We start from the raw sequence: 57,671 nt of genomic DNA on the forward strand, positions 1-57,671 counted from the left end.
CCTGTAACGCCAGTAGAGCCTGTAACGCCAGTAGAGCCTGTAACGCCAGTAGCCCCAGTAATACCAGTAATACCAGTAATACCAGTAATACCAGTAGGACCTGTAGCCCCAGTAATACCAGTAGGACCTGTAGCGCCAGTAGCCCCAGTAATACCAGTAGGACCTGTAGCCCCAGTAGCACCGGTAGAACCAGTAGCGCCAGTAGCCCCGGTAATACCAGTAGGACCTGTAGCCCCAGTAATACCAGTAATACCAGTAGGACCTGTAGCGCCAGTAGCCCCAGTAATACCAGTAGGACCTGTAGCCCCAGTAGCACCGGTAGAACCAGTAGCACCGGTAGAACCAGTAGCCCCGGTAATACCAGTAGGACCTGTAGCCCCAGTAGAACCAGTAGTGCCAGTAACCCCAGCAATACCCGTAGCGCCAGTAGGACCTGTAGTTCCCGTTTCACCAGTAGCTCCAGTAGAGCCTGTAACGCCAGTAGCCCCAGTAATACCAGTAATACCAGTAGGACCTGTAGCGCCAGTGGCCCCAGTAGCGCCAGTAGGACCTGTAGCCCCAGTAGCACCAGTCACCCCAGTAGAGCCTGTACTGCCAGTGGGTCCTGTTATTCCAGTCGGTTTGACTGGCCAAACTGGGCATCTTTGAACTGGTCCATTATGACAACAACAAGGATAAGAATTACAATTGTTACAAATTTTATTTATATTAAAATCTTGGAATTTCATTATTTCACCTCCTCTCTCAAGTATCGTATTCATATAGTTGATAGAAGGAAGGGATTATTAACTACTTGTTTCTCTAAATATCTACCAAATAGTGATATTGGTACTTCCATATATTTTATGTGTCTAGTGTTTACTTACTGACTTTTCAAAAAAGCAGGGAAAGACGAAGAGAACCGTGGAAATTATTGATAGGGCATTTTATTGAAAGAATTTTAAAAGAAATGTACTGAGATATTTAAACAAGGGGGATTATGAGAGATGGGGTTTACTGATAGTAAACCTCTTATGAATTGATTAAATCATTGAAAATTTTGGGAAATAGAGATGGCCCGGAAAAGTTTTGGAAATCAAGTGTCATCATAAACGCGGAAAAAGCAGACATTCTGATACTACCTAATAAAAAAAAGATGACTTAGCTAAGCTACAGTCATCTATCCATAATTTACGTTGGTACTCGCATTTATAATGAAGGCAGAAGGTTTCTAACTTTCCTTTTTTAAAATACGCTCAAAATAGTTCTTGTTAAACAAAATTTTCTTGTCATTAGGTAAGAACGTTCTTGCCAATTCATTGTGGGCATTCGCTAGTTCGTATTGTTGTAATCGATCATAGAGGACACATAGTTGTAAATGGGGTAACCAAGTAGTGAAGGATTTATCTTGAAAAGGTGCATTCGGTTTTTGTATGATTACAAGCGCTTGTTCGTACCAAAAAATGGCCTCATAATTTTTTACTTGTTCCATAAAGTGAAAGCCCAATCTACAGCATGCTTCAGGTCGCGGGATGTCGTATTCAAAACTCCTCAAGATAGAAGTCAGGTTATTTTCTTTGTCATTTAAATTAGAGTAACAATCTGCTAATTTAAAGCAGGCGCGAATATTATCTTCAATCCACCCCAATTTAGATGTCAGAAATTGCTCATAATAAAATATTGCCTCTTCATAATGACCATGGTCCAATAATTCGTTGGCATAATAGAAAGTATCACGTGGCGAGAGGGATTCTCCAGATTGAACAAGTTGTTTATAGATACTAATATTCCGAGTGTGATCATGGCTTAGGGGTAAATGGCTTACTGCCACATCACTGTCATACAATGTTCCGCCCACTTCTAAGTATTCATGTACTGCACCAATCCATTGAAATTGTTTATCTCTTTTAACTAAACGATATCTTCTTAATAGTGAATTAACGTTTCCTTCATCATCGAAACTCAAATTATAGTTCATAGAGATTGCATCACTATCAGCGGGAAATGAGTCTTTCAGTGTTTTGAATTTTTTTTGGTCTTCTTCTGTAAAAACATCATCTGCATCTAACCAAAGAATGAATTCCTTAGTAGCTTGCTGAAATGAAAAATTTCGAGCAGCAGCAAAATGATGAATCCATTCAAAATCAAAAATACGATCCGTAAACTGTTCAACAACTTGCTTGGTATTGTCGGTAGAGCCTGTGTCTACTATATTAATTTCATCAACTAAATCCTTTACTGATTCAAGGCATCTACCAATGACCTCTTCCTCATTTTTTACAATCATACATAAACTTATTGTCACCATTTTGTGATTCCTCCTTGCAATAATCTTTGTAGTATATGTGAATTTAGATTTTCTGCTTAGATATGTGCTTATTTGATGCTGTTCTATATAAAAATTTGTAGAATTTGCTGGTTATGTTTGTCATAAATTTACCTTTCAAGTTTCACGCAGATTTCACAATTGTGAAGTATAGTATAGGACAGAGGTGATGACGTTGAAAAAATGGTCGTTCTTCATTTTTTCTTTAGTGCAAATTGCATGGCTAGCGGGATGTTCGGAGAAATCCTTTGAACCAATTGAACGCGAACGGAACTTTATTGCGTCACTAAATATACAAGAGCCATCGCTAGATTTTATAGATGAACATGGGAATGTGATTGCAACGTGGTCATTTGACAAAGCCTATTCAGGAGCATTACTACTCGGAGATGATCGTGTGTTACTATATGGTCATCAACTAGACAAAATAGATGTCTATACGTTATCGACCGGGAAAAAGCTCTATTCAAAAAAGGTAAATATTGGTACAACAAGTGTGTATTATGCTAAAAATGTTAACCAATTTTTTATTGCGAATAGCAAAATGAATACTGTGACAAGCTTTGATGAAGAAGGAAATGAGCTTGCATCACAGCAGCTGGGTAATTATCCGATGTCGATGGCTTCCTATAAGGACCAGTTATATGTAATCAACTATAAAGACACGAAACTTTCTGTGTTAGCAATCGAGGATTTATCGGTAAAGCAAGAATGGCCAATTGAAAAATCATCACATGGTATAGCAATTCTTGAAGAAACAAATGAGCTATGGATTGGTGGACATGGAGAAGGAAGTAAGCCAAATAGTTCAGTGAAGCGCTATGATTTAACGACGGGTGCAGTGAGAGGGGTAATTGAGATGCCTTTAATGCCAGTCGGGTTAACAAAGACAGAGGACAATGTATTAGTTGTTAGTCATGGCCACAACGAATTATATGTAACCGATTTTCATGGAAATGTGGAATGGCACCAAGAGGTTGGCGCAAACCCTTTTGTTGTGAATCAGTTTAATGACTACATTGTTGTCGCTGGTTATGACGACCATACTTTATATTTTATAAAAGAGGGTCAAGTTCAAAAAACAGTTGATGTTGGGAAAGGCGCATTTCAATTGTTAGTGAGGGAGGAAAAATTGTGACTACCGTATTAATTGTTGATGATGAGCAAGATATGCGTAATTTGATTGAAATGATGCTGGGTAATTCTAAAATTGAGACCTTTACAGCTGCGAGTGGGACAGAGGCTTATGATATTATAGTGCGCGAACAAATCGATTTGGTACTACTTGATGTAATGATGCCACATGAGGATGGCTTTGTTGTTTGTCAGAGTATTCGTGCGATGTCCGATGTTCCGGTTATTTTCCTTACGGCACGAGATGCAAATGAGGATAAGGTGAAAGGGCTTACACTTGGTGGCGATGATTATATTGTAAAGCCATTTACAAATGACGAGTTGGTAGCACGAATACATGCGGTATTGCGAAGAAGTGGGACAAATATTACAGATTTACAACAGAAATATGTAATGTTTGGGCTAATTAAGCTCGATGAAATTGCACGTAAAGTATCGGTAAATGGTAAAGTTATTCCCCTTACATTAAAGGAATTTGAATTATTGCATTTATTTATGAAAAATCCAGGCAATGCGTATTCACGAGAACAATTACTTGAGCGTATTTGGGATATTGACTATGTGGGTGGAACACGGACTGTTGACACCCATATTAAAACGTTACGCTTGAAGCTTGGAAAGGAAGCAGCGGGGCATATTCAAACCGTCTGGGGAGTTGGCTACCGTTTTGATCCAGGCGAATGAAAAGGATTTCTACACGCATTTGGTTATTAATTTTTGCATTTTTAATCATTACGGTTGTATTTATGTATGTGCTAACAGACTTTTTGTACGAGCAACTCTATGTGGAAGATACGGAAAGTACGATGATTGAAGTAGGAACTAAGCTACAAACGATGTATTCAAGTGGCAAGGTAACAGATGAATTTATTGCAGATGTAGAACATTACAATGATTATTCCAATTTAAATATTTTTGCTGTGCGGAATCCACGTGAGCTTAGTGCTTGTGTACCGTTTGATATTGACTATGAAACACTGATTGGTGCAGAGGAACGTCAACAATTATTAGCAGGCGAATATGTACAAAAGATTGGTTATGAGCCAAGGTTTGATCGCCAACTTATTTCAGTTGTCTTACCCTTAGTAGATCAAAACAGATTAGAGGGCATCATTTATATTTATTTTCCACTAGCAAAAATTAGTGAACTGGCAAGTCAAGAGGTCATCCTACTATTTGTCAGCGCCTTTTTCTTTTTAATCGTTATTAGCTTCTTTGTCTATAAGGGCTTACGACATATCATGCGTCCATTAAGTGAACTGCAAACAGCTGTCGAACAGATGTCGTACGGTAATTATGAAACACGGGTACCGGTTAATTCAAGTGATGAGATTGGCAAACTATCAAGCACTTTTAATGACATGGCAGAAGCGATCCAGCGTGAAGATGAGATGCAAAAGACTTTTTTAGCAACGGTTTCACATGAATTACGTACACCCATTAGCTATGTAAAAGGGTATAGTGAAGCAATGCAAAAAGGAATTATTGCAGAAGCACAAAAAGAAGAAACGATTCAGCTTATCGTGCGTGAAGCAAACCGGATGGAACGATTAACCAATGAACTTCTTCAGCTTGCACGAATGGAAAATGAACAAAAAGAAATTACTCTATATCCAATTCCCCTTGCGGAAACTTTACGGGAAGTACAGCAAATTTTAATTCATCAAGCTCAAAAAAAAGATATTACTCTACAACTTACAGCGGATGATTCATTGATTGTTAAAGCAGATGAAGTAAAGCTCAAGCAAATTTTTATAAATATTATTGAAAATGCCATCAATTATTCGCATGAACAGTCGAAGGTTGAAATTACAGCAGTTGAAAATAATGAATTTGCTCACATCACAATCAAGGACTATGGTATTGGCATTCCACTGGCAGATTTATCTCATGTCACAGAGCGTTTTTATCGTGTGAACAAAGCACGGAGTCGAGCAGACGGGGGCAGTGGACTTGGCTTGTCAATTGTCGAACAGTTATTAAAGCAACTGTATGGAAAAATAGAGATTGAAAGTGAAGTAGAAAAAGGTACAAAGGTCAACATTACGATACCATTAATGGAGGAATAGAAAATGAAGAAATGGTTGTTTGCATTAATAGCAGTACCGGCATTACTAGTAGGGTGTGGGGACAAGAAAGAACCAGCAGCTTTACCGGAACCAGAAATGCCTCAAATGTTGGAAGTTGAAATTTTAACGCCTAAAGAAGTCGCAATAAATGAACCAATTGAATTGGCGGCTCATGTTGTACAAGGCGGAGAAAATGTTGATGATGCAGTAGTAGAATTTGAAGTTTGGGAATCTGGTAAGCGTGATGAAGGGCAAATGATTGATGGGACCTTAGAAAAAGATGGAGTTTACAAGGCAACAACAACATTTGACCATGACAGTGTATATTATATGTTTGCACATACAACGGCTAATGGCATTCATAATATGCCGAAGCAACAAATTACTGCTGGTACACCTGATATGACAAAAATATTGCCAGAAGATGAAAAAACAGATACAAATATGATGGAACATGGCAAAAGTACATCGAATGATGCAGACCAAGGTGAAGATGAAAAAAATGAAAAAAATCATCATTAAATGCTTGCATTATTTTTAAAATAGGAATATGATAATGACCAGATGACCGAAATGGTTTTCTGGTCATTTTAATTTCCGTGTACAAAAGATGTATATAACCCAACAGGAAAGGATGTCACAAATGGATCGTAGGCAGGAAATTCTTGAAGCCGCTGCAAAATCCTTTACGTTGTTTGGCTATAAAGCAACAACAATGGAGCAAGTAGCGAAAATTGCCAATGTCGGTAAAGGAACAATTTATACATTCTTTGCGAATAAAGAGATTTTATTTCAAGAGATTGCTATGTCACTTGTACAAGAGATGAAGGCAGAAGCGGATGCGGTGTTGGATTCATCAGTAAGCTTTATGGACAATGCGCATAATGCTTTAATGAAAATGCTTCAGTTCCGTGAAAAACATCTTTTATTTGCGAAGTTAATAGAGGAAGAGAAGGAGTTACGCACTCCAGCAGTTAAACAAGTATTAATTCGCATCGAATCCGAAATATTATCATACGTAGCAGCTTTAATTCAAAGACGTATTGATAAAGGTGAGATACGAGATTGTGATGCCGAATTGGTAAGCTATCTGTTGTTAAAGGCGTATTTGGCGTTTATTGTCGACTGGCATGAGTTACATGACGACAAAATCCCAGAGGAAAAGATACTGAATCTTTTTAAGGAAACAATCTTTCGAGGACTAATTCTTTAAGAAAGAATCTACAAATTTTGCAAACTGTGAGGTTTGAGATTTTTTTTGCAGGAAATTGACCAAATGACGTTTTCGGTCAAAATGTATAGGAGTGAGAAAAAACATGATTAAAGCTGAATGGCTGAAAATCCTCAAAACAAGAAAAATGCTTGTTTCGATTATCGCTGTATTATTCATCCCTGTCATGTATGCAGGAATGTTTTTATGGGCGTTTTGGGATCCATATGCAGGCTTACCTAATTTACCAGTAGCGATAGTTAATGAAGATACTGGTGCGGAAATGGATGGAGTTAAGTTAGATTTAGGGGATAGCTTAGTCGATAAGCTTGTCGATAGCGAGCAGTTTAACTTTATTGAAGTATCAAAAGAAGAAGCAGAAAAGGGTTTAAATGGTCGTGACTATTACATGATCCTTGAAATCCCAACAAATTTTTCTGATCATGCAACAACATTATTAGACGACAAACCTTCTAAACTAGTAATCAATTATATTCCTAATGAAGGTTTAAACTTCCTTGGTGCACAAATTGGTGAAACAGCAATGGATCGTGTACGTGCAGAAGTAAATTCACAAGTTTCTGCTACATATGCAGAAAAATTATTTGATTCCATTGCAACATTAGGTGATGGCTTTACAGAAGCAGCTGATGGTTCTGTTAAGTTAGATGAAGGTGCGAAAAAAGTAGCGAATGGTGCCAAAGATTTAAAAGGCTATCTGGAGCAACTAGCATCAAGTACAATCGAACTTTCTAATGGTACAGACAAAATAACAAAAGGTGCTGGTCAAGCAGCAACTGGGGCTACTGAATTATCAACTGGTCTTGTGAAATTACAAGATGGTACAGTGCAGCTACAAAAAGGTGCACAACAAGCAGCAACAGGTGCAACAAATCTTGAACAAGGCCTATCTCAATATACACAAGGTGTAGCTAAGGTAGAAGCGGGTCTTACAACATTAAATGAAAAGCAACAACAAATCATTGCTGGGACAGCTTCTGTTGCTGAGAGTGCGGGTACATTAAACGGTGCAGCTAATCAGTTAACAACTGGCTCTGCAAAAGTAGAAGCAGGTCTCACTGCTTTAACAGCTCAATTACAAAGTGCAATTGCTTCAATGCCAGAAGAGCAAGCTGCGGCATTAAAACAAACACTTGCAGAGCTACAAGCAGGAAGTGCAAGTGTGCATAACGGCTTAAATTCATTAGCAAGCGGTACAGAAAAATTACAGGCCGGCGCAAACCAAGTAAATTCTGGCGCAACACAAATTGCTGCAGGTCAAGCAGATGTCTTAGCAGGTGCCAATTCATTATCAGCAAAAAGTAATGCATTAGTTGAAGGTGCAAAAAATTTACAGGCTGGTAACGCAACACTTGCCAATAAACTAGGTGAACTAAATGCTGGTGTAAATACAGCAGTAGCTGGATCGAAAACATTGGCATCTGGTTTAAATGAATTAGCAACTGGCTCAACAACATTAAACAAAGGTACAACAACGCTTGCTTCTAAATCTGGCGAGCTAGCAGATGGTTCTTCGACATTAGCAGAAGGCTCAACTGAACTTGCAGATGGTACAGCAACATTATCAAGTAAGTTAGGCGAAGCAAGTGAAAAAGCAAATGAGGTACACGCTAATGACGACACATATGATATGGTCGGTAGCCCAGTAGAAGTTGATAAAGAATCTGTGAACCATGTACCAAACTATGGTACAGGATTCTCTCCTTACTTTATCTCACTTGGTTTATTCGTTGGTGCATTACTAATTTCAATTGTATTCCCACTTGTTGAACCAGCCATTCGTCCGAAAAACGGCGCATCATGGTTTACAAGTAAAGTGACTGTATTAGCAGTAGTTGGTTTGATTCAATCTTTATTAACTGTTGCTATAGTAAAATGGGGCTTAGGTCTTGAAGTGCAAAATTTAGGATATTTCGTACTCTCAGCTCTATTAACAAGCTTTGTTTACCTAGGTTTAATTCAAATGCTTGTTTCCATTTTCGGTGATCCAGGACGATTCATGGCAATCGTTGTATTAATTTTACAATTAACAACAAGTGCTGGTACATTCCCACTTGAATTGATTCCAGAGCCATTACAAATATTCAATAAATTATTACCAATGACTTACTCCGTTCAAGCATTTAAAGCAAGTATATCCACTGGTGATATGTCTTACTTATGGCAAAACTATGGTATGTTATTTGGATACATGGCTGTCTTCTTAGCTATTACTTTCGGTTATTTCATGCTATTACACACAAAACGTTACTCAAAAGTAGCGGAAGAGAATTAATAATAGCGTTTTTGCACTCACCATAACTATGGTGAGTGCTTTTTTTATGGCTGAGGGGTGATGCTGTGGGTCTTGGATGGGGTAACGGGGCGTATTGGGTAATCGTACTTACCGCTCAGGTGGAGTGTAGGGGCGCTCGGGAAGTGAGGAGCTTACCATTCAGGTGGGGTCCAGTATCGCTCAGGAGCGTCCGATTACCGTTCGTAAAAGCGTGATTAACACTCAGGTGTTAGTGGTGACCTCTCCGGTAAGCGGAAAGATATCTCAACTTAGTGAGGCTGGGGTAGGCAAAACTAAAAAACAGCAGCCGATATGAGCGTATCAGCAGCTGTTTTGTAAGTGTAAGAGATTTAATTAAGGGTTCATCAAAAAATATGATGAGAGGTGTCATTATTATTACGTGTGGGGCACGTATATGACGATCACAGAATAGGCAAATGCTTATAGGCAGTTACATTTTTCACAAGTGTTGCTGTAGCATTCGCTTTGTTCATCGATTTTTTCACCGCATTCTGTGCATTGCTTTGCAGGTAAATTCTTGAAAAATTCAACTACGTTTTCTAACATTGTGGTCTCCTCCTTTAAGTTCATCTGTACTATTACTGTTTTGATATTTCCTAGTGTATTATAACAGATGCGTTTCGTCAACACAAAATGCCTAATTTACGTTAAAATAAATATGGATATTTTGTGAAGGAGGAAACGCGATATGATTTTCGTTGACAATAAAGGGATTCATGATCCACGCATTAACCTTGCTATTGAGGAGTATTTATTAAAAACAATGGACATTGAGAAGGAGCCGGTGCTGTTATTCTACATAAATCAGCCCTCCATCATTATTGGTAAGAATCAAAATACAATTGAAGAGATTAATACAGATTATGTGGAGGATAATGGCATTATTGTGGTACGCCGTCTTTCAGGTGGTGGTGCTGTGTATCATGATCTTGGGAATTTGAATTTTAGCTTTATTACAAAAGATGATGGCGATAGCTTTATGAATTATAAAAAATTCACACAGCCAGTTGTTGACGCACTTGCAAAATTAGGTGTTAATTCTGAATTATCAGGTCGTAATGATATTTTAGCGGAAGGACGCAAAGTATCTGGAAACGCACAGTTTTCTACAAAAGGCCGTATGTTTAGTCATGGTACATTAATGTTTGATACAGAAATTGACGCAGTGGTCTCGGCATTGAAAGTTAAAAAAGATAAAATCGAATCAAAGGGCATTAAATCGATTCGTTCACGTGTAGCAAATATTTCTGAGTTTTTACAAGAACAGATGACAGTTGAGGAATTCCGATTAGAAATCTTAAAATCCATCTTCGGTGGTGAAGAGAATATTCGCTATTATGAGTTAACAGAGGAAGATTGGTCCAATATCCATAAACTTTCAGCAGAACGATATCAAACATGGCAATGGAATTATGGTAAGTCTCCACGCTTTAATATTCAAAAAACACATCGTTTCCCAACAGGGGGCATCGATATTCGCTTAGAAGTCAATCACGGCATTATAGAAGAAGCACATATTTTTGGTGATTTCTTCGGTGTAGGTGATATGGAAGATGTAGAACAACGTTTAGTTGGGACAAACTATGACCGCACTGCACTTGCTGAAGCATTAGCAGACATTGATATTCCAAAATACTTCGGTGGTGTCACAACAGAAGAGTTTTTACAGTTAATCTATTAAGAAAAGCTGCCGGGGGAGTTGACTAACGCCCTTACCTCCAAAATATTTTAGCTGATGCTGTAGACTTTCGTTGCAAAGTCTTTTGCAGCTGACAGCAAGCATCTTTCAGTGTAGAAACTTGAGGCAAGATTACATTTTCTCCCCAGTAGAAATATCTGGCTGTCGCTTAACAGTCGTTACAGAAAAAAGGTTCGTTGGCAATTATGTCGTCGAACCTTTTTTTGGTACAATATGATAGAGAGAAAGGAGTGTAGATATGGAGAAGCATCGGATATTCATTGTCGAGGATGATGTAAAGATTGCATCATTGCTCGCGGAAACGCTTAGAAAATACCAATACGAAGTTGAAACAATCCAAGACTTCGATCGGCTCATTGATGAGTTTACAGCTTTTAATCCACATATGGTATTGCTTGATATAAATTTACCAGCATATGACGGCTACTATTGGTGTCGTCAGTTGCGTCAATATACAACATGTCCAATCATTTTCATTTCGGCGCGCTCTGGCGAAATGGACCAAATTTTTGCGCTTGAAAATGGGGGCGATGATTTTATTACAAAGCCATTCAATTATGAAATTGTATTGGCTAAAATCCGAAGTCACTTGCGCCGTACATATGGTGAATATGCTGCGAGACAAGAAGAACGAACGATAAAACAGGGGCAGCTTGTATTACATTTAGAACGTATGGAGCTGCATAAAAATGATTTAGAAATTCCACTGCAAAAGAAAGAGTGTATCATTCTAGAGCTTCTCATGGGACAGGCACCAAAAGTAGTGACGCGTGAGCAATTGCTGGAGGAGCTTTGGGATGATCAGGCATTTGTAGATGAAAATACATTGAATGTAAATATGACGCGAGTACGTAAAAAGTTAGCTGATTATCAGATTTCGTCTACGATAGAAACAGTTCGTGGTGCGGGCTACCGTTTTATTTTAAGTGCTGGTGAGCTGTAATGAGCTGGAAATTATTTTTGCGAGATTATGCATCATTTTTCATCTTCCAGCTCTTATTAGTCGGTTTTATCATGGTGTTGTACTGGCTAGATGGCTTTCGGAATGTCGATACTGCTATTTACTCAGTCAGTATTAGCTTGGTGTTGTTGTGCTCATTTTTATTTGTTCGCTATTTAATGCGCCAAAGCTATTTGATGAAAATATCACAGCTCCCTAAAACGATGGAAGATGTACTTCAAAAAAATGCAAAAACACCAGAGGCTGGGCAAACAGAAAAATATATGCGTGAGCTCTATCGACTGTATCAACATGAACTGCATTCGTTGTATGCCAGCCAAAAGCGACACGATCAGTTTATGAACCAATGGGTACATCAAATGAAAACACCGATTTCTGTCATTGAGATGTTGTTGCAAGATGAGCGCCCTCTTGACAAAAAGAATGTGCAAGAAGAAATTGATCGATTGCGCAGGGGGTTAGATATGGTGCTTGTTAATGCCCGATTGGAAAATTTCGAAGAGGATATGCAAGTAGAACAGGTAGCGTTAAAAACGATTGTGACTGCAACTGTTAATGAAAATAAACGTTTATTTATTACGAAACGTGTTTTTCCTGAAATTCATATTGAGGATGACATCATCGTAGCAAGCGATTCTAAATGGCTTCGTTTTATAATCGGACAATTCATAACAAATGCGGTGAAATATACATTTGAAGCGAATAAAAAAATAGTGATTTCTGCCATTAAAAAAGATGAACACATTCAGTTAGCAATCTGTGATGAGGGCATTGGTATTCCTGCTTCCGATCTTTCTCGTGTGACAAAGGCCTTTTTTACTGGTGAAAACGGACGTAAGACTGGGGAATCGACAGGTATGGGCTTATATTTAGCCAATGAAATATGCGAAAAGCTTGGTCATGAGTTAGACATTAAGTCCGAGATAGGAAAAGGAACGGTTATTACAGTCACATTTACGAATTAAGGGGGAGCAAGAATGAAAGAAGTACGTATTGAAGATTGGATTTTAAATATTGAGGTTGAAAAAACAACAGCTATGTATGAGCAAGTTACAGAAGTTTGTGATTGCCTATATTGTGAAAATTTTCGTCAGGCGAGTCTTTTACTTGATGAAGAGGTGCTGCATTTTTGTCATGTACTTGGGTTAGATTTACATAAGCCAAGTGGCATGAATGCTTTTCCTGTAGAGGGAGAACAAGTGATGTACAGTGGCCACTACACAATTTGTGGGGACATCATTGCTGGTGAATTTGAAGCCTGGGATATAGTCGTTGGAACGCATTGTTTTAGTCTTATCGAGGCGGATGACAAGAAGCCAAGTTTAGGAACGGAGCCGCATTTTCATATCGGCTTTGAAGTTGTTTTGCAATGGCAATTACCGGAGTCTATGGAATTAATCAAGAAATAAGGTGAATAAGGTATGCCTATTTTACAAATAAAAGATGTTACAAAGGTGTATGAGGGGAAGGTAACTCATCGTGCGCTCAATCAATTAAGCTTTGAAGTAGAAAGCGGTGAGTTTTTGGCCGTCATGGGTCCATCTGGAAGTGGAAAGACCACATTACTAAATATTATCTCTACGATTGATGAACCAACAAGTGGAGAGATAATTTTAGCTGGGATGAATCCCCATAAGTTGAATGCAACCGAACTTGCTTTTTTTAGGCGACGTCAGCTTGGATTTATTTTTCAGGACTTTAATCTATTGCATATGCTGACAGTGGAAGAGAATATTGTGTTACCGTTAACACTTGATCAGCAACCATTAGAGGTCATGGAGGAGCGGCTTGCAAGTATTGTAGAAAAACTTGACTTAACTTCCTTCTTGCAAAAACGACCGAATGAAATATCAGGTGGGCAGGCGCAGAGAACAGCGATTGGACGTGCACTTATTCACAATCCGAGCCTTATTTTAGCAGATGAGCCAACGGGAAATCTAGATTCTAACTCTTCACGTGATGTACTTGAACTTTTAACCAAGGTAAATAAGGAGAGACAAACGACGATTGTCATGGTGACGCATGATCCAATTGCAGCAAGTTATTGTGATCGCGTGTTATTCATAAAGGACGGAGAGTTTTTCAACGAAATTTATAAGGATGATCGCCGTCAAATGTTTTTCCAACGAATTTTAAATGTATTGAGCTTACTAGGAGGAGGGCAAGTAGGTGACCTTTCGACAATTCGCTTACCGTAATGTCGTGCGGAACAGCCGTATTTACGGTGCCTTTTTTATGGCAAGCTTTTTTTCAGTAGCCGTATTTTTTATCTATTCAATGCTCATGTTTCATCCAGATATTGAGCGAGGAATCTTAGGAGAAGTATCACTAATTGGGATGATAGGTGCAGAAATTGTACTCGTCCTCTTTACGTTATTCTTTTTATATTATTCCATGAGTGCATTTTTAGAGGCAAGATCACAAGAGTTTGCGATTTTATTGCACTTAGGTATGGAAAAACGCCAGATGAATAAGCTTATCTTTTTGGAGACAATGATTATTGGTGTAGGTTCGATAATCGTTGGCATTATTTTCGGCTTTTCATTTTCAAAGTTTTTTTTCATGATTGTACGAGAAATTTTGCATTTAGAGCAATTACCGCTCTATGTATCTTGGGAGCCGTTTTTACTGACCATTGGCGTCTTCACAAGTGCCTTTGTGGTCATTTCTTTTATTAGCGTGTACTTTTCACGAGAAAGAAAATTGCGTGATCTAATAAAAGGAGACGCTTATATAAATAGCACTGCCACTTTTTCAAAAGTTCGCGCGCTATATGGGATAGCATTAATTTTATCGACCTATGCACTGGCATTCATAGTTTCGCACACATCAATGATTGGTTTAACATTATTAATACCATTCTCAGCAACCTTTGGAACATATTATTTTTTTAGTGACTCAGTACCATTCTTTTTAGATATAGCACGTGGCCAACGGAAATTCCATTGGCAACGTTATCGCCTTTTGTCACTTGCAGAACAGACACACGTTATGATGGATAATGTGAAGATGTTCTTTGTCGTAACGATGGTGTCAACAATGGCGTTTTTATCTGTTGGGGTATTGGCCACAATGTCCTCGTATACGACACAGTATGACCGTTTAAATCCTCTTGGGCTTATTTATAAGGGAGATGTCGACAATCAGTATGAAGGTAAGCATATTAACTCTCTTCGACTACAATTGGAGGACAAGGGTCTGTCTTATCATTTATCTCGCTTTGTAGTTATAAAGCAAACCTCTTCATATACACACAATGAGGTCGAAGTATTCCGAGAATCAGATATGAACGTTTTGCTCACTTCATTTAGTTATCCGATGCTTAATCTAGCTTCGGGTGAAGCAGTTTTCATTCCTTATTCGGAGGATTCCTTGAAAAAACTTAAAAATAAAGTGGTCCATACGGTACTAGAAGAGAATTCAATTCCTTTAATCATTGATAGTGTATACCCTGAAATTGTGTTTCCTGGCTCTATTGTAAGCGTAAATTCTATTGTCATTAGCGATGAGGACTTTATAAGACTGATTAAGCCTATTGCGGATGAAAAAGTTGTGCAACCGAGCTATCATCTCTTTACGTTCTATATTCCCCAATGGATGGAAACGAAGGAAATTGGCAAGGACATTGATGATTTAGCGACGACCGAATATTTTATTAAGAAGGATAAACATAGCCCATTCTATTTCGAAAATGCAGGATTAAATTATTCTTATATACTAGCTACTTACTCATTATTTACTTTGGTAGGTGTGTTAGTGGCGACGGTATTTTTACTCGCGGCGGGTAGCTTTGTGTACTTTAAATTGCATACTTCTCTTGAACGAGAAAAGCGAAAATTTGATGTGTTAAAACGAATGGGTCTAACAGATACAGAGCTGAAAAAACTGGTTAATCGTCATTTGTTTCCCCAATTTTTCTTGCCATGGGGTGTTGCAATGATGCATAGTGCTTTTGCTTTTCTTATGGTTCAGAGAATATTGAAGGACATTGCCAATATTTCGATTGTTAAGGAAGTTTTCTTTGCATTTGGTTTTTTTGTATTAATACAAGTCATTTATTTTTATTTAATTCGTTGGCGATACATCTCACATATACGTTCTTAAAAATATGCTTAAAAGAGAGAAAAATGATATTTTTAACGCAAATTACGACATGGAATAAAAAGATTCATTGTCTTTTAGATATATTTCTTATATAATATTAATGAATAACGATTCATTTTATACGATAAGGGGATGGTGTAATTGAATTTAGTTTCATGTGTTCGTCAGCAAGCGTTAGAGCAACCAGAAAAAGTTGCGTATCATTTTATGGGGAAAGGTACGTCTTATGGTGAGTTTGAAAACACAGTTAGTCGCTTTGCACAGGGGTTACAGGATTTAGGGGTACAAAAAGGGGATCATGTGGCATTTTTACTCGGCAATACGCCACATTATTTAATGGCTTTATATGCAACACTGCGTTTAGGTGCAACCGCAATTCCAGTGAATCCAATATACACGCCAGATGAAATATCATATATTTTGCATAATGGTGATGTAAAGGCTGTCATTGCACTCGATGCATTACTTCCATTAGTTGAAGTGGGTGTACAAGCCTTGCCTCAAGTCGAGGTATTTATTATTTGTGAGACTGCGGCAGATGCTGCGGAAAAGGTAGCTTCTTTATCAGATGCAGCTCGAGCTAAAACACATTTATTTACGCAAGTAATTGCCACTGCTTCAGGCTCATTAGAACCAGTAGAAGTAGCGAATGATGAAAATGCTATTATTTTATACACATCAGGTACAACGGGCAGTCCAAAAGGTGCGATGTTAACTCACGGCAATATTTACTCAAATGCTCGTGATGTAGCAGATTATCTAGGCTATCAAGCAAATGACCGTATCATTGCAACTTTACCAGTTTTCCATGTATTTGCACTAACAGTTGTTGTAAATGCACCATTAATTAGTGGTGCAACGGTATTACTTGTTCCACGCTTTAGCCCGGCTGAAATATTCGAATTAGCGAAGCAACATAAAGCAACTGTCTTTGCGGGAGTACCGACGATGTATAATTTCTTGTATCAATTACCTGAGGGCAATCCAGAAGATTTCTCGTCAATACGTTTAGCAATTTCAGGTGGCGCATCACTACCTGTTGCACTATTACATAATTTCGAAGAGAAATTCAATGTACGTGTATCAGAAGGTTTTGGCTTATCGGAAGCTTCACCCGTAACGGCATTCAACCCTTTAGATCGTGATCGTAAAGCAGGTTCAATTGGTACATCCATTAACAACGTTGAAAATAGAGTGGTTGATGCCAATGGACAAGAGGTACCTGTTGGCGAAGTAGGAGAGCTAGTTGTTCGTGGACCAAATGTGATGAAGGGATATTACAAAATGCCTGAAGAAACAGCTATGGCTATTCGTGATGGCTGGCTATACACAGGTGATCTAGCTAAAGTTGACGAAGAAGGTTATTTCTATATCGTTGATCGAAAAAAGGATATGATTATTGTGGGTGGCTATAATGTTTATCCTAGAGAAGTAGAGGAAGTGCTTTTTACACATAAAAATATAGTTGAGGCAGCAGTTGTCGGTTTCCCAGATCCTAATTTTGGTGAGGCCGTTCATGCATACGTAGTTCTTAAGGAAGTAGCAGCAACTACGTCAGACGATATTTTAACGTATTGCACAAAACATATGGTGAAATACAAAGTGCCGAAAGTAATTGAAATTATGGAAGAACTACCGAAAAATACAACAGGTAAAATTTTACGTCGCTCGTTAAAAGAAAAAGTATAGAGTAGAGGGACAGCCAGTCAAGCAGGACCTCACAGTTGCATTAGCAACTGAGGGGCTTGCCAATCCAACTCGAAAAGACAGTGAACTTTTTCACAACAAAAAATTAATAGTATAATCCAGAAAGAAATTTGACAAAGAGCTTTAAGACAGCTCTTTTTTTTTATGTCGTAAAAGACATAAAGTGAAAATTAACAACTAATGTGGCTATTAAATTAGTTGAGCACGCAAGGCTGTAATGATAAAATCAGTCATGTGCAAAACTTCTACATACTTTAAAAGAGCAAGTCATATAGTGAGGGGAGTAGTAACACAAATATAGGTTAAACATCTGTATATAGACTGGAACCCTTTGATGCATAGGAGCGTCAAAGTTTTTAAGTAAAATTTAACTGAAAGAGAGCATACAAAAAATGATAGGACTCGTACAAGAGTTAATTAGTTTTATTATGCATATCGATGTGCATTTGGAAGAAATCATTCGTGATTTTGGTAATTGGAGTTATCTCATTTTATTTGCCATAGTTTTTGTGGAAACTGGTGTCGTGATTTTTCCATTTTTACCGGGAGACTCATTACTATTTGCCAGCGGTACATTAACAGCGGCAATGGGTGCGTTTGATTTGTGGATATTAATTCCTGTATTTTTAGCGGCAGCTATTTTAGGAGATACCATGAACTATCATATTGGCCATAAAGTGGGGACATCTATTCCACCAAAGAGCTTCCTCGGCCGTATTATCAAAAAAGAACGGATGGAAGCTGCAGAGAAATTCTTTAATACACATGGTGGAAAAACGATTGTCATTGCACGTTTCATGCCTTTCATTCGTACGTTTATACCCTTTGTTGCAGGGGCAAGTAAAATGCACTATAGCTATTTTTTATTTTATAATATTTTTGGTGCGATACTATGGGTATTCAGCTGTACATTACTAGGTTATTTCTTTGGTAATATTCCAATTATTAAAGATAATTTCTCAGTAGTCCTTATTTTAATTATTATTATTTCTGTTATACCAGCAGTAATTGGTGCGTTTAAATCAAGATTTAGTGCAAAATAAAAAGGTGCCTCAGGAGTGATTCTGAGGTATTTCGGACTGTAGACAAACTTGTGTTTGTTTACAGTCTTTTTTCTGCACTATAGAAAGCGAGAATAATCAGGTTCGAAAAAGTAACTCCCTTGTCGCTGACAAATCCTCTAGCGTCCTCCTTCGCTCGCTTCGTGCGGGGTCTAACTGACACGTTCTTCCACCGTAGTGCCGTAGCTGTTTCCTATACTTCAACGTTAACATCACAATTTAAAGAAATTATAAAAGGGTTAAATTTCCATTTATATAGGAATATACTAATTGCACTATAAGAGGAAAATACTATAGTTTTGAAAAAATAAGCGAATAGAAACGAAAGATGCTATAATAATTACTAGAAAATGGAGAATTGGGGGGCAACGAAATGGAAGTATTTATCGGAAGGCAGCCAATCTTTAATCTTCATGAACAAGTCGTTGCATATGAATTGCTATACCGAAGTAAAAATATAAATTCATTTCCAATGGTCGATTCCGATGCGGCAACAGTTGACGTTTTAGTAAACTCATTTTTAACAATAGGTATCGACGAAGTAACGAAAGGTAAGCCCTGCTTTGTTAATTTTACAGAGAATTTACTTATGAGTTCAATAAATGAATTTATAAATCCTTCGGAAGTTGTTATTGAGATTTTAGAGGATGTACCACTCACACCGAAATTAGTAAACCGCGTAGTTGAACTGAAATCATACGGATTTAAAATTGCTTTAGATGATTTTATTTTAGATGATGACGTACAAATCTATGACGAACTTTTCGTACATATTGATTTTATAAAAGTTGATTTCTTATTGACGTCTTTACTCGAACGAATGCAAATTGAAAATAAGGTAAAAGAAAATTTTCCTCATATTAAACTGCTTGCTGAAAAAGTTGAAACGCGGGACCAATTTGAAGTGGCAAAGCATTCTGGCTACGAATTATTTCAGGGTTATTTCTTTGAGCAACCCCAAATTATTAAAGCAACAGATATACCAGGGAATGCCATTCAGTATTTTCATATTATCTCATTATTAAAAGAAGAGGAGCCAAACATTGAACTGTTGGCTGAAAATATAGAGCGTGATATTTCGTTAACGTATAAATTATTGCAAATGATTAATAATTCTAAAAGACGCCAAAAATCGAAAGTACGCTCTATTAAGCAAGCGATACTCTTGCTCGGTTTAGCGAATCTTCGTAAATGGATTTATTTACTGGCTATGCGTGAAATTGATGTCAATTCGGATTCAGACCTTTTTAAAGAAATCATGCGAACATCACTATTCAGAGCGAAGGTATGTGAAAAACTAGCAAAGCTTTCCTATAAGCAAAATTTCTCGGAATACTTTCTGATTGGCATGTTTTCGTTAATTGATACTTTATTACAGCGACCAATGAATATGATTTTACAGCAATTACCTTTCTCAGAAGAGATTACAGAAACTATTTTAGGTGGTCAAACAGAGATGGCACCATACTTAGAGTTTAGTATGGCATTAGGTAAATTAGATTGGAATCGCTTAGAAGAATTGTCATCTCAACTTAATCTTGATATGACAAATATCGAATTTTTATATAATGAATCATTGGAATGGGCAGAAACCTCATTTTAAAACACAACGAATATGGACAAACAAAATAAGTTACCTGTTACTTCAGGTAGCTTATTTTTTTGTTAATGCCTCTAAAATTCTCATAAATGGACTATACCTTGACAATTCGCTGAATTAACTATCTCTTCATCAAGATGAAGTTCTCAACGTGAAACCTATTTGCTATAATCATCTCGTCTTTAGAAAAATTCAGATAGTTGAAGTGGGCGTGGGGAAATGAATCAAACACAGGATGTAAGAGCAAGTATTTTGGAGTATGTGTATGTTATTGTTGGTGCGGTAGTTGTGGCAATAGGCTTTAATGTTTTCTTATTACCAAATCAAGTGGCGTCTGGAGGAGTTAGTGGAATCAGTACCATTTTGAATGGTTTATTTGGCTGGAATCCAGGACTTGTACAATATATGTTTAATATTCCGTTATTTTTAGCTGGTGTTGTGTTACTTGGTAAAAAATTTGGCGTAAAATCCTTTGTCGGTACAGTGACATTACCATTTGTCGTATTGTTAACGAATAATTGGGAACCATGGACAGACAATCCTTTACTAGGTGCACTTTTTGGGGGAATTGTTGTCGGTTTAGGAATAGGACTTGTCTTCAAGGGGAATGCTTCTACTGGTGGCACTGATTTACTAGCGCAGATTATTACAAAATATACCGGCATAACGCTTGGTACCAGTGTACTGTTGATTGATGGTGTTATCGCTATTAGTGCAGCAGTTGTTTTTGACTTAGAGAAAGGTTTGTATGCCCTAATCGGATTGTATGTGACAACAAAAACGATTGATATTATACAACTCGGCTTTAGTCAATCTAAAATGGTTTATATTATTACGACGAAACAAGATGAAGTCCGTGATGCCATTTATGCTGAAATTAATCGTGGGGTAACAAAATTACCCGCCATTGGTGGATATACAGGGGAAGCAAGACCAGTACTGATGGTTGTTGTCTATCAAACAGAATTCACAAAGCTGAAACAACTCATCAAAAACGTTGACCCATCAGCGTTTGTCATCGTATCTGATGCTTATGAGGTATTAGGAGAAGGTTTCAAACGTGCATAAATTTGGTATACTATCGAGGTAAGATGTTTATCTATTATTATGAGGAGGGGTACTAATGAAGAAAGCAATGTTAACATTAGTGTTCGGTTCTGCAATTTTCTTAGCTGCATGTGGTGGCGGAGACAAAACTGCAACAAATAACAACGAAGGTGCAACTGCTCCAGATGGTGAAGCAATCGCAATGAAATCATGTATTTCTTGCCACGGCGGGGAGTTAAAAGGTCAAGGTAATACACCAGCTCTAAATGATGTAGGCTCTCGTTTATCAGAAGAAGAAATTTTAGATATTATTAATAACGGTCAAGGTAACATGCCTCCTGGTGTTGTTAAAGGTGAAGATGCCGAAGCTGTAGCAAAATGGTTAGCGTCTCAAAAATAATGTTAAAGTGAAAACTAGCGGAGCTGGAGAGCCGCTAGTTTTTTGTTTTAGACAGGAATATACTTTAGTGAGGTTTATAGTATTGCTCATTTGAAAGAATATGAGAGAGATTTCCATAGAGCTTCACCTATTATCAAGTGCAAAATCATTTCTTTTATACATAGACATGCTAAAATAAAACAATATTCAAGTCGTTTGAATGGAGGCTACAAACATTGGTCGTAGTATTAACAAGGGACGTAATGGAGAAATTTAAGTTAGAGCTATTAGGCGGCGAGGAGGGAATCGGAAGAACGATTGCCACAAGCGATATTTCAAGACCGGGACTGGAGATGGCTGGATATTTTACCCATTATCCAGCGAATCGAGTACAGTTGCTTGGCAAAACGGAACTTTCCTTTTTCGAAATGTTATCAGCAAATGTTAAACTCGAACGTATGCGTTTGCTGTGCTCTCAGGATACGCCAGCAATTATTATCTCACGTGACTTAGAGGTGCCTGAGGAACTTATTCAAGCATCCAATGAAAAGCACGTACCAGTTTTTAAAACACATATGACCACAACTAAATTTTCGAGCAGGCTGACAAATTATTTAGAAGGGCGCTTGGCACCAATGACTGCAGCGCATGGTGTTTTAGTCGATGTGTATGGCATCGGTGTATTGATTATCGGAAAAAGTGGTGTTGGGAAAAGTGAAACGGCACTCGAACTTGTGAAAAAAGGTCATCGATTAGTCGCTGATGATTGCGTAGAAATTCGTCAAGAATCAGAAAATTTATTAATAGGTAGCCCTCCGCCACTTTTAGAGCATCTACTTGAAATCAGGGGTATTGGCATTATCGATATTATGACACTCTTTGGCGCAAGTGCGGTGCGACCTTATAAGCGTATTACATTGATAATTGAGCTTGAAATCTGGGATCCAGAAAAGGTATATGATCGTTTAGGTTTAGAAGAAGAAAAAATGAAAATAATTGATACTGAGCTGACGAAGTTAACGATTCCAGTAAGGCCTGGACGGAATGTTTCCGTCATTATTGAAGTAGCTGCAATGAATTACCGGCTGAAAAAAATGGGCGTCAATGCAGCGGAGGAGTTTTCAAGACGATTAGATGAAGTCATTTCATCTACAGATGAGTTAGACGATTAGCTTTCTTCATGTGTGATAGCTAGATAATGAGAGGAGCATAAAATGGACTTATTACTATTAGATATAAACCCGATTGCTTTTCATTTAGGACCTATAGCTGTTCGCTGGTATGGTTTATTAATAGTTTCGGGCATTATTTTAGCGTATTTTGTAGGGCAAAGAGAGGCTGTGAAACGAGGTCTGCCAGAGGATTTTCTAGCTGATCTATTATTGTGGGCAGTTCCCATTTCAATTCTATGCGCGCGTATTTACTATGTATCAATGCGTTGGGACTACTATGGACAAAATCCCGGCAAGATTATTGAAATTTGGAATGGCGGTATTGCTATTCATGGTGCGCTTTTAGGTGCGTTTGCGACAGCATACATATTCACACGTATAAAAGGAGTAAGCTTTTTACGAGTGGCAGATATTGCGGCACCAAGTATTTTAATTGGACAAATTATCGGTCGTTGGGGAAATTTTATGAACCAAGAGGCGTTCGGTGGTCCAGTAACACGTGGGTTTTTAGAAAATCTGATGCTTCCTGATTGGATCATCAATCAAATGTACATCGAAGAATTAGGTACTTACGTACATCCAACGTTTTTATATGAATCTGTCTGGAATTTCATCGGTTTATTAATTTTATTAGCACTGCGTAAAGTGAATTTAAATCGTGGAGAAATTTTCTTTAGTTATTTGATTTGGTATTCAATTGGTCGTTTTTATATCGAAGGCTTACGTACAGATAGCCTCTATTTAGTTGGAGATTTACGTTCGGCTCAAGTTGTCTCGATTATAGGCATTGTAGTGGGTCTTGGTGCGATACTTTATCGACGCTGGAAGGTAAAACCTACTGTGAAATATTTAGATGAATAAATAAGGGGTGCAACACATGGTTGTAAAGGCATTGCTATTTGATTTTGATGGCACTCTACTCAATACCAATGATTTAATCATACAAACATTCATGTATATTTTAGAAGAAAGATTTCCTGGGCAATATTCGCCAAAAGATTGCCTAAATTTCATTGGCCCGTCATTAAAACAGACAATTAGTGACATATCACCTGGGGAAGAAGATGAAATGATTGCAAAATATCGTGCTTGGAATGTGCTGCATCATGATGAGCTTGTGACAGAATATCCAGATGTAGTATCAACTTTAGAGCAGTTAAAGTCGATGGGCATTAAATTAGCAATTGTCTCATCAAAACGTAATGATATGATTGACCGTGGACTTTCAGTACTAGGTGCATCCCATCTATTTGATGAACGCATTGGTACGGATGATGTAAAGAATGTAAAGCCTGATCCTGAGCCCGTATTACTTGCTCTTGAACGCCTTGGGGTATCGAAAGAAGACGCCATTATGATAGGTGATAATTCTCACGATGTGGAGGCGGGACATAATGCAGGTGTAAGATGTGCTGGTGTCGCTTGGTCGATAAAAGGTGCGGATTATTTACAGCAATTCAAGCCAGAATATATGTTGCAACATATGACAGATTTATTTGACATTGTGAAAGAGGGGTAAGCTGATGGCCCGTAAAACGGAACGTTACCGTGTTGAAGGAGCGAACTCGCTATGGAATATTTATGATACGGTGTCCTTTTGGAAGGTGATGAAGTGCTTTATTGTCATTCAAATTGGGCGCATCACACCGTTTTTACGTATGAAGAACTGGCTGTATCGTTCTTTTCTAAAAATGGATATTGGTGATAAAACATCTTTAGCTTTAATGGTCATGCCGGATACAATGTTCCCTGAGCGCATACATGTCGGAAATAATTCAGTTATTGGTTTTAATACGACAATACTGGCACATGAATATTTAATTGAAGAATATCGTTTAGGAGATGTTCATATTGGCAATGAAGTAATGATTGGTGCCAATTCAACAATATTACCAGGTGTTACGATAGGTGACGGAGCAATTGTTTCAGCTGCAACCCTTGTACATAAGGATGTGCCAGCTGGATGTCTAGCAGGCGGTAATCCTATGCAAATTATATTTACAGCAGAACAGATGGTAGAGCGTAAACGCAAGGAAGTTGTAGAATGGAGTACGCCTAAAAAGTAACATAAAACTCACGTTGTGTAGCTACGCAACGTGAGTTTTTCTTTTCCCTATAGTCAGAGGAATAACGATAACAACGAGTACACGTGAACGCTTTGCGTGTCGGAAAACTCACTGAATAAAGCTCTACTTAAAATAAATAGGTGTATAATTAACAGAATAATAAGTGTCTAAATTATTAGAGAATTGATAAGGGATTACATTGACTGATTAGTGCGAATGAGTTAAAATACTTTCATAATCTAATTCTCTATCACTCTAGTGAATTAAAGTGAAATGTAAGGAAGTGTCAAAATGTCATCGATTAAAATGTTTGAAAAGCCACTTGGTATGCGTGATACATTTCCACAGATTTACGAAAAAGTAGAAGCTGTAAGACAGACAGGGCGAAAATTTTTACGCTCAAGGGGCTATGAATTTATAAAAACGCCGACGGTAGAATATTTTGATACGGTTGGTAAAGCATCTGCAATTTCTGATGCACATCTATTCAAGTTAGTAGACAGCCAAGGCAACACGTTAGTACTTCGTCCAGATATGACCACACCAATTGCTCGAGTCGCTACATCAAAATTATTAAAAGAGATGATTCCGCTACGCTTAGCTTATTTTGCAAGTGTCTTTCGTGCACAAGAAACAGAAGGCGGCCGACCAGCAGAATTTGATCAAATGGGTATTGAGCTAATTGGTGATAACTCAGTATTTGCAGATGTTGAGGTCATTGTGACGGCAATGGAGCTATTGAAGCAATTTGGATTAAAAGATTTCAAAGTAACAATTGGACATGCAGGTGTACTAAATTGTATTTTACAGGACTATACAGAAAGCATTGAGCAAGAAAATACTTTACGCACATTACTTGTGCAACGCAACTATGTAGGCTTTGAGGAAGCTGTGGAATCATTTGATTTACCAAAAACAAAATCTGACGCGTTGCTGCAATTTATTGAGGAAGCAATGACTGTTAATGAAATTAAAGATATTGAAAAGTATGTACGTAAAAATGATGCACTAGAATATATGCAACAACTTGCAAAATTACTCGAGGTAGCGAATTTGGCTGATTATGTAGCGTTTGATTTTACACTTTCAAGCCATATGAATTATTACACAGGAATGCTGTTTGAGGTATTTGCATCTGGCAGTGGCTTCCCACTTGGAAACGGTGGTCGATATGACGGTTTACTTGAAGTATTTGGCTCAAAAGTAGGTGCTACAGGATTTAGTATCCGGGTGGACCGTTTGCTAGAAACGTTAGCAGGACAAACCGTTGAGAAGGAAGAGACATTTGTGGTGTTGTTTGAGGAGGAACACTATGAAGCGGCTCTTGAAAAGGTACAAGCCTTACGAGCGGCTGGTAAGAAGACAACTTTACAATTGGCAAGCAGTCTAGGCGATAAAGCTGCCTTTCAAGCACATTTTACAAAGGTAGTCGTTGTTGGACAGGGGGAAGATGACGGTGAATGAATTAACAATTGCTATGCCGAAAGGGCGTATTTTTGAAGAGGCATACCAAATGCTTATTGAAGCAGGCTTTAATTTACCGGAAGAAGTAGAGATGTCACGTAAATTAATGATTGAAATCCCTGAAGAGAAAATTCGTTTTATTTTAGCAAAACCAATGGATGTTCCTGTCTATGTGGAGCATGGTGTAGCTGATATTGGTATAGCGGGAAAAGACGTATTATTGGAGCAACAGCGAGTGGTGCATGAATTGCTTGATTTGAAAATTAGTGCATGTTATATCGCTTCAGCAGGCTTACCTCATACAACGATGAACGAAATTGCACCGAGAATTGCGACGAAGTATCCAAATATTGCGATGAAATATTATAAGGGTATTGGGGAGCAAGTCGAAATTATTGAATTAAACGGCTCAATCGAATTGGCGCCAATGATTGGTTTAGCTGATCGCATTGTCGATATTGTATCAACAGGACGTACGCTCAAAGAAAATGGCTTAGTCGAGTATGAACATATTACAGAAGTTTCATCTCGTTTAATCGCCAATCCAGTAAGCTATCGCATGAAGGGCGATCGAATAATCGACCTCGTGAAACGCTTAAAACAATGCGTCAATTAAAGGGGGCTTTGTGAATGAAGATTACCAAACTAGCAAAAGGAATTTCTTTAAAACGTCCACTTGAGGGCGGGAATGAAGAACAGTTACAGGTTGTGCGGCAGGTATTAGCAGATGTTCGAGCACAAGGCGATACAGCTGTACGTACCTATACAGAAAAGTGGGATGGCTTTGTACCAGATGAGTTACGTGTCACAAAAGAAGACATTGTAGCGGGTGCCAATGCGCTTGATGCTCAATTATATGCTGATTTGAAGGAAGCAGCGGATAATATTCGCCTCTATCATGAACAACAAATGCGCACAGGCTATCGTTTAGACTTAGCTGATGGCTCTTGGCTTGGACAGCGTATAACAGCACTGGATGCAGTCGGTCTCTACGTTCCAGGGGGGACAGCAGCCTATCCATCATCGGTGTTAATGAATGTTATTCCTGCGAAAGTTGCAGGTGTAAAGCGTATTGTGATTACATCACCTGCAGGACGAGATGGGAAATTACCAGTTGGTGTGCTTGCAGCTGCGCATATTTTAGGGATAGAGGAACTATATAAAGTAGGTGGCGCACAGGCAATAGCGGCACTTGCATACGGCACAGAAACGATTGCAGCAGTCGATAAAATAACAGGCCCAGGCAATATTTTTGTAGCACTTGCTAAACGAGAAGTTTTTGGGGAGGTAGCAATTGATATGATTGCGGGACCAAGTGAAATTGCAGTACTTGCAGATGACACAGCCTTTGCAGATGAAGTAGCAGCGGATCTGTTATCGCAGGCAGAACATGATAGACTGGCCTGTGCAATTTTAGTCACAACTTCTGAAGAGCTTGCACATAAGGTTGCAATTGAAGTGGAAAAGCAATTAGCCCTATTACCGCGTGAGGAAGTAGCGCGAGCATCCATTGAAAAATTTGGTGCGATTTATATTGCAGAAACGATGGCAGAGGCTGTTGATGCTATTAACTCATTGGCACCTGAACATTTAGAAATTGTCACGAAAAATGCAGAAGCTGTGGCACAGCAAGTACGTCATGCGGGTGGGATTTTCATTGGACGTTATAGCTCGGAGCCGGTTGGGGATTATTTTGCTGGTACAAATCATGTGTTACCAACCAATAGTACGGCACGCTTTGCAAGTGGTTTAAATGTTGACGATTTCGTGAAAAAATCGAGCATCGTTTATTATAGTGAAAAAACGTGGGCAGAAAATGTACCGAAAATTGCACGCTTAGCACGCATGGAAGGCTTAGAGGGCCATGCCCGTGCAGTAGAATCGCGTGGATGGGAAAAGGAGTAGCACGATGACAGAAAAGAAACGCTATGCAATGGTAGAACGTAAAACAAATGAAACGCAAATTTCTGTGGCTATTGATTTAGACGGCGAAGGAAAAGCAGACATTAAAACAGGTGTTGGCTTTATGGATCATATGCTTGATTTATTTATTAAGCATGGTCTTTTTGACGGCACTATTCAAGCTAGTGGTGATACATATATTGACGATCATCATACGACAGAAGATTTAGGCATTGTATTAGGCCAAGCAATTCGTGAGGCGTTAGGAGATAAAAAGGGCATTAAACGTTATGGGAGTGCTTTTGTTCCGATGGATGATGCCCTTGCGCAAGTTGTGGTGGATTGTTCAAATCGCCCCCATTTAGAATACCGCGTACCAGACCTAAAAGAGAAGGTAGGCACGTTTGATACAGAATTAGTGCATGAGTTTTTATGGAAATTCACGCTAGAAGCACGTATGAATGTCCATGTCATCGTACCATATGGACATAATACACATCACATTATCGAAGCAATTTTCAAAGCCTTAGCACGTGCGATAGATGCGGCAGTAGAGATTGATCCACGTGTCAAAGGCGTGCCGTCAACAAAGGGGCTGTTAACGTGAAAATTGGTGTGATTGATTATGGGATGGGCAACTTATTCAGTGTTGAACAGGCTCTAAAGCGTCTTGGATGTGACGTCAATGTCACAGCGGATGTAAATGAGCTTGATACTGCTGACGCTCTTTTATTACCAGGAGTTGGTGCGTTTCCTGATGCGATGAAGCGACTGGCTGACACAAATTTAGCTAGTTATTTACACAAGGTGAAAGCAGAAAATCGTCCATTGCTTGGCATTTGCTTAGGAATGCAATTACTATTCGATGACAGTGATGAGGTTTCATCAACGAAAGGCTTAGGTTTCTTTAAAGGGAGTATTCAACGTTTTAGCGGTGTGCACGAGGGGCAACAATACCGTGTGCCACACATGGGTTGGAATGAACTAGTTATGGCTAACCGCCCAGCTTGGCTAAAGGACGAGGTGCCGGCGAAGCATGTCTACTTCGTCCATTCATTTTATGCAACGGGCATGGATGCCAATGAGCTTGTTGCTTATGCAGATTATCAAGGAATCAAGGTACCAGGCATTGTCGCGAATGGTGCTATTACGGGAATGCAGTTCCATCCTGAAAAGTCGGGAGAACTTGGTGTGTACTTATTAGAACAATGGTTAAAAGGGGTGGCAACGTGCTAACAAAGCGTATTATTCCATGTCTGGATGTCAAAGAAGGGCGTGTTGTCAAAGGTGTTCAGTTCGTGTCATTAAGGGATGCAGGGGACCCTGTAGAGCTTGCGAAGTTTTATGATGAGCAAGGGGCGGATGAGCTGGTGTTCCTTGATATTTCGGCATCCCATGAAGGGCGTGAAACTATGGTAGATGTGGTGCGCCAAACAGCAGTGGCACTTGCCATTCCCTTTACGGTCGGTGGTGGTATTCGTACACTAGATGATATGAAACGAATCTTGCGAGCTGGTGCTGATAAAGTATCCGTCAATACCTCTGCTTTAGAACGTCCAGAGCTTATCAAAGAAGGTTCTGACTACTTCGGAGCACAATGTATTGTTGTAGCAATTGATGCGCGCTATAGTGAAGAAGACGGCACATGGATGGTCTATACACATGGTGGGCGCAATAAAACAGCTTGGCAAGTAACTGAGTGGGCAAAGGAAGCTGTGCGTTTAGGTGCTGGTGAGATTTTATTAACAAGTATGAATCAAGACGGTGAGAAGTCTGGTTTTGATTTGGCATTAACAAAAGTGGTACGAGAGGCTGTGACAGTGCCTGTAATTGCTAGTGGCGGTGCAGGGAATGCCGAACATTTTTACGAAGTATTAACAGCAGACGTTGATGCAGATGCAGCACTTGCGGCATCCATCTTCCACTATAAAGAAACGAGTGTAGCGCAAGTAAAAGAGTACTTACGTGAAAAAGGAGTGGCAGTAAGATGATTGACAACATTAAATTTGACGATATAGGTCTTGTTACGGCAGTAGTTCAAGACGCCAATACAAAGGAAGTATTAACCGTAGCATACATGAACAAAGAATCCTTGGATAAAACAATTGAATCTGGTGAAACTTGGTTCTACTCACGTTCACGTCAAGAACTTTGGCATAAAGGTGCTACAAGTAGTCATACCCAAAAGGTCGTATCCATTAAAGCGGATTGTGACGGCGATGCACTAGTCATTGAAGTGCTTCCAGCAGGACCTGCTTGCCATAACGGTACGACTTCTTGCTTTACAGAAATTCTTCAAGAAAATGCGAAAGTTGGCTCAGTCGGTATTATTCCAGAGCTTATGAAAATCATTGAAAAACGTGAACAAGAAATGCCAGATGGTGCGTATACTACATATTTATTTGATAAAGGCATCGATAAAATTTGTAAAAAAGTTGGTGAAGAAGCTACAGAAGTTGTCATCGGTGCGAAAAACCGGGATGCAGAGGAAGTTAAATGGGAAGCGGCAGATTTAATCTATCATTTATTAGTATTGTTACAAGAACAGAAAGTAAATGTTTTTGACGTATTACATGTGTTGGAAAAACGTCACGAGGAGAAATAACAGCATATCGCTTATAGTATGGTATAATGAAAGTTACTGTAAAAGGAACGTGTGATGCGTTCCTTATTTCTTGTTTCGGAGGAAATATTTTGGAAAAGAAACGTCAAAAAGAAAGTCAAACGAATGTCGTATCGTTCATTCCAACAGGCGACTATTATTATAAAAAATCAATTCAAGCGATGAATAGTGGGCAAATGAATAAAGCGTATAAATATCTACAACGTGCTGTGGATTTAAGCCCAGATGATCCGATGATTTTAATGCAACTAGCGATTGTAGAGCTGGACGGTCAACGTTTTGAGGAAGCGTATGATCTACTTCGTCGTGCCTATCAAATAGACCCAGATGAGCCAGAGATAATTTTTTATATGGCTGAGGTGTCTGGATGCGTCGGAATGATTCAGGATGCGAAACGATTTGCACAGCAATATTTGCAAATGGAGCCAGAGGGTGCCTATGCAGATGAAGCGGCTGAAATTTTGGATTTTGTCGCTTTTGAGCAGGATGATTTTGAAGAGCAAGAAGGTTCAGGGGAGGATTTATATCGTCAAGAACAGGCACGACGTTGCATGGAAAAGGGCGATTTCCCTGAAGCTATTAGCATTTTGGAAGTTTTAATTGAAGATAGACCTGAATTTTGGTCGGCTTATAACAATTTAGCATTGGCTTATTTTTATGTTGGAGAGGCTGAGCAAGCAAAAGCATTATTGAATACAGTATTGCGTGATAATAAGGGGAATTTACATGCATTATGTAATTTAACTGTCATCGCGTACTATGAAAAAAACGATGAGGAATTAAAGGCACTTTTAGAGGTGCTTGTGAAAATTCAGCCATATGCTTGGGAGCATCGTTATAAACTAGGCGCAACGTTAGCGCTTATCGGACAATATGAATTAGCCTTTAAATGGCTGCGTAGTATGCAAAAACGTGGTTATTTGGGGGATGCGGGATTCTATTTCTGGTTATCACATGCGGCTTATTTTTCGGGGCATGAAGATATTTCAAAAAGTGCTTGGGCACTGTTGCTAGAACAAGATCCAGAAAAAGAGGGCTTTGAGCCTTGGCGTCAGCAGGAAAACATCTTTGAGCTTGATGCATTAGAACACGATCGCGAATTTATTGTGGAGAAGCTCGATAGTAGTTATGCAAGCGACCGAATTTTTGGCTTATTTTTATTAAGCCGTACAGCGCATAAACAAGAGATTATAGCTCATCCAAAATGGATTGATGTTGAGCAATATAATGCGTTTGAAAAACTGTTTTTGGCCTATGCACTAGGCCATCAATTTGATGAGAAAAACAAAGTGGAGGCAAGCTTTTTACGTGCAGTAAAGGTACCGGAGATCCTACTAGAGCAGTATGGAAAGCTCACATCTGTTGTCACGCCAATGTTTCAAATGTGGTTTGTACTATGTGAACAAGCACTTACGCAAAATTATCGCTTTACGAACCCAGCGGCGATTGCTGGAGCAAATGATTATTTATTCCGCTCATCTCGCATGTTAAAGGTGACGAAAAAGGACATTGCTGCGCAATATGGAATATCTGTATCAACATTATCGAAATACATTGATGACATTTTGCTGTTTTTACCAAACAGTCATAATTAGACTGTGAGCAACATAGTTGAATAACTTTATACTTTCACATACGATGAACATACTAACATTATTATAAAGTGAAGCTTTAATCGGTAGGGTTTTTCTTCATCCTCACTGATTATTCGATGAACCACTCAGGTACTACGGGTGCTTGATTTATGACTTATCCTGCAATTCTAAGTGAAAGTCGTAGCACCTGTGAGTACGAGAAAAAAGCAATAAAAGTTTAGGGGGAAGTATTTATGTCAGAAGAAAAAATTTATGATGTTGTCATTATTGGTGCAGGTCCTGCTGGGATGACTGCTGCAGTATATACATCACGTGCGAATCTTTCGACGTTAATGATTGAACGTGGTATTCCAGGCGGTCAAATGGCAAATACCGAAGAAGTAGAAAACTATCCAGGCTTTGATACAATTTTAGGCCCTGAGCTATCTACAAAAATGTTTGAGCATGCGAAGAAGTTTGGTGCTGAGTATGCTTATGGTGATGTAACAGAAATCATCGACGGTGAAGAATACAAAACCATTAAATCAGGTGCTAAAGAATATAAAACACGTGCAATTATTCTTTCTACAGGCGCAGAATATAAAAAAATGGGCGTTCCAGGTGAAAAAGAGCTTGGTGGTCGTGGTGTTAGTTATTGTGCAGTATGTGATGGGGCGTTCTTTAAACAAAAAAATCTTGTTGTCGTAGGTGGCGGAGATTCAGCAGTTGAAGAGGGTGTATACTTAACACGTTTTGCTGATAAGGTAACAATTGTACACCGTCGTGATAAACTACGTGCACAAAAAATTCTGCAAGATCGTGCTTTTGCGAACGACAAAATTGATTTCATTTGGAATGCAACGGTCAAAGAAATTAATGAAGCTGACGGTAAAGTAGGAAGCGTAACATTGCAATCAACTGTCGAGGGTACTGAATCGGAATTTGCTGCAGATGGGGTATTTATTTACATTGGGATGCTACCACTAACAAAACCTTTTGGAGCACTAGGCATTTTAAACGATGCAGGTTACATTGTAACAAATGATAATATGGAAACAAGTGTACCAGGTATTTTCGCAGCGGGTGATGTACGAGAAAAATCACTTCGACAAATTGTAACAGCTACAGGTGATGGCAGTATTGCAGCACAAGCCGTCCAGCATTACGTGGAAGAATTACTAGAAAAAATTAAAGCATAATTACATTTCCGGTTAATGCCGGAAAAAAATACAATTTTTAATAAGGTTTTAATATTGCTGTAACTTGAATGACATATAAAAGGTGTATTATACAAAGTGTAATTAGCAATCCCCCTTTTATTTTGTTTAGTAGGTTGTTTCCGCCTAAATTAGGTGGTGGCAACCTATTTTTTTGATGTCTATGCATCACATGCTTGATTTGACTATTGAGCCCTACATGCTTGCAGCTAAAGGGCATGTAGGATGTACTTTTTCACCAGATTGACGCTGTTTGTTATTTCCATGATGTTATAGCAATAGGGAATAAATTTTGCACATACACTAGTGTCATAGCAGACAATAATGTTGTCATGAAAGACGATAAAGTCAGTGGCAAAGGCACAAACTGCATTTACTAGTGAAAGAAGCACATAGATGTGAAATCAGGACAAACGCTGACAGGTCTTGTTATAATAAGAGGTAGAATGCAAAAGAGATTAGAGGTGTGTCTATGCAAAGAATTGCGAATTTAATTGCCATAAAAGACGGCCAAGTATTGTTACTTCAAAAGCCAAGACGTGGCTGGTATGTAGCACCAGGAGGGAAAATGGAGAGCGGTGAGTCGATATATGAAGCCGCTGTACGTGAGTTTCAAGAAGAAACAAATGTAACACCAGTAAATGCACATTTAAAGGGTGTGTATACAATGGTCATAAAAGATAATAACGTCATGGTTGACGAATGGATGCTTTACACCTTTGTTGCGAAAGATATAGAGGGTGTACCATTTGAAGAAACGAGAGAAGGTAAGCTTGCATGGCACCCAGTTGAGGATTTGAAGCATCTGCCAATGGCTGAGGGCGATCGAACAAATTTACAATTTGCTGTTTCACAATCGGGTGTTCAGTATGGTACGTTTGAATATACGTCGAACTTTGAATTACTTCATGAGAAAATACAAATATCATTAGAACAATAAAGGAGTTGCATGACAGTGGTGGTTGAGAGCCAACAATGTACGCATGAATTGGTCATTATTACAGGAATGTCTGGAGCTGGAAAAACAGTAGCTATTCAAAGCTTTGAGGATTTAGGGTATTACTGTATTGATAATTTACCACCAGCATTACTTACAACTTTTTTAACCTTGCTTAAAGATTCAGGTAAAAATTTTACACGTATTGCAGCTGTCATGGATATGCGTGGCGGCGACTTTTTTGATTCTCTTATAGGCGCACTTGACCATATACTAAAAGAAGGCGGTATTGTTGTGCGCATTTTATTTTTAGATGCGGATGACGGAACCCTCGTTAGACGCTATAAAGAAACGAGACGTGCGCATCCATTAGCTGTAACAGGTTTACCATTAGACGGCATAAAACAAGAACGGGAATTATTGTCTGAGGTAAAAAGTCGTGCTAAATTCGTTTATGATACATCGAACATGAAACCTAGACAGTTACGAGAAAAAATTGTCAAAGAATTTGCAAGTGATGCAGACAATATTTTTTCTGTAAATATTATGTCCTTTGGATTTAAGCACGGTATGCCAATCGATGCGGATTTAGTTTTCGATGTCCGATTTTTAAAAAATCCTTATTATATAGAAGAATTACGCCCTAAAACAGGTTTACAAACAGAAGTTTCTTCCTATGTACTTGCTTTAGCGGATACACAAATACTTATTCAAAAACTAACTGATTTGTTTGAATTTATGATTCCACTCTATAAACTAGAGGGGAAATCGCAACTTGTTATTGCTTTTGGTTGTACAGGGGGACAGCATCGATCGGTGACATTAGCAGAATATTTTGGTGAATATTTAACCAAAAAAGAAAATGCTGTTATTACGCACCGTGACATCAATCGAAGAAAGGATTGAGTGAATGGGAAAAAAGCAAACCAGGCTTGTTGTTATAGGTGGCGGGACGGGGCTTTCTACGTTGCTCCGTGGCTTAAAGCATCATCCGTTTGATATCACTGCTATTGTCACAGTAGCAGATGATGGAGGCTCTTCAGGGCGTTTACGGGATGATTATGATATTCCCCCTCCTGGGGATGTCCGCAACGTAATTGCTGCTTTATCGGATGTAGAGCCACTTGTAGAGCAAATGTTTCAATACCGTTTTTCAGCATCAGAGGATTTAAGTGGACACTCGTTAGGTAATTTAATGTTAACAGCTTTGACAGATATAACTGGAGATTTTAATCATGCAATTAGCGAAATGGGGAAGGTATTAAAAGTACATGGTCGTGTGATTCCAGCGGCTAATAAGAAAATTTCATTACATGCAGAGCTAGAGGACGGCTCAATTATAGAGGGTGAGTCTAAAATTCCATTAGCTAAAAGTCGCGTTAATCGAGTTTTTTTAGTACCAGACAATGTGCAACCGTTACCAGAAGCAATCCGTGCTATAAATCGGGCAGACTATATTTTAATTGGTCCAGGCAGCTTATATACAAGTATTATTCCAAATTTGCTTGTGAAAGGAATTGGAGAAGCTGTTGTAAAGGCCAAGGGGCGTAAAATATATGTTTGTAATTTAATGACACAAAAAGGTGAAACTATTTCTTATACAGCAGGCGATCATGTTCAAGCTATCTATAAACATGTTGGGGATTCCTTTATCGATTCTATTTTAGTGAATGACGAAAAATTACCTCATCCTGTAAAGGAGCTTTATAAGGAAGAATGTGCTGAGCCAGTAACATTTGATGTTGCGAAGCTTGAAAGTATGGGTTTAGAGGTTATTAAACGAGATATTGCCACAATTCGACCGGATGGAACGGTTCGTCATAATGCTGCTAATTGTGCTGAATGGCTTGTAGATTATGCCAATATCTATAAACGTAAAGAAGTGAACCTATAATAGAATCATAAAGAATGCTTGTTGTATATGGTAAGATGAACATATACATAGAAATAAAGGTTGAAAGGGGGGGCGTGACATGTCTTTTGCTTCTGAAACAAAAAAAGAGTTAACTCAAGTAGAAGCGGACGATCATTGTATGAAAGCGGAAGTATCTGCCTTAATTCGAATGAATGGTTCATTATCTTTCGCTAACAAGCAGCTTAGCTTAGACGTGCAAACTGAAAATGCTGCCATCGCAAGAAGGCTTTATACGATTATGAAGAAGTTATATTCATATAATGTTGAGCTTCTTGTCAGGAAGAAAATGCGTTTGAAAAAAAATAACGTTTATATTTGCCGTGTGCGAGATGGTGCGCGTGAGCTACTAATTGATTTGGCGATTATTTCTGATGATTTTCAATTCAATCATACGATTTCTAGAGAGCTTATTAAAAAGAGCGGTCAAAAAAGAGCTTATTTACGAGGCGCTTTTTTAGCAGGTGGCTCGGTAAACAATCCGGAAACGTCAGCCTATCACTTAGAAGTATATTCTTTGTATAAAGAGCACGGTGAGGCACTTATGGATTTAATGAATGAATTTGAATTAAATGCGAAAACAATTGAGCGAAAAAAAGGCTTTGTCACATACTTAAAAGAAGCTGAAAAAATTTCTGATTTTCTTAATATTGTTGGTGCACATCAAGCGATGATGAAATTTGAAGACGTTCGTATCTTGCGCGACATGCGGAATAGTGTCAATCGTATTGTGAACTGTGAAACGGCGAATTTGAATAAGACAATAGGGGCGGCGCTACGACAGGTAGAAAATATTCGCTTAATTGAAAATTCAATTGGTTTAGATCAGTTGCCAGAAAAGCTTAGAGAAATTGCACGCCTACGTGTTGAATATCAGGATGTCACATTAAAAGAACTGGGTGAGATGGTATCAAGTGGCACTGTTAGTAAGTCTGGTGTCAATCATCGCCTACGAAAAATTGATGAAATAGCAGAAGCATTAAGACGAGGAGAAAAAATAGGCGGTTAACTTTCATATATAAAAGGTATGAAAGTAATGCGCAATCGCTTATTGTTCTTTTACCATTAAGTGAGGTAAGATTAAACTAATAAGATGAACGGTAGTGAAGGGGAGTTTTGCGAATGACTGAGAGAACAGTCCAAGTAAAGTTAAAATTAGGACTACAAGCTAGACAAGCAGCGCTATTTGTGCAAGAAGCAAATCGCTTTAGCGCTGATGTTTTTCTTGAAAAAGATGAGAAAAAAGTAAATGCCAAATCTATTATGGGTGTCATGAGTTTAGCCATAGCAAAAGGTACAAAAGTTGTATTAAGTAGCGAAGGTAGCGATTCGGAGCAAGCGGTTACATCATTAGCGGCACTTATTGAAAAAGAAGATTAAGTTAAAAAATGGCGTGTATGCAATCTGTGGTTAAAAGCGCCTAATCAAAAAAACATCTGAATCAAAATGATCCAGATGTTTCAGACTGAAATCAAACTTTCTTTATCGAGTTTGATTTCAGTCTTTTTCTTTGGAAGTAAGTCCTGACATCTATCTTTCGTGCGGGGCTAGCTGGCTCGTTCTACCGCAGGAGTCTTCGAAGAGACCCTGGTTTAACTTCAAAAAAACAGGTTTCGGGATTTCCGAAACCTGTTGTCTTTAATCTGATCCTCTATTAGAGGATATTTTATTATTTACGGTCGCTACGTTCAAAGATATGATCGATTAAGCCATATTCTTTGGCACGTTCAGCTGTCATGAAGTTGTCACGATCAGTATCTCTTGAAATGACTTCAAGAGGCTGGCCAGTACGTTCCGATAAAATACCGTTTAATTTTTCACGTAGGAATAAAATACGTTTTGCAGCAATTTCAATTTCAGTCGCTTGCCCTTGTGCACCACCAAGAGGTTGGTGAATCATTACTTCTGCATTTGGTAATGCACAGCGTTTACCAGGCTCACCAGCAGCTAGAAGGAATGCTCCCATTGATGCAGCCATACCGATACAAATTGTTTGTACTTTCGGCTTGATAAATTGCATTGTATCATAGATCGCCATACCTGCTGTGATAGAACCACCAGGTGAGTTAATGTAAAGAGAAATATCTTTTTCTGGATCTTCTGCTTCTAAAAATAGCAGCTGCGCAACAATTGAGTTAGCAACGTTGTCATCAATCGCACTTCCTAATAGGATAATACGGTCTTTTAGTAGTCGTGAATAAATGTCATATGCACGCTCACCACGGCTTGTTTGTTCAATAACTGTAGGAATTAAATTCATGTTAAATCCTCCTTTAAAAGCTAAATTCGAATACTCTTACTGAAATCACTCATTGAATTTCAGCTGTAACCTTATCATACACATTATAGTCAGGGAAGGTCAAATATTAACACTGATAATAAGAAATTAAATCTACAAAAAAAAATTTAAAACATTTGCATTCTATAGTTGAATTGTGAGCAATACGTTTGTATAATAGAAAGGTCGCAAGTTAAAGTACAGTACACTATTTTGCAGGTATGCTTCAAAAATGAGGGTTATATCTACATGATGCTTTACCGTAAAGCCTAGAGTAAGTACTTTTTTTTTATGTTCAATTGCCCTCGTGGTGTAATGGATAACACGTAAGATTCCGGTTCTTGCACTGGGGGTTCGATTCCCTCCGAGGGCGCCATTTTACTGAGAAATTGATATATTTTTATAGCTCGACTCTCTAATAAGTAGCTTAGCAGCCTGCTTAGCGGAGAACGAGAGGAACATAGTGGGAATACAGCCTATTTGGCATTATTCCCGTATTTATTCCTTTCAAACCTTCAAAAAAGCAACAACTCCAAATTATTTAGTGAACATAACTGAACGTGAGGCTAGCACGCTAGTCCAAAAAAAGAATCCTTTTCTGAGGGGGATTCTTTTTTTTGTGCCCAAAATTATCTTATTTTTGGATAAATATTATATCAACAATGTATTAGTATACATTTAATGTTGTTTAATCGCTAAGTTATGCATTATTTATCTAAATAATGGATATTGAATTTATTATTATGAAATTACTATTACTTTTATGCAATATAGTATTGTATATGGACTCTATTATTACTATAATTGACCTAATAGTCTAACATTTCTGAATTGATAGAATTGAAGTGTTTGGAATATTATTTACTTACATTAGGGGGAACAACTATGAAAAAACGTATATGGACGTTATTAATGATTGTTGCAGCGTTTACACTAGTCCTAGCAGGCTGCGGCACGAAAGAAAATACATCTTCAAGTGATGGTGGCACTTCGGAGAATGATGGAGCCAAGAAACAGGTTTATAAAGTAGGGACAGAGGCTACCTTTGCACCCTTTGAATCAGTAGATGATAAAGGAAACATTGTGGGGATTGATGTAGATGTTTTGCAAGCAATCGCTGATGAAATGGACTTTGAAGTAGAATGGCAAAATATCGGTTGGGAACCAGTATTCCAGACAATTAAAAATAGTGAAACAGATATCGGTGCATCAGGTATTACCATTAACGAAGAGCGTAAAGAATCATTTGATTTTACAGAGCCATATTATGAATCTCAGTTATTAATCGTAGTAAAAGAGGATTCGAACATAAAATCATTAGCTGAATTAAAAGATAAAAAGATTTCGGTACAAATTAATGCAACTGGTCATATGGCTGCGAAAAAATTACAAGGTGATGCAAGTACAAATATTATGGCGTTTGAAAGCCAACCAGTTGCCATTCAAGAAATGTTAAATGGCAACGTAGATGCAACAATTGGTGATAATGCGGTTATATATGAATACATGGAGGCAAATCCAAAGGCGAAACTAAAAGTAATTAAAGATGATGCATTTGAAAAAGAATACTATGGTTTCATGGTGAAAAAGGGGAATACCGAATTATTAAATAAATTAAATGAAGGTCTGCAAAAAATTAAAGACAATGGTAAATTAAATGAAATTACAGGTACGGACTTTAAGTAATAGTGGATGCCGCTAGCCTAATTATGCTAGTGGCTCATTTGATTTTTTAGGGTAATTCATCAAGGAGAAATTGAAAGGGAAAGTAGGGGTTCAGATGGACATCTTTGACTTACGCTGGGACATAGTCTGGAACTACCGTGATATGTTTATACGTGGTATTGGTGTAACAATCATTTTAACGTTAAGTGGCTATTTCGGAGGGATTATTTTAGGTTTACTGTTAGGGTTGGGAAAATTATCAAAGAAAAAATGGATTTACTGGCCATGTAAGCTCTATGTTGATTTATTCCGTGGGACACCAATGCTTGTACAAATCTTGCTAATTCACTTAGCGGTGATTCCAACGATTTTTGGGCATTCATTAGGATATATGGTGTCAGGTATTACCGCACTGGTTTTAAACTGTGCAGCCTATAATGCAGAAATATTCCGTGCAGGCATTCAAAGTATTGATAAGGGGCAAATGGAAGCCGCACGTTCTCTTGGTTTAACGCACAATCAAGCAATGCGTAAAGTGATTTTACCACAAGCTTTCAGACGGATGATTCCGCCACTTGGAAATGAATTTATTGCTTTATTAAAAGACTCATCTTTAGTAACGGTTATTGCAGCACCAGATATTTTATATGCAAGTAAAGTAGTAGCTGGCGCAAGTTTCCGTTTCTGGGAGCCGTATATTGTCGCGGCATTGTTATATTTAATCTTAACGTATGGTGTAACAAAGGTTGTAGCATATATAGAGAAACGTTTCAGTAATAGTTATGTCCCTCGTAAAGTAGAAGGGCGGGAAGCACGATGATTAAAGTTGAAAACTTGCACAAATATTTTGGGAAGCTAGAGGTATTAAAGGGCATTGATTATGAAATAAAAGAGCAGCAGGTTGTATGTGTAATTGGGCCATCGGGGTCGGGAAAAAGTACTTTCTTACGTTGCATCAATATGCTGGAGGAAGTGACAGATGGTGCAATATATGTAGAAAATGTAAAAATTAATGATCCCAAAACGAATATAAATGCAATTCGTGCGGAAGTTGGTATGGTGTTCCAACAATTTAATCTGTTCCCGCATATGACTGTACTTGATAATGTGACAATGGCTCCTATGCAAATTCGTCATCTGAATCGTGTGGAAGCTGAGGCACTTGGCCATGAGCTTTTGAAAAAAGTGGGTTTAGATAGCAAAGCGTACAACTATCCTGAGCAGCTTTCAGGTGGCCAACAGCAACGTGTTGCAATTGCCCGTGCACTAGCAATGAAGCCAAAAGCGATGTTATTTGATGAACCAACGTCAGCTCTTGACCCAGAAATGGTAAAGGAAGTGTTAGATGTCATGAAGAATCTAGCAGCTGAAGGGATGACAATGATCGTAGTGACTCATGAAATGGGCTTTGCACGCGAAGTAGGTGATCGTGTCGTATTCATGGACGGCGGTTTTATTGTAGAAGAAGGGACACCTGAAGCGCTTTTCGGCAATCCACAAAATGAACGAACAAAAGCATTTTTAGGAAAAGTTCTTTAATTATTTATAGAAGGAAAAACGAACGGTGATCGTTCGTTTTTTTGTACTTTATCAGTTAAATTAGAAAAGATGGGCGATAAAATAGAAAAGTGTTGCGATAAATTTTAATTTTACATCACGTTACGTGGTTTCATGTATACAAAGAAGGCAGTCCCTTGTGATTTTTCATCACCTTGGGGACTGCACTTTTTTTGTATTTAATGAAGGGGATTTGTGGTAGTAGCAAAGGAATCAAGCATCGTACGCATATCTTGTTGTGTGTATTGAGGTACTTGATAGTAGCCATGCTTATTTTGGTAAATGGATAATTCGTATGCCATCTCGATGCAGTTGGGAATACTATCAGCAACAACACGTCGAACAACAGGGTTTGTTGTTTCTGTTGCTGCAGCAGTCATACATTTTGCTGCACCCTTTTGTGCACCAAGTAAGAAGCCAGAAATCGTTTCATCATTAATTTCATTTGCATTTTGCATTGGCTTTTTCGGTTGTGAGGGTGTTAGGCCATATTTAAAATCATTTCCCGTTTCCATTTGATAGCGCCCTGTTGGAACAGAAGGATCGTGTCCTGTTTTAAAGGATTCAACAATCGTGTTGTACATACCTAGGGTGAAATTATATTGGCGATCCAAAATGCTTAGTAGCTCTTGATCTTTTACGTGTGGACGTAAAATAATGCATTGATTTAGTCCTGCAATGATTTCACCAATTGTTTCATGCATGTCCATTACTTCGTGTCCACCATGATTTAGGCTTTGTTGTTGGTTGAGTGATGCGTCAGATGACTCATTATAAAATGATTGTGACAAAAAAAATTCCTCCTCTATGTCATATTTTGTTGTTGTTGCAGTATTTAGTATGTCTACTTAGCCTTATTTCATACGATGTAAATACTTTTGCATATATAGAGAATAGTGTTGTTTTTTTAGCAACACATTAGTGGTAAGGCAAGAAAGTAGAGGAGGGTTTAAAAATGAAAAAATTACTTGGACCAGTAGGAATTATTATGATTGTCATTGTTCTATTAGCATTACTATTTATACCAAAATACAATAGCCTTGTGACGGCTGAAGAAAACGTTGATTCGAAATGGGCGCAAGTCGAAAATCAGTTGCAGCGTCGCTACGATTTAATCCCGAATTTAGTGGAATCAGTAAAGGGTTATGCCAATCATGAACAAGAAGTTATTGCAAGTATTACGCAGGCACGTGCGCAGATGGGCAGTGCAAACACGCCTGAAGAGCAGGCATCGGCAAATGATGCATTGAATGGGGCATTAAGTAGATTGTTAGTCGTTGTGGAAAATTATCCGACCTTAAAAGCGGATGCAAATTTCCGTCAACTGATGGATGAATTAGCGGGAACTGAAAACCGTTTAGCTGTAGCACGTGAAGATTACAATAATGAAGTGCAAGGGTTTAATAAAATAGTTAAGCGCTTCCCAGGTAATTTAATTGCGGGGTTGTTTGGCTTTGAACAAAAGGAATATTTTAAGGCAGCTGCAGGAGCTGAACAGGCTCCGTCAATAGATTTTAGTGAATCGAGTAAACAATAATGAAACGTTTTACATTGCTACTAGTAATCGTTTTTTGTGCCTTTACAGTGAATATAGGCATCACACAAGCAGCGATGCCAAAACCGATGAAAAATACGTATATCCATGATTTTGCGAATGTGCTATCGACGCCTGTGGAAGAGGAGCTGAATCATTATTCTGAGCAGTTAGACAAAGGCACAGGAGCTGAAATAATGATTGTGACACTAGATACCTTAAACGGGCAAGAGGCTAAAATGTATGCGACAAAAATGATTAGACAATGGGGCATTGGCGATGAAGAAAAAAATAACGGTGTACTTATATTAGCGACATTTGGACAAGGAGAAGGTAATAATGATGTCGTAATTGGTGTTGGGCAAGGTCTAGAAGGTGCTTTGCCAGACGGCAAATTGGGACGAATTTTGGATACAGCTTTTTATCCATATGCAAGTGATGGCGAAATCAGTAAAGCCTTTCAAGCTACCTACGCCGAATTATTCCAAACAGTGGCACAAGAATATAATTGGGATGGCGTTAGCCCTGCTCAACAGGAAACGGATGAATCGATGCCTACATGGGTCTTTATATTACTTATTATTTTAGTGCTCATTGTTATTACATTCTCATCTCATGGTGGCGGTGGTGGTCCACATTCAAGAGGTCGTGGAGGTTATCCAGGTGGTTTCGGTGGAGGCTTTGGTAGTGGTGGGTCACGTGGTGGAGGCTTTGGTAGTGGTGGGTCACGTGGTGGAGGCTTTGGTGGTTTTGGAGGTGGCTCATCCGCAGGTGGCGGTGCAAGTCGAAAATTTTAAATGAGTCAGCAGCGAATACACTGAGGTGCGGAATGGATTTTTACTTTAACAAAACATACAAACACCTATAGTAATTAAGTGGCTTGTCTAAAGACAAGTCGCTTTTTTATTGGTTAAAAAGGAAATTTCATTTAATTATTATCATTTATTGACAAAAATGATTGAGTTGTTATAATTTTATTATATCGACAAGCGATATAACGCGAACTGATATAAGGAGGAGTCATTTTGAAAAAAAGATTTTTAACAGCATCATTAGCAGTCATTTTAACAACATCTGCTGTCTACCCTGTTTCGATGCAGGAAGTACGCGCTGCCAATGAAACTAGCAGTCAAGTAGAAGTAAAAGAGGAAAGTCTATCTGCTAAGGATTTTCTAGGTTTAACTGTAACAGCTCTAACATTCCAACATGGTTCAGAGACAATGCGCCAGCAAATCACTGATAAGTGGGTAAAAGGCGAAGAATTAAAAGATTTAAGTCTTCATATTAAACGTGATGAAGCAGCACGTATTTTAGTAAGAGCTTTAGATAAAGAGGAAAAAGAAGCTACACTTGCTGAGTATCAAGAAAAAGCCAATAAGCTTGGTTTATTTAACGGTCTTTCAAATGGTGAAACGATTTCTAAACAAGATGCAGTCAAGATTTTAAACAATGCTAAAAATGTGAAAAATGGTGTGAGTAATGAAGGCGTGAAAGAAGTTTCCGTAGAAGATTTCATGAAAAATCCGGGAAGCTTTGGCTATTCTCTTTCTCCAGACGGTAATTACATTAATTATTCCTCTGAATGGGAAAATCGTTCAAATGTTTTCGTGAAAAAAATGAATGATGATAGCGAGCCAGTACGTGTATCTAGCTCAACGGATCGTAATATCGCTGGATCCTTCTGGAAAGATGATAATTTACTATATTTAAAGGATAAAGGTGGCGATGAAAACTTCCACATTTATTCAACATCATTTAATGGCAATGAGGAAAAGGATTTAACACCATACCCAAATGTAACAGTTGGGTTATTAAGCGGTTTACAAGGCGTTAAAGACGAAATCCTTATTATGATGAATAAAGAAGATGCAAAAGTCTTTGATGTGTACAAGCTTAATGTTAAGACTGGTGAAACTACACATGTTGCTAAGAACCCAGGTAACATTACTAGCTGGGTAGCGGATCGTGATGGCAATGTACGTATGGCAGTTGCTTCAGATGGTGTAGTCGGCACTGTTCTTTATCGTGATTCAGAAAAAGATGAATTCAAGCCATTTATTGAAATGGAAGCAGGAGATCAAGTTACGCCACTTGCATTCTCTAAAGACAATAAACATATTTTCGCAACTTCTAATAAAGGAAGAGACAAAGTAGAAGTCGTTAAATATGATTTAGAAGGCAAAGAAGAAGTTATTATGTCTAACTCAGAAGTGGATGTATCTGGTGTATTATATAGTGCTGAAAAAGATAAATTATTATATGGTGCATATATAACAGATAAGCCACATTATCAATTCTTTGACGAAGACTTTGAAAAATTATTCCGTAAAATCCAAAATAAATTAGGTGTGCATGAAAGTGAATTAGGCATCAGCGATTACAATAAGGAAATGACAAAATTCATTGTTAGCGTTTCTAGTGACACTGTTTATGGAAAGTATTATTACTACGATTCAACAACAGATGAACTGAAAGAATTGGCTACATTAAGTCCTTGGTTAAACCCACAAGAACTTGCAGAAATGCATCCAGTTTCTTATAAGAGTCGTGATGGCTTAACGATTAACGGGTATTTAACATTACCGAAAAACAAAGAGGCTAAAAACCTACCACTTATCGTCAATCCACACGGCGGTCCATGGGCACGTGATATGTGGGGCTTTAACCCAGAAGTCCAATTACTTGCAAACCGTGGCTACGCTGTATTACAAGTGAATTTCCGCTCTTCTACAGGTTATGGTAAAGAATTCCTAGATGCAGGTAATAAGCAGTGGGGTCTGAAAATTCAAGACGATATTACAGATGGCGTACAATGGGCTATTGATCAAGGTATTGCAGATCCTGAGCGTATCGGTATTTACGGTGCATCATTCGGTGGTTATGCAACATTAGCAGGTATTACGAAAACACCTGATTTATATGCAGCGGCAGTTGATTATGTAGGTGTATCAAATATCTTCACATTGTTAGATACAATTCCACCATATTGGGAAACAATGCGTAACATGTTCTATGAGCGTGTAGGACATCCAGAAAAAGATAAAGAGCTATTAACAGCTGCTTCACCGGTCTTCCATGTAGATAAAATTAAAACACCGTTATTCGTAGCTCAAGGCGCTAATGACCCACGTGTAAATCAGGCAGAGTCTGATCAAATCGTAAAAGCGTTACGTGATAGAGGTGTTGATGTGGAGTACATGTTGAAGGACAATGAAGGGCATGGCTTCCAAAATGAAGAAAATCGCATTGAGTTCTATAATGCTATGCTTAAATTCTTAGATAGCCATTTAAAAAAATAATAACTAGACTGTGTAGGAAGTAATCTTCTTGCACAGTTTTTTTTCTAGTAACAGGCTCACACAGAACAGACTATTTCGTTTTATAATAGCGTTAGGAGGTGGGACAGAATGAACGTAAAATTTTTTAGTCGATCTAATTGTGAACTATGTGAAGTGGGCTTACGTACTTTGAAGCTTGTGCAAGAAGATATCGCGTTTGCTATAGAAATAATCGATATTGAGGCAGACGAAGTCATACATGAAAAATATATGCTCATGATTCCTGTAGTGGAAAAGGATGGTCATATTTTACAATATGGTAATTTGGATTACGCAACCCTTGCGGCAGCGCTTGTATAGCTCGAATTGTCTACTTAATATTTGATGGAAGGGGCTCTGCTCATGTATATACCAGCGGCATTTAAAATCAAAGATACATCTGAAATGATAAACACGATACAAGTGAACAGTTTTGCAACTTTGTTTTCAACTTATGAAGGGATGCCTTACGCCACACATCTTCCTTTATTGTTCGATGAAACGCAGAATTGTTTGATTGGCCATTTTGCAAAAGGCAATCCGCAATGGAAGAACATCGAGCACCAACATGTTTTAGCGGTCTTCCAAGGTCCTCATTGCTACATATCTCCATCATGGTATGAAACAAATCAAGCTGTCCCTACATGGAATTATGTAGCGGTGCATGTTTACGGAGATATAGAGCTTATTGAGAAGGAAGCGGAATTAGTCAATTCTTTTAACAATATGATTTCAAAATATGAAGGCAAGGATAGTCCCTATAGCTTATCTGAAGTGGATGCACAGTTAATAACGAATTTAAATAAAGGCGTTCAGGGCTTTAAAATAAACATCTCACGCATGGAAGGTAAAAAGAAATTGAGCCAAAACCATTCAATAGACCGACAAAATTTAGTCATTCAGCATTTAGAAGAAGTAGAGCAATCAAACGAACAGCAAATTGCCCATTTAATGAAGCAAAATATGAAATAATTATAAACACTCAGTTTAAAAGGAGCGCTCTTTTAAACCGAGTGTTTTATTGTTTATGCCTATAAAATATTAGTTTTCACAAATTGTTCAATGAAAGCGTTTTGAATATGAACAGTTTGTGAAGAGCTTCACGTAAAGCTTTCTTTTAAAGAAAATCGGAGTACAATAGGAAGCAGTAAGAAGTTGTTATAAGACAGTTCGAATGAAATTATCACATTTTAGTGTTTGTTATATTACAAAAACAATTTGAAGGGAGATTTTACAATGTGGGTTATTACAGTATTTGAGAAAAAGGATATTCGTATTTTTGAATACACAAACAAAAATGAGGCTACAAAAGCTTTAGCAAGTTTCAAGAAAAACGCTGTATTATCTTTTACAAATTAATTGACAAAATCTCGTAACCGCAATTGAAGGTTACGAGATTTTTTTTGTAGAGGGTGAGAACGGATTGTTTCTTAATACCGAAGTACACGGTTTTCAAAACAATGATGCTCCTAAGTTTTTTTTATCCTTTTACAAAATACCTATTTTTGGTTTTATAACGATTAATTAGGTAAAAATATTCATGGAAATCTATTGGTAAATAAGTTATTGTATGGATTGGATTTAACAAAAGGGCAGGGAAGTGTATTGTTTGAACATTCATTTTTTTGAAATTCTTTATTTCATACTTTTTTATGTTATTTGGTCTTTGATATATTATAGGACTGCTAAAGCAAATGGTTTCGAGGATGTTGCATATCTAAGTTTTATACCTATCATCAACATATATATAATGTTTTTACTTATTGCAAAAGGCAATTCAGATATCGAACGAAGAGCTTCAGCTAAGAAAATGATAATTCTTTTTATTTGCTTATTTATTGTGGGAATTATTCCAGCAATAAGATTTTTAGCAGCAATTCCGTTTATATTTTTTGTATATTATTTAATATACCGTATATTTTATCGATGGGTAGGTGATAAAACCTATGGCATTTTTTATATGGTTCTAAATGTATTTACTTGCGGAATCTTTTTCATTATTTACGGGTTGTTACATATGAATAAACCATTTCGTGTAGCTTAATCATGTTCTACATATAAAATAAAACGATTTTAAAATGAGAAACCACAAAAAAACTATAAAAAAGTTTTTTTGTGGTTTTTTACCTTTGCCTGCTAGGTCAAATAAATAAATGTGAATACCATTATTTACTTGCCCTTTTTTAATTTAAGTAATATAATGAAATTACAAGTGGGACATAATTTTATATAGTGGGATAAAAAACGTCCCATTATAATAGAAAGGTAGTAGATGTGTATGTTAACCATACCAGAGGCACAGCAAAGACTACTTCCGGAAATGTATCCGCTTCTTCAATCAAGATATCGCATCTTGCAATCAATTCAACTAATGCAACCCATTGGACGACGAACACTTGCAGAATCACTAAAAATGACAGAACGTGAAATACGAAAAGAAACAGACATTTTACGTGAGCAAGGGTTATTAGATATTCAAAAATTGGGTATGGTATGTACGAGTGATGGCATCGCCGTTATTGAGCAGCTACGAGCATTGGTTTACGAGTGGTCTGGACTTACACAGCTTGCTAAATTACTCGAAAAACGTTTTGGATTGCAACATGTGATTGTTGTACCAGGCGATTATAATGATGATGAAACGGTATTGACATTGCTTGGTAAAGAGGCAGCACACCAATTTTTATCAAACATTATTGGTGAGCAAGTTGTCGCTGTTACAGGTGGCAAATCGGTGGCTTCGCTTGCGCAATTTTTACAACCAATTGATTCCAAGCAGAACGTAACATTTGTTGCTGCACGTGGGGGAATTGGACATGAAATGCAAATGCAGGCCAATACACTTGTCGCGACATTTGCAATGCAGATGAATGCCCAACATCGAACTTTGTTTTTACCAGAGCATTTAAGTGAGCAAGCATATCAAGCGATGCTGAAAGAGCCAATGGTTATTGAAATGATGGCTTACTATGATCGGGCAGACTACGTGATTCATGGTATCGGCTCTGCGGAGGAAATGGCAGTTCGTCGTAATTCGTCGCCAGAGGATTTACGGATTCTCGAGGAAAAAGGAGCTGTCAGTGAAGCGTTTGGCTATTACTTTAATGCCGAAGGAGCAATTGTCCATCGTATTCGTACGATTGGTATTCAGCTTGAACAAGTAGAGCAATGTAAGCATGTCATTGCGGTGGCAGCAGGTAAACAAAAAGTGAACGCGATGCTTTCTTATTTTAAAGTAGCGCCAAAGCAGACTATTTTTATAACGGATGAAGCGGCAGCAAAAGAAATTGCTGAACGTTACCTGTAAGTATAAATACAAACATTATTGGAGGAATTGACAATGGTATTAAAATTAGCAATTAATGGATTTGGACGAATTGGACGATTAGTATTTCGTGAAGCAATGAAGCAGGAAGAGTTTGAAGTCGTTGCAGTGAATGACTTAACAGATGCTGGCCAACTCGCGCATTTATTAACATATGATTCTGTACACGGTATCTATGATGCTGAAGTATATGCAGATGGCGATTCTTTCGTAGTGAATGGTAAAAAAGTTAAAGTATTTGCTGAAAAAGACCCAGCGCAATTACCTTGGGGTGAGCTTGGTGTTGATGTGGTGCTTGAGTGTACAGGTAAATTCCGATCAATGGAAGAAGTAAGCAAACATATTGAAGCAGGTGCAAAAAAGGCAATTCTTTCAGCACCAGCAAAAGGGGATATGCCGACGTTTGTAATGGGTGTAAACCATCAGGATTACAATCCAGAAACTGATGATGTAATTTCTAATGCGTCTTGTACAACAAACTGTCTTGCACCAGTAGCAAAAGTGCTAGATGAAAAATTTGGCATTGAACGCGGTATGATGACAACAATTCACTCATACACAAATGACCAACGTATTCTAGACTTCCCGCACTCTGATCCTCGTCGCGCACGCGCAGGAGCAGTATCGATGATTCCAACAACAACAGGAGCAGCCGTTGCGGTTTCTAAAGTATTACCACAGTTAAAAGGTAAATTAGATGGCTTCTCTATGCGTGTTCCTACACCAAATGTTTCATGTGTGGATTTAGTCTTAGAACTTAAAGCAGAGGTTACGAAAGATGCCATCAACGCGGCTTTAAAAGAAGCTTCTGAAAATGAGCTAAAAGATATTTTAGGTTACAATGAGTTACCGCTAGTATCAATTGACTACAATGGCAACCATAGTTCTTCAACTGTCGATGGACTTTCTACTATGGTATTAGAAAATAGTATGGTGAAGGTTCTTGCGTGGTATGACAACGAAATTGGTTACTCTACTCGATTAATGGACTTAGCGTTATATATTGCAGAACAAGGTTTAAATGATAAATAAGTGTCATAATTCGTAATTTGAAGTAAAAAGTGTGACATAATACCGCTTTTTACGCATAAAAAGTATAGCCTTTATAATGTCTAAAAGATATAATATACAAGGGTAATGGGAGTAGGGGACGTTTACCCTTACTCCCTTTTTTAGATAAAAAATTAATGTAGCATTTAAAAGACATATTACGAGACATTTGCTACTATTTAGTAAAAGTTAATTATCACAAATAAAGGTATCAGTAGAATGTGTGTAGACCAAGATGGGTGAGGCACATGACAGACACGAGCCAAAAAACTTTGAAGGGGGTTTCTTCATGTTAAATAAAAAGACAATGAAAGATATCGATGTAAAAGGGAAGCGCGTTTTTGTACGAGTTGATTTTAATGTTCCAATGGCCGATGGTGCTATTACAGACGAAACACGTATTCGTGCTGCTATTCCAACAATTGAGTACTTAGTAGAACAGGGGGCTAAAGTAATTTTAGCATCCCATTTAGGTCGTCCAAAAGGTGAAGTAAAGGAAGATATGCGTTTAACAGCAGTGGGGATTCGCTTAGCTGAGTTGATGGGCAAGCCGGTGACAAAATTGGATGAGTCAATTGGCGAAGCAGTAGAAGCAACTGTTGCCAACATGCAAGACGGCGATATCGTACTACTTGAAAACGTGCGCTTCCATGCTGGTGAAGAGAAAAATGATACTGCACTTGCAGCACAATTTGCAACAGTAGCAGATATTTATGTCAATGATGCATTTGGAGCAGCACACCGCGCACACGCTTCAACAGAAGGAATTGCGAAGCATATACCTGCTGTATCCGGCTTCTTAATGCAAAAGGAACTAGATGTTCTTGGTAAAGCCTTATCTAATCCAGAACGTCCATTTACAGCAATTATTGGTGGGGCCAAAGTAAAAGATAAAATTGGTGTGATCGAAAGCTTATTAGAAAAGGTAGATCACTTAATTATCGGTGGAGGACTATCATTTACTTTTATTAAAGCACAGGGGTACGATGTTGGTAATTCCTTATTAGAAGAAGATAAAATTGAGTTAGCAAAATCTTTCATTGAAAAAGCGAAAGCAAAAGGCGTGCAATTACATATGCCGATTGATGCAGTTGTAGCAAACGAATTTTCAAAAGATGCTGACACGATGATCGTAGATGTAAATGCGATTCCATCAGATTGGATGGGTCTAGATATTGGACCAAAAACAGCTGCAAACTACGCTGAGGTTATTAACAATTCTAAATTAATCATCTGGAATGGACCAATGGGCGTCTTTGAAATGGAAAAGTTTGCTGATGGCACAAAAACTGTCGCTCATGCCATGGCAACAACAAATGGCTATACAGTGATCGGTGGCGGTGATTCTGCTGCGGCTGTGGAAAAATTTGAAGTAGCAAACAAAATGGATCACATTTCGACAGGTGGGGGTGCTTCACTAGAATTAATGGAAGGTAAAGAGCTTCCTGGTATTGTCGCGTTAAATGATAAGTGACATGTTAATCGGTGGGGATTTCAAATAAACTAAAATACCCGTTAGTTCGGGATAAATAAAAGATAGGGGACACCTACGATGCGTAAACCAATTATTGCAGGAAACTGGAAAATGTATAAGACATTTGATGAGGCGATTCAGTTTGTCGATGCCGTACAGGACAAACTCCCTTCAAATGACAAAGTAGATGCTGTTATTTGCGCACCGGCGCTATTCTTGCCAACACTTGTACAAGTAGCTAGCGACTCAGAGCTAGCCATCGGTGCACAAACGATGCATTATGAAAACGAGGGTGCATTTACCGGGGAAATTAGCCCAGCACAACTTGCGAGTGTTGAAGTAGACTATGTGATTTTAGGACATTCTGAACGACGTGAATTTTATAATGAAACAGATGAAGCGATAAATAAGAAAGTCGCAGCAGCTCTTGCGCACAATATTGTACCAATTATATGTTGTGGTGAAACGCTTGAGGAACGTGAAGCAGGTATTACTGAACGCAAGGTAGCTGGTCAAATTACTGCAGCCCTTGCCGGTTTTTCTGCACAAGAAGTAGAGCATATGGTCATCGCCTATGAACCTATTTGGGCGATTGGCACAGGTAAAACAGCAACAGCGGACGATGCCAACCAAGTATGTGGAGCAATTCGTGCAGTTATGAAAGGACTTTATGATGTTGAAACAGCAGAGGCTGTGCGCATTCAATACGGCGGTAGCGTGAAACCAGACAATATTAAAGAATTATTATCAAAAGAACATATCGATGGTGCACTAGTTGGTGGCGCGAGCTTACAACCAGATTCCTATTTAAAATTATTGGAGGCGGCAGCAAATGCCTAAAAAGCCAGTAGCATTAATTATTTTAGATGGCTTTGCATTCCGTGATGAAACATTTGGCAATGCAGTAGCCCAAGCCAAAAAACCAAATTTTGATCGTTATTGGAATCAATTTCCTCATGCAACATTAACTGCGGCTGGTGAAGCAGTAGGGTTACCAGACGGACAAATGGGGAATTCTGAAGTAGGACACTTAAATATCGGTGCTGGCCGTATTGTGTACCAAAGTTTAACACGTCTAAACAAGTCAATTCGTGATGGTGATTTCTTTACGAACCAAGCTTTTTTAGATGCGGCGGCACACGCAAAAGCACACAACTCGAAGCTACATCTCATGGGCTTACTATCAGATGGTGGGGTGCACAGCCATTATGAGCATCTATTTGCCTTATTGAAATTGGCGAAAGAGCAAGGTTTAGACGACGTTTTTGTTCATGGTTTCTTAGATGGTCGTGATGTTGGTCCAACAACAGCCATGGCCTATATCGAAGAAACTGAAAAACAAATGGCTGCAATCGGCATTGGGCAAATTGCCTCCATTCATGGACGTTATTATGCCATGGATCGCGACAAACGATGGGACCGTGTAGCACTCACTTACAATGTATTAGTTGATGGAGTCGGCCAATCAGCTGAGAGTGCTAAAGGTGGCGTAACCGAATCATATGAACGCGAGGTAACCGATGAATTTGTTATACCTTTTAGTGTTCAACAGCATGAAGAAGCGGTGGCGACAATTGGTGATAATGACGCTGTTATTTTCTTCAACTTCCGTCCTGACCGAGCGATTCAACTGTCTAAAGTGTTTACGAATAATGATTTCGATGGCTTCGCCTTATCGGCAAAACATCCTAAAAATTTAAAATTCGTATCTTTCACTCATTATAGTGATGAAGTGAACGCACAAGTTGCCTATGCCAATGACAATTTAAAAAATACGATTGGTGAAGTATTAGCTTCTAATGGCAAAACACAGCTTCGTATTGCAGAAACAGAAAAGTATCCACATGTTACGTTCTTTATGAGCGGAGGACGTGAAGACAAATTCGCTGGTGAAGAGCGTATTTTAATTGCCTCTCCAAATGTAGCGACATACGATTTAAAACCAGAAATGAGTGCTTATGAAGTAACAGAAGCATTACTTACAGAGATTGCTGCAGATAAATTCGACGGTATTTTATTGAATTTTGCTAACCCAGATATGGTTGGGCATAGTGGGATGTTAGAACCAACGATTAAAGCAATCGAAGTAGTAGATGAATGTTTAGGTAAAGTAGTAGATGCCCTTCTTGCAAAAGGTGGCGCAGCTATTATTACAGCTGACCATGGTAATTCTGATGAAGTTATGACTTTAGAAGGACAGCCAATGACAGCTCATACAACAAATCCTGTTCCAGTGATTGTGACAAAATCAAATTTAATGTTAAGAAATGGTGGTATTTTAGCCGATTTGGCGCCTACCATGTTAGAATTATTAGAGGTGTCACAACCTATTGAAATGACAGGTAAATCATTAATTGAAAAAGAGGAGAATTAATTATGCCATTTATTACACAGATTTATGCGCGCGAAGTTTTAGACTCACGTGGGAACCCAACAGTAGAAGTAGAAGTATTTACGGAATCAGGCGCTTTTGGCCGTGCAATTGTGCCATCTGGTGCATCTACAGGTGAATACGAAGCGGTAGAATTACGCGACGGTGACAAATCACGTTACCTAGGCAAAGGTGTATTAAAAGCAGTTGAAAATGTAAATACAATAATTGCAGAAGAATTAGAAGGTAACTTCTCAGTTCTTGACCAAGTTGTGATCGACAAAGCTTTAATCGAGCTTGACGGCACAGAAAACAAAGGAAAGCTAGGCGCTAATGCAATTTTAGGCGTATCAATGGCAGTGGCACATGCTGCGGCAGATTATTTAGATGTACCTCTTTATCAATATCTTGGCGGTTTCAACTCAAAACAATTACCAGTCCCTATGATGAACATCATAAATGGAGGCGCTCACGCTGACAACAACGTAGATATTCAAGAATTCATGGTAATGCCTGTAGGGGCTGAAAGTTTCCGTCATGCACTACGCATGGGAGCTGAAATTTTCCATAACTTAAAAGCCGTATTAAAAGACAAAGGCTACAATACAGCTGTCGGTGATGAAGGCGGTTTTGCACCAAACCTTGGTTCAAACGAGGAAGCAATTACAGTAATTCTTGAAGCAATCGAAAAAGCTGGCTATAAAGCAGGTGAAGAAGTGAAACTTGCAATGGATGTTGCTTCATCTGAGTTATTCAACAAAGAAGATGGCAAATACCACTTAGATGGTGAAGGCGTTGTGAAAACTTCTGAGGAAATGGTTGATTGGTACGATGAGTTAACTGCTAAGTATCCAATTATCTCTATCGAAGACGGCTTAGACGAAAATGACTGGGCTGGTCATAAATTATTAACAGATCGTATTGGCTCTCGCGTACAATTAGTAGGTGATGACCTATTCGTAACAAATACGAAAAAATTAGCTGCTGGTATTGAGCAAGGTGTAGGGAATGCCATCCTAATTAAGGTAAACCAAATCGGTACATTAACAGAAACATTTGAAGCAATTGAAATGGCAAAACGTGCTGGCTATACAGCTGTTATCTCTCACCGTTCAGGTGAATCTGAAGATGCTACAATTGCTGATATTGCAGTGGCAACAAACGCTGGTCAAATTAAAACAGGTGCTCCATCTCGTACAGACCGTGTGGCGAAATACAACCAACTTCTTCGCATTGAAGATCAACTTGGTGAAACAGCAGAGTATTTAGGGTTAAATTCTTTCTATAATTTAAAATAATATTAACTATATGTGATGTTAAATTGCTTGGTACATTTTGTATGCCGAGCAGTTCACTAAAATAAGTTGTCTCAAAAGTATAGCAATGCTTTTGAGGCAATTTTTTTATTGGCATAAGCAAACTATTATTCAAAAATTGCAGTTGAAAAACCAGACTATTGCAGCACATGCTGAAGAATGGTCAGTAACGTATAGGAAGTATTGCGTTAGAGAATAAGGGACATATTCATTGAAATATTGTACACAAAAGGGTCAGTTCTAAGTGATAAATAGCATCACTTAGGACTGACCCTGCTTTTGTTTAAGGCTGTTCCCAATATTTGTCTAGTTCCTGATTTAGATATACCCAGCCTTTCCACGCAATATGAATGGTATCCATAATGAAATATGGATCGTACTCGTGGTCAGAGAAATCGACATAAGGAACATCAGCAGCTGTTAACACTTGCTCCATTTTTTTATAGTATTCCTGACGACGATCTTGTGGATATTCTGCGTAGTCGTACCAGCGACCATTGACTGGAATAGACACAAATAGAGGCTTAGCACCGGCATCTTTCAGCACATCGATGACTAGCTGAAAGTCCTGGTATTCTGGTGACTCTGTATAGTCCACATGTTTTCGGAAGCCCTCTAACTTTTTAAGATTGGAATTTTCCAGTCGTTTGTAAAACTTATTTTCGATCATTAATTCATTTGATACACGTTTTTGACCATATGCTTCCGCATGCTGTAGTTGCTGTTCAAATGTTTGATTCGTAATAAGCTTGTCATTACTTTTTAAATTATGAGAAGTACTAGGAAAAAGAGAGTAGTATAAATCCTTTTTCTCCAGTAAAGCCTTTTGCACACGGCCTGCCATCATTGCAAGACGTCCTACAATCGGCCTTTCCTTACCGTCAGACATTTTAAATTGATACATAGCTCGTAACAAATGGTCCCGCTTTACCGTATCGAACTGTAGCAGACGCTCCATGGCATCATTTCGAAGCTTTGGATCAATCTCTTTGTTAAAAGCTAAATCATAGGCATGTAGCATGGAATAGTTAGGTGAAAAATGAAGCTCTTCCATCCCTTTTGCTGTAAACCATTGTGGCGAAATGATAAAGACAATCTTTTTATCTTTTAAATTTCCCTCTTGGGCAGCAAAATTTAAAAAGTGCGTAATGGACTGCATACCGCCACGGCCAATCATAAATGTAGAATAGGGAGCATCCGTCGCACGTACGTAATTATAAGGGTGAAAGGGATCGAAACGATTTAACTCTGAAGACCCATATAATGGCATCGAATTAGACTCTTGTAACATGCGTTCCTGTAAATACATGCCTTGAAACATCAG

Annotated in this window: 55 protein-coding genes, 1 tRNA gene and 1 pseudogene (1 of these 57 running past the window's edge); 51 read left to right on the forward strand and 6 right to left on the reverse strand. The window is 38.3% G+C overall.

Annotated elements, in window-relative coordinates:
- Positions 1–728, reverse strand: a pseudogene (locus tag ACOMCU_RS21415) (collagen-like protein); the annotation flags it as partial.
- Positions 729–1,210: 482 nt separating this feature from the next.
- Positions 1,211–2,287 (reverse strand): glycosyltransferase, encoded by a 1,077-nt coding sequence (locus tag ACOMCU_RS21420; protein ID WP_421051334.1) that lies wholly within the window; start codon positions 2,285–2,287, stop codon positions 1,211–1,213.
- A gap of 193 nt (positions 2,288–2,480) precedes the next feature.
- On the opposite strand from ACOMCU_RS21420, the gene ACOMCU_RS21425 reads away from it, so the two are divergent.
- The 6 genes from ACOMCU_RS21425 to ACOMCU_RS21450 all read left to right on the forward strand — a co-directional run bounded on the left by ACOMCU_RS21425 (position 2,481) and on the right by ACOMCU_RS21450 (position 9,014).
- The gene (locus ACOMCU_RS21425) at positions 2,481–3,443 is read left to right on the forward strand and encodes a YncE family protein (RefSeq protein ID WP_421051335.1); all 963 of its coding nucleotides are present in this window, start codon (positions 2,481–2,483) and stop codon (positions 3,441–3,443) included.
- The gene (locus ACOMCU_RS21430; protein ID WP_010857354.1) at positions 3,440–4,123 is read left to right on the forward strand and encodes a response regulator transcription factor; all 684 of its coding nucleotides are present in this window, start codon (positions 3,440–3,442) and stop codon (positions 4,121–4,123) included. Before ACOMCU_RS21425 ends, ACOMCU_RS21430 begins: the two co-directional genes overlap by 4 nt.
- Positions 4,120–5,508 (forward strand): sensor histidine kinase, encoded by a 1,389-nt coding sequence (locus ACOMCU_RS21435; protein WP_421051336.1) that lies wholly within the window; start codon positions 4,120–4,122, stop codon positions 5,506–5,508. Before ACOMCU_RS21430 ends, ACOMCU_RS21435 begins: the two co-directional genes overlap by 4 nt.
- Before the next feature lie 3 nt (positions 5,509–5,511).
- The gene (locus ACOMCU_RS21440) at positions 5,512–6,030 is read left to right on the forward strand and encodes a FixH family protein (protein ID WP_010857356.1); all 519 of its coding nucleotides are present in this window, start codon (positions 5,512–5,514) and stop codon (positions 6,028–6,030) included.
- A gap of 121 nt (positions 6,031–6,151) precedes the next feature.
- The gene (locus tag ACOMCU_RS21445; protein WP_010857357.1) at positions 6,152–6,721 is read left to right on the forward strand and encodes a TetR/AcrR family transcriptional regulator; all 570 of its coding nucleotides are present in this window, start codon (positions 6,152–6,154) and stop codon (positions 6,719–6,721) included.
- Positions 6,722–6,824: 103 nt separating this feature from the next.
- Positions 6,825–9,014, forward strand: a complete 2,190-nt coding sequence (locus ACOMCU_RS21450; RefSeq protein ID WP_010857358.1) for a YhgE/Pip domain-containing protein — start codon at positions 6,825–6,827, stop codon at positions 9,012–9,014.
- Positions 9,015–9,455: 441 nt separating this feature from the next.
- Here the strand turns inward: ACOMCU_RS21450 and yhfH are convergent, their stop codons facing one another.
- Positions 9,456–9,581, reverse strand: a complete 126-nt coding sequence (gene yhfH, locus ACOMCU_RS21455; protein WP_010857359.1) for a protein YhfH — start codon at positions 9,579–9,581, stop codon at positions 9,456–9,458.
- Positions 9,582–9,723: 142 nt separating this feature from the next.
- Here yhfH and ACOMCU_RS21460 point away from each other — a divergent pair, with 142 nt between their 5' ends.
- From ACOMCU_RS21460 to ACOMCU_RS21600, 29 genes are all read left to right on the forward strand, one after another.
- On the forward strand, positions 9,724–10,716 hold the full coding sequence (locus tag ACOMCU_RS21460) for a lipoate--protein ligase (protein ID WP_010857360.1): 993 nt from the start codon (positions 9,724–9,726) through the stop codon (positions 10,714–10,716).
- 256 nt (positions 10,717–10,972) lie between these two features.
- Positions 10,973–11,677 (forward strand): response regulator transcription factor, encoded by a 705-nt coding sequence (locus ACOMCU_RS21465; protein ID WP_010857361.1) that lies wholly within the window; start codon positions 10,973–10,975, stop codon positions 11,675–11,677.
- On the forward strand, positions 11,677–12,660 hold the full coding sequence (locus tag ACOMCU_RS21470; protein ID WP_421051337.1) for a sensor histidine kinase: 984 nt from the start codon (positions 11,677–11,679) through the stop codon (positions 12,658–12,660). Before ACOMCU_RS21465 ends, ACOMCU_RS21470 begins: the two co-directional genes overlap by 1 nt.
- A gap of 12 nt (positions 12,661–12,672) precedes the next feature.
- Positions 12,673–13,104 (forward strand): hypothetical protein, encoded by a 432-nt coding sequence (locus tag ACOMCU_RS21475; RefSeq protein WP_421051338.1) that lies wholly within the window; start codon positions 12,673–12,675, stop codon positions 13,102–13,104.
- A 12-nt stretch (positions 13,105–13,116) separates the two neighbouring features.
- On the forward strand, positions 13,117–13,893 hold the full coding sequence (locus ACOMCU_RS21480; protein WP_010857364.1) for an ABC transporter ATP-binding protein: 777 nt from the start codon (positions 13,117–13,119) through the stop codon (positions 13,891–13,893).
- On the forward strand, positions 13,865–15,799 hold the full coding sequence (locus ACOMCU_RS21485; RefSeq protein ID WP_421051340.1) for an FtsX-like permease family protein: 1,935 nt from the start codon (positions 13,865–13,867) through the stop codon (positions 15,797–15,799). Before ACOMCU_RS21480 ends, ACOMCU_RS21485 begins: the two co-directional genes overlap by 29 nt.
- Before the next feature lie 141 nt (positions 15,800–15,940).
- Complete coding sequence (locus ACOMCU_RS21490; protein ID WP_421051342.1) at positions 15,941–17,488, forward strand: fatty acid--CoA ligase family protein; 1,548 nt, start codon at positions 15,941–15,943, stop codon at positions 17,486–17,488.
- 413 nt (positions 17,489–17,901) lie between these two features.
- The gene (locus tag ACOMCU_RS21495) at positions 17,902–18,549 is read left to right on the forward strand and encodes a VTT domain-containing protein (RefSeq protein ID WP_419185155.1); all 648 of its coding nucleotides are present in this window, start codon (positions 17,902–17,904) and stop codon (positions 18,547–18,549) included.
- Between the two features lie 391 nt (positions 18,550–18,940).
- Entirely contained in the window at positions 18,941–20,170 is a 1,230-nt protein-coding gene (locus tag ACOMCU_RS21500; RefSeq protein WP_421051343.1) for an EAL and HDOD domain-containing protein, read from the forward strand.
- Positions 20,171–20,386: 216 nt separating this feature from the next.
- The gene (locus ACOMCU_RS21505) at positions 20,387–21,235 is read left to right on the forward strand and encodes a YitT family protein (RefSeq protein ID WP_010857369.1); all 849 of its coding nucleotides are present in this window, start codon (positions 20,387–20,389) and stop codon (positions 21,233–21,235) included.
- Between the two features lie 55 nt (positions 21,236–21,290).
- On the forward strand, positions 21,291–21,614 hold the full coding sequence (cccB, locus tag ACOMCU_RS21510; protein WP_010857370.1) for a cytochrome c551: 324 nt from the start codon (positions 21,291–21,293) through the stop codon (positions 21,612–21,614).
- Positions 21,615–21,829: 215 nt separating this feature from the next.
- Positions 21,830–22,765 (forward strand): HPr(Ser) kinase/phosphatase, encoded by a 936-nt coding sequence (gene hprK / locus ACOMCU_RS21515; protein ID WP_421051345.1) that lies wholly within the window; start codon positions 21,830–21,832, stop codon positions 22,763–22,765.
- A gap of 42 nt (positions 22,766–22,807) precedes the next feature.
- Complete coding sequence (lgt, locus tag ACOMCU_RS21520) at positions 22,808–23,626, forward strand: prolipoprotein diacylglyceryl transferase (protein ID WP_421051346.1); 819 nt, start codon at positions 22,808–22,810, stop codon at positions 23,624–23,626.
- Positions 23,627–23,642: 16 nt separating this feature from the next.
- Entirely contained in the window at positions 23,643–24,284 is a 642-nt protein-coding gene (gene ppaX, locus ACOMCU_RS21525; RefSeq protein WP_010857373.1) for a pyrophosphatase PpaX, read from the forward strand.
- 4 nt (positions 24,285–24,288) lie between these two features.
- A complete protein-coding gene (locus ACOMCU_RS21530; RefSeq protein ID WP_010857374.1) occupies positions 24,289–24,831 on the forward strand; it encodes an acyltransferase in 543 nt (180 codons plus the stop codon).
- 291 nt (positions 24,832–25,122) lie between these two features.
- A complete protein-coding gene (locus ACOMCU_RS21535; protein WP_010857375.1) occupies positions 25,123–26,295 on the forward strand; it encodes an ATP phosphoribosyltransferase regulatory subunit in 1,173 nt (390 codons plus the stop codon).
- Positions 26,288–26,911 carry an ATP phosphoribosyltransferase gene (gene hisG / locus ACOMCU_RS21540; RefSeq protein WP_010857376.1) on the forward strand — a complete coding sequence of 208 codons (624 nt, stop codon included), beginning with the start codon at positions 26,288–26,290 and terminating at the stop codon, positions 26,909–26,911. The genes ACOMCU_RS21535 and hisG overlap by 8 nt, the downstream gene beginning before the upstream one ends.
- Positions 26,912–26,925: 14 nt before the next feature.
- Entirely contained in the window at positions 26,926–28,200 is a 1,275-nt protein-coding gene (hisD, locus tag ACOMCU_RS21545) for a histidinol dehydrogenase (RefSeq protein ID WP_421051347.1), read from the forward strand.
- A gap of 4 nt (positions 28,201–28,204) precedes the next feature.
- On the forward strand, positions 28,205–28,804 hold the full coding sequence (gene hisB / locus ACOMCU_RS21550) for an imidazoleglycerol-phosphate dehydratase HisB (protein ID WP_421051348.1): 600 nt from the start codon (positions 28,205–28,207) through the stop codon (positions 28,802–28,804).
- Entirely contained in the window at positions 28,801–29,433 is a 633-nt protein-coding gene (hisH, locus tag ACOMCU_RS21555) for an imidazole glycerol phosphate synthase subunit HisH (RefSeq protein ID WP_421051349.1), read from the forward strand. Before hisB ends, hisH begins: the two co-directional genes overlap by 4 nt.
- Positions 29,427–30,188, forward strand: a complete 762-nt coding sequence (gene hisF / locus ACOMCU_RS21560; RefSeq protein ID WP_010857380.1) for an imidazole glycerol phosphate synthase subunit HisF — start codon at positions 29,427–29,429, stop codon at positions 30,186–30,188. Before hisH ends, hisF begins: the two co-directional genes overlap by 7 nt.
- Positions 30,185–30,802: a bifunctional phosphoribosyl-AMP cyclohydrolase/phosphoribosyl-ATP diphosphatase HisIE gene (gene hisIE / locus ACOMCU_RS21565; protein WP_010857381.1), complete on the forward strand. Its 618-nt coding sequence runs from the start codon at positions 30,185–30,187 to the stop codon at positions 30,800–30,802. Before hisF ends, hisIE begins: the two co-directional genes overlap by 4 nt.
- Before the next feature lie 89 nt (positions 30,803–30,891).
- Positions 30,892–32,415, forward strand: coding sequence for a tetratricopeptide repeat protein (locus tag ACOMCU_RS21570; RefSeq protein WP_421051350.1), 1,524 nt, complete (start codon positions 30,892–30,894; stop codon positions 32,413–32,415).
- A gap of 233 nt (positions 32,416–32,648) precedes the next feature.
- Positions 32,649–33,593, forward strand: a complete 945-nt coding sequence (gene trxB / locus ACOMCU_RS21575) for a thioredoxin-disulfide reductase (RefSeq protein ID WP_010857383.1) — start codon at positions 32,649–32,651, stop codon at positions 33,591–33,593.
- 490 nt (positions 33,594–34,083) lie between these two features.
- Positions 34,084–34,551: an 8-oxo-dGTP diphosphatase gene (locus ACOMCU_RS21580; protein WP_010857384.1), complete on the forward strand. Its 468-nt coding sequence runs from the start codon at positions 34,084–34,086 to the stop codon at positions 34,549–34,551.
- Between the two features lie 9 nt (positions 34,552–34,560).
- Positions 34,561–35,454, forward strand: a complete 894-nt coding sequence (gene rapZ / locus ACOMCU_RS21585) for an RNase adapter RapZ (protein ID WP_036129722.1) — start codon at positions 34,561–34,563, stop codon at positions 35,452–35,454.
- A 4-nt stretch (positions 35,455–35,458) separates the two neighbouring features.
- Entirely contained in the window at positions 35,459–36,442 is a 984-nt protein-coding gene (locus tag ACOMCU_RS21590; protein ID WP_010857386.1) for a gluconeogenesis factor YvcK family protein, read from the forward strand.
- 79 nt (positions 36,443–36,521) lie between these two features.
- On the forward strand, positions 36,522–37,469 hold the full coding sequence (whiA, locus tag ACOMCU_RS21595) for a DNA-binding protein WhiA (protein ID WP_010857387.1): 948 nt from the start codon (positions 36,522–36,524) through the stop codon (positions 37,467–37,469).
- Between the two features lie 113 nt (positions 37,470–37,582).
- A complete protein-coding gene (locus tag ACOMCU_RS21600) occupies positions 37,583–37,840 on the forward strand; it encodes an HPr family phosphocarrier protein (protein WP_010857388.1) in 258 nt (85 codons plus the stop codon).
- A gap of 289 nt (positions 37,841–38,129) precedes the next feature.
- Here ACOMCU_RS21600 and clpP read toward each other — a convergent pair whose 3' ends face one another.
- Positions 38,130–38,720 carry an ATP-dependent Clp endopeptidase proteolytic subunit ClpP gene (gene clpP, locus ACOMCU_RS21605; RefSeq protein ID WP_010857389.1) on the reverse strand — a complete coding sequence of 197 codons (591 nt, stop codon included), beginning with the start codon at positions 38,718–38,720 and terminating at the stop codon, positions 38,130–38,132.
- 319 nt (positions 38,721–39,039) lie between these two features.
- On the opposite strand from clpP, the gene ACOMCU_RS21610 reads away from it, so the two are divergent.
- The 4 genes from ACOMCU_RS21610 to ACOMCU_RS21625 all read left to right on the forward strand — a co-directional run bounded on the left by ACOMCU_RS21610 (position 39,040) and on the right by ACOMCU_RS21625 (position 41,942).
- Positions 39,040–39,114, forward strand: a tRNA-Arg gene (locus ACOMCU_RS21610).
- A 509-nt stretch (positions 39,115–39,623) separates the two neighbouring features.
- Positions 39,624–40,424: a transporter substrate-binding domain-containing protein gene (locus ACOMCU_RS21615; protein WP_421051351.1), complete on the forward strand. Its 801-nt coding sequence runs from the start codon at positions 39,624–39,626 to the stop codon at positions 40,422–40,424.
- Positions 40,425–40,518: 94 nt separating this feature from the next.
- Positions 40,519–41,223, forward strand: coding sequence for an amino acid ABC transporter permease (locus ACOMCU_RS21620; protein WP_036129725.1), 705 nt, complete (start codon positions 40,519–40,521; stop codon positions 41,221–41,223).
- Positions 41,220–41,942: an amino acid ABC transporter ATP-binding protein gene (locus ACOMCU_RS21625; protein WP_010857392.1), complete on the forward strand. Its 723-nt coding sequence runs from the start codon at positions 41,220–41,222 to the stop codon at positions 41,940–41,942. Before ACOMCU_RS21620 ends, ACOMCU_RS21625 begins: the two co-directional genes overlap by 4 nt.
- Positions 41,943–42,139: 197 nt before the next feature.
- On the opposite strand, the gene ACOMCU_RS21630 is transcribed toward ACOMCU_RS21625, so the two are convergent.
- Positions 42,140–42,751: a spore coat protein gene (locus tag ACOMCU_RS21630; protein WP_010857393.1), complete on the reverse strand. Its 612-nt coding sequence runs from the start codon at positions 42,749–42,751 to the stop codon at positions 42,140–42,142.
- 164 nt (positions 42,752–42,915) lie between these two features.
- Here ACOMCU_RS21630 and ACOMCU_RS21635 point away from each other — a divergent pair, with 164 nt between their 5' ends.
- The 12 genes from ACOMCU_RS21635 (at position 42,916) to eno (ending at position 56,329) form a co-directional block, all read left to right on the forward strand.
- Positions 42,916–43,497, forward strand: a complete 582-nt coding sequence (locus tag ACOMCU_RS21635) for a LemA family protein (protein WP_421051352.1) — start codon at positions 42,916–42,918, stop codon at positions 43,495–43,497.
- The gene (locus ACOMCU_RS21640; protein WP_421051354.1) at positions 43,497–44,291 is read left to right on the forward strand and encodes a TPM domain-containing protein; all 795 of its coding nucleotides are present in this window, start codon (positions 43,497–43,499) and stop codon (positions 44,289–44,291) included. The genes ACOMCU_RS21635 and ACOMCU_RS21640 overlap by 1 nt, the downstream gene beginning before the upstream one ends.
- Before the next feature lie 228 nt (positions 44,292–44,519).
- Positions 44,520–46,793: an alpha/beta hydrolase family protein gene (locus ACOMCU_RS21645; protein WP_010857396.1), complete on the forward strand. Its 2,274-nt coding sequence runs from the start codon at positions 44,520–44,522 to the stop codon at positions 46,791–46,793.
- Between the two features lie 108 nt (positions 46,794–46,901).
- Complete coding sequence (locus ACOMCU_RS21650) at positions 46,902–47,132, forward strand: glutaredoxin family protein (RefSeq protein ID WP_010857397.1); 231 nt, start codon at positions 46,902–46,904, stop codon at positions 47,130–47,132.
- A 42-nt stretch (positions 47,133–47,174) separates the two neighbouring features.
- Positions 47,175–47,783, forward strand: coding sequence for an FMN-binding negative transcriptional regulator (locus ACOMCU_RS21655; RefSeq protein WP_010857398.1), 609 nt, complete (start codon positions 47,175–47,177; stop codon positions 47,781–47,783).
- Positions 47,784–48,047: 264 nt separating this feature from the next.
- Complete coding sequence (locus tag ACOMCU_RS21660; RefSeq protein ID WP_010857399.1) at positions 48,048–48,170, forward strand: hypothetical protein; 123 nt, start codon at positions 48,048–48,050, stop codon at positions 48,168–48,170.
- A 919-nt stretch (positions 48,171–49,089) separates the two neighbouring features.
- Positions 49,090–50,118, forward strand: coding sequence for a sugar-binding transcriptional regulator (locus ACOMCU_RS21665; RefSeq protein ID WP_421051355.1), 1,029 nt, complete (start codon positions 49,090–49,092; stop codon positions 50,116–50,118).
- Between the two features lie 33 nt (positions 50,119–50,151).
- A complete protein-coding gene (gap, locus tag ACOMCU_RS21670; protein WP_010857402.1) occupies positions 50,152–51,168 on the forward strand; it encodes a type I glyceraldehyde-3-phosphate dehydrogenase in 1,017 nt (338 codons plus the stop codon).
- A gap of 307 nt (positions 51,169–51,475) precedes the next feature.
- The gene (locus ACOMCU_RS21675) at positions 51,476–52,660 is read left to right on the forward strand and encodes a phosphoglycerate kinase (protein ID WP_421051356.1); all 1,185 of its coding nucleotides are present in this window, start codon (positions 51,476–51,478) and stop codon (positions 52,658–52,660) included.
- Between the two features lie 78 nt (positions 52,661–52,738).
- Positions 52,739–53,500: a triose-phosphate isomerase gene (gene tpiA, locus ACOMCU_RS21680; protein ID WP_010857404.1), complete on the forward strand. Its 762-nt coding sequence runs from the start codon at positions 52,739–52,741 to the stop codon at positions 53,498–53,500.
- Positions 53,493–55,034, forward strand: a complete 1,542-nt coding sequence (gene gpmI, locus ACOMCU_RS21685; protein ID WP_421051357.1) for a 2,3-bisphosphoglycerate-independent phosphoglycerate mutase — start codon at positions 53,493–53,495, stop codon at positions 55,032–55,034. Before tpiA ends, gpmI begins: the two co-directional genes overlap by 8 nt.
- Positions 55,035–55,036: 2 nt before the next feature.
- The gene (eno, locus tag ACOMCU_RS21690; RefSeq protein WP_421051358.1) at positions 55,037–56,329 is read left to right on the forward strand and encodes a phosphopyruvate hydratase; all 1,293 of its coding nucleotides are present in this window, start codon (positions 55,037–55,039) and stop codon (positions 56,327–56,329) included.
- Between the two features lie 301 nt (positions 56,330–56,630).
- Here the strand turns inward: eno and dltD are convergent, their stop codons facing one another.
- On the reverse strand, positions 56,631–57,671 hold the 3' portion of the coding sequence (gene dltD, locus ACOMCU_RS21695; RefSeq protein WP_010857407.1) for a D-alanyl-lipoteichoic acid biosynthesis protein DltD. 135 nt of this gene lie beyond the right edge of the window; the window shows 1,041 of its 1,176 coding nt (coding positions 136–1,176); the start codon falls outside the window, past its right edge; the stop codon is at positions 56,631–56,633.

Source organism: Lysinibacillus sp. UGB7 (genome assembly GCF_049058285.1).
Classification (GTDB): domain Bacteria; phylum Bacillota; class Bacilli; order Bacillales_A; family Planococcaceae; genus Lysinibacillus; species Lysinibacillus sphaericus_B.

Coding starts and splice junctions, on each gene's coding strand:
- ACOMCU_RS21440 (WP_010857356.1), top strand. CDS start 5,512: ATGAAGAAATGGTTGTTTGCATTAATAGCAGTACCGGCATTACTAGTA.
- hisIE (WP_010857381.1), top strand. CDS start 30,185: ATGATTGACAACATTAAATTTGACGATATAGGTCTTGTTACGGCAGTA.
- ACOMCU_RS21655 (WP_010857398.1), top strand. CDS start 47,175: ATGTATATACCAGCGGCATTTAAAATCAAAGATACATCTGAAATGATA.
- cccB (WP_010857370.1), top strand. CDS start 21,291: ATGAAGAAAGCAATGTTAACATTAGTGTTCGGTTCTGCAATTTTCTTA.
- ACOMCU_RS21475 (WP_421051338.1), top strand. CDS start 12,673: ATGAAAGAAGTACGTATTGAAGATTGGATTTTAAATATTGAGGTTGAA.
- ACOMCU_RS21480 (WP_010857364.1), top strand. CDS start 13,117: ATGCCTATTTTACAAATAAAAGATGTTACAAAGGTGTATGAGGGGAAG.
- eno (WP_421051358.1), top strand. CDS start 55,037: ATGCCATTTATTACACAGATTTATGCGCGCGAAGTTTTAGACTCACGT.
- ACOMCU_RS21590 (WP_010857386.1), top strand. CDS start 35,459: ATGGGAAAAAAGCAAACCAGGCTTGTTGTTATAGGTGGCGGGACGGGG.
- ACOMCU_RS21660 (WP_010857399.1), top strand. CDS start 48,048: ATGTGGGTTATTACAGTATTTGAGAAAAAGGATATTCGTATTTTTGAA.
- ACOMCU_RS21580 (WP_010857384.1), top strand. CDS start 34,084: ATGCAAAGAATTGCGAATTTAATTGCCATAAAAGACGGCCAAGTATTG.
- ACOMCU_RS21535 (WP_010857375.1), top strand. CDS start 25,123: ATGTCATCGATTAAAATGTTTGAAAAGCCACTTGGTATGCGTGATACA.
- gap (WP_010857402.1), top strand. CDS start 50,152: ATGGTATTAAAATTAGCAATTAATGGATTTGGACGAATTGGACGATTA.
- ACOMCU_RS21665 (WP_421051355.1), top strand. CDS start 49,090: ATGTTAACCATACCAGAGGCACAGCAAAGACTACTTCCGGAAATGTAT.
- whiA (WP_010857387.1), top strand. CDS start 36,522: ATGTCTTTTGCTTCTGAAACAAAAAAAGAGTTAACTCAAGTAGAAGCG.
- ACOMCU_RS21620 (WP_036129725.1), top strand. CDS start 40,519: ATGGACATCTTTGACTTACGCTGGGACATAGTCTGGAACTACCGTGAT.
- ACOMCU_RS21460 (WP_010857360.1), top strand. CDS start 9,724: ATGATTTTCGTTGACAATAAAGGGATTCATGATCCACGCATTAACCTT.
- ACOMCU_RS21445 (WP_010857357.1), top strand. CDS start 6,152: ATGGATCGTAGGCAGGAAATTCTTGAAGCCGCTGCAAAATCCTTTACG.
- ACOMCU_RS21640 (WP_421051354.1), top strand. CDS start 43,497: ATGAAACGTTTTACATTGCTACTAGTAATCGTTTTTTGTGCCTTTACA.
- ACOMCU_RS21420 (WP_421051334.1), bottom strand. CDS start 2,287: ATGGTGACAATAAGTTTATGTATGATTGTAAAAAATGAGGAAGAGGTC.
- ACOMCU_RS21650 (WP_010857397.1), top strand. CDS start 46,902: ATGAACGTAAAATTTTTTAGTCGATCTAATTGTGAACTATGTGAAGTG.
- trxB (WP_010857383.1), top strand. CDS start 32,649: ATGTCAGAAGAAAAAATTTATGATGTTGTCATTATTGGTGCAGGTCCT.
- ACOMCU_RS21505 (WP_010857369.1), top strand. CDS start 20,387: ATGAATCAAACACAGGATGTAAGAGCAAGTATTTTGGAGTATGTGTAT.
- ACOMCU_RS21600 (WP_010857388.1), top strand. CDS start 37,583: ATGACTGAGAGAACAGTCCAAGTAAAGTTAAAATTAGGACTACAAGCT.
- yhfH (WP_010857359.1), bottom strand. CDS start 9,581: ATGTTAGAAAACGTAGTTGAATTTTTCAAGAATTTACCTGCAAAGCAA.
- ACOMCU_RS21435 (WP_421051336.1), top strand. CDS start 4,120: ATGAAAAGGATTTCTACACGCATTTGGTTATTAATTTTTGCATTTTTA.
- ACOMCU_RS21530 (WP_010857374.1), top strand. CDS start 24,289: ATGGCCCGTAAAACGGAACGTTACCGTGTTGAAGGAGCGAACTCGCTA.
- ACOMCU_RS21635 (WP_421051352.1), top strand. CDS start 42,916: ATGAAAAAATTACTTGGACCAGTAGGAATTATTATGATTGTCATTGTT.
- ACOMCU_RS21465 (WP_010857361.1), top strand. CDS start 10,973: ATGGAGAAGCATCGGATATTCATTGTCGAGGATGATGTAAAGATTGCA.
- ppaX (WP_010857373.1), top strand. CDS start 23,643: ATGGTTGTAAAGGCATTGCTATTTGATTTTGATGGCACTCTACTCAAT.
- lgt (WP_421051346.1), top strand. CDS start 22,808: ATGGACTTATTACTATTAGATATAAACCCGATTGCTTTTCATTTAGGA.
- ACOMCU_RS21450 (WP_010857358.1), top strand. CDS start 6,825: ATGATTAAAGCTGAATGGCTGAAAATCCTCAAAACAAGAAAAATGCTT.
- rapZ (WP_036129722.1), top strand. CDS start 34,561: ATGACAGTGGTGGTTGAGAGCCAACAATGTACGCATGAATTGGTCATT.
- hisB (WP_421051348.1), top strand. CDS start 28,205: ATGACAGAAAAGAAACGCTATGCAATGGTAGAACGTAAAACAAATGAA.
- gpmI (WP_421051357.1), top strand. CDS start 53,493: ATGCCTAAAAAGCCAGTAGCATTAATTATTTTAGATGGCTTTGCATTC.
- tpiA (WP_010857404.1), top strand. CDS start 52,739: ATGCGTAAACCAATTATTGCAGGAAACTGGAAAATGTATAAGACATTT.
- ACOMCU_RS21470 (WP_421051337.1), top strand. CDS start 11,677: ATGAGCTGGAAATTATTTTTGCGAGATTATGCATCATTTTTCATCTTC.
- clpP (WP_010857389.1), bottom strand. CDS start 38,720: ATGAATTTAATTCCTACAGTTATTGAACAAACAAGCCGTGGTGAGCGT.
- ACOMCU_RS21500 (WP_421051343.1), top strand. CDS start 18,941: ATGGAAGTATTTATCGGAAGGCAGCCAATCTTTAATCTTCATGAACAA.
- ACOMCU_RS21625 (WP_010857392.1), top strand. CDS start 41,220: ATGATTAAAGTTGAAAACTTGCACAAATATTTTGGGAAGCTAGAGGTA.
- hisD (WP_421051347.1), top strand. CDS start 26,926: ATGAAGATTACCAAACTAGCAAAAGGAATTTCTTTAAAACGTCCACTT.
- ACOMCU_RS21615 (WP_421051351.1), top strand. CDS start 39,624: ATGAAAAAACGTATATGGACGTTATTAATGATTGTTGCAGCGTTTACA.
- ACOMCU_RS21675 (WP_421051356.1), top strand. CDS start 51,476: ATGTTAAATAAAAAGACAATGAAAGATATCGATGTAAAAGGGAAGCGC.